Genomic DNA, 55,830 nt, shown 5'->3' with positions numbered 1-55,830 from the left:
TCATCACGTAGCGAACATCAAGCTCTAGCCCAGCAGGAAGCGCGATACTCCGGCAACCCTTAGGAACATGTCCACTCATCGTTATGCCAAAATGATTCGTTTGCAGAAGCACTTTTTTAATCATCGCTGGATGCTCAATTTCCACTTTAGGCGTGGTTCTAAAACCCATATGTTTGAGCCTTTCTAACACTGGGTATCGGTAGTCGTTCCATCCCGGCGTTTTAAAAAGTATAAAAGGGTATTCTTCTAGTTCTTGGGAGTTTTGAGCGGGATGATCTTGTCGAACAAAAAATACCGCTTTTCCTCGCCCTAGCTCGGTCTGAACAATTGACTGTGGCAGATCTTCATCAAAGTAATGAATCGCAATGGCGTTTTCACCGTCAATTAATCGTTTTTTTGCTTCGCTACCCCAGCGCAAACATGAGAATTTTGCTTCTGGAGCGTGCTTTAGTAACTCCAAGTAAAACTTGTCACCGAAGTACTCCCAAAACAATGTGTTGGCATAAATAGTGATTGAGCCGTCAAAATGAGCTGGTGAAAAATGCTGTGGTTTGATGGAATCAATACTGTTGATTATTTGCTCAAAATGCGCAATGTTCGCTTCCACAAAAGCTGTTGGTTCAAAGCCATTTTTGGTCTGAACGAATAGCGGATCATTGAGCTGAGTTTTCATCTTAGTCAGATTTTTGCTGATTGCTCCTGACGTTTTACCGAGTGATTCTGCGACTAACCGGACGTTACGTAGCTCATACATCCGTTTTAATACCAAAATGTTTTGAATATCCAGATTAACGCTCATACATTCTCTCGCTTGGCTTTTGTCGACAAATCATATCGCTGAATTTCTTAAGAAAAGACAACGCTCGGTCAATTTAAGTTGCTGCCTTATCCCTGATTTATTGAAGGTAACGATAAGTTATTCTTGGTTACATCAGTTTATTAGCATGGATTTCCATTTGGTAAATAATGGCTTTCCTCGTATGAGCGCGTTTCTGTTGTTACAGTTTTTCCACCGACAGAAAGTAAGAACGATAATAGAGGTGATGTATGAAAAAACTAATCGCACTTGTTTTGATGGTTTGCTCAACAAACGTAGCATTTGCTGGCGATGGGTCATACACGGGCACGATTGATATGACGATGGCAACGAAAAATCAGGTTGACGTAGAGCGTGCAGATTCTCAATTGACGCTGAAGGGTCGCAATGAAATGGCCTATGGCGGTGTAACAATCCATTCGGATGCTGCAACTCAAAAAATTGAACTTCGTGGTCGACGTGATTAATCGAATAGTTTCTTGTTAAGAAAATGCCGCGAAGAACGCGGCATTTCTATATGTAATATCATCAGATCATAATTACCAGATAAGCGTATGGTGAGAAGCTAAGCACAATGACCACTTGCCATTATTCGCATGGCGGTGCCATATGAATGACAGCTAAGCCCCCCAAAGAGGTTTCACGGTATTTTTTATTCATATCTTTACCAGTCTGATACATGGTTTCGATAACTTTATCTAACGAAATTAAACATTTACTTGTGCGCTTTAATGCCATACGCGATGCATTAATCGCTTTCATTGCTCCCATGGCATTTCTTTCAATACAAGGTACTTGAACCAAGCCGCCAATCGGGTCACAAGTCATACCCAATGAATGCTCCATCGCAATTTCCGCAGCAATACAAATCTGCTCGTTACTGCCCCCTCTTAGCGCTGTTAAGCCAGCGGCAGCCATGGATGAAGAAACCCCAACTTCTCCCTGACACCCCACTTCTGCACCAGAAATTGACGCGTTAGTTTTATATAAGATGCCGATAGCGCCGGCGACTGCGAGAAAGTCTTTTAGCTGTTTAACATCGAGCTCTTTGATGAAGCGATGGTAGTACATCAATACCGCCGGAATCACCCCTGCTGCACCATTCGTTGGAGAAGTGACGACTTGCCCTCCTGCTGCATTTTCTTCACTAACCGCAAAGGCGAAGAGATTGATCCAATCCATGATCTCCATCGGATCGTTTTCAACTGCAGCGTTGGCTTCGAGCTTTTTCAAAAGGTTTGGTGCTCGACGAGTGACATTTAGACCACCTTCCAAAATCCCTTCCGTATCGAAGCCACGTTGCATGCAGAGCGACATCACTTTCCAAATTTGCTCTGCTCTTTGGTTAATTTCTTCGTCTGAGCGAAATGCGAGTTCGTTTTGGAGGATCATGCCTCCCAAGCTGAAACCGTTCGTCTCGGCTTTTTCCAGCATCTCATCTGCGGATGTAAACGGAAATGGTACTGCGACCTCATCTTGTTGCGTGCCGTTCTCTAGTTCGTCGGCGGTGGCGATGAATCCGCCCCCAATGGAGTAATAAATTTCAAACGCTACTTGATCTCCAGCTGCGTCTAATGCCGTAATCGTCATGCCATTTTCATGCAGGGGAAGGTTGTCGCTATGAAAGACGATGTCATGGTCGTAGCTAAACTCAATCTGGTGTGTACCGGCGAGCATGAGCGTATTATTGTCTATGGTATTTTGTAGCGCACTTTTGGCACTGCTCATTTTGATGGCATCAGGTTTATTTCCCATCAAACCAAGGACCGTGGCTCGGTCTGTATGGTGCCCTCTACCTGTCAGTGACAATGAGCCATAAAGGTCCACTTGCACCCGATGCACTTTCGCCATAGAGTCGCTAACTAGCTGAGTGAAATGGAATCCGGCAAGCATAGGACCATTAGTATGGGAGCTGGATGGCCCGACACCAATTTTAAATATATCGAAAATCGACAGCATAATTGACTTCCTTTAGCAGTGAACCTTTATAAAGGTCTCTAGAACAGTGTTGTTAACTAGATGTTAAAGCTTGTGGGTCGGGAGTGAAAGAAGATTTTTGTAACACTGCCAACTAAGCGCGAGATTTTAAAATGAAGTTAGACAACATCGTCATCGTTTTAGGTAAACGCCTCGTCAATAACAGGTTGACCTCTGAGGGCATAACCAGAGTCGAAGCTTTGTCTTGTAGGACTGCATCACTACCGATAGAGCGAACGGTGATTGTTTTTTGTGGCGGAGTAACGCAAGGACAAAGTGTTTCTGAAGCAGAGGCGATGTACGCGTATTTTAGAGCCCTAAACACAGACTCTGTGAATCCGTTCCCTGAACGTCATATACTCTTAGAAACGGAGTCGTTGAACACGTTTCAAAACATGCGTTATGTTTCCCAAGTTTTGTGCAAAAGTGGGTTGTTCGAGTTATGGTCGGGGCATCCGGTTGAGGTTATCTTGCTGTCTAATGACTACCACCTCGAACGAATCATTGATATCCAGAATTTGATGGATGAGCAAGGCTTATTACGAGTACTTAAATCCGATTGCGAATCCATGGGGGTGACCCTCAATATTCCACTGGATATCAGCAAACATATTAGCGTGCCATACCCACATAAAGGGCTTATGGCGGAGACATTCTTGCTACTCGATGAACTCACAACCTACCGAGTTTATTTAGAAGGGGTCAAGCATGGCGTATTTTTCCGAGATTTATCAATTGTCCGAAAAAAGCCACTGATGATCGCAAGAGATGCTATTCACAAATTGCTCTCTTTCCCGCTCGATAAAGAGGCTTTGCAAGATATTGAAGAAATGAAAAAGGCCGTCGAAATGACGGCCTTGGATGAATCTGTAGGTGCTGCGGAAAAGGCATTAAGTATCTTCCATCCGATACTGACTGCATTGAACCGTCGCTTTGATCCTGAGTCTATTCATTAAGCTCGCGTTTTGTACGGACGGCGCTTAATGCGATCAAACAGTAGCAAAGCAGTTCTATACCTTCTTCTGAGATATTTTTAACATCACGGATGTAATTTTCATCCATCACTTGTTGCCAAAAACTGCCCATACCATACAAACGAGAGAAGACTAATAATAGCATCACAGCCCCTACTAATAGCTTCATATGTGGCACCGTTAAAATGGTCGCCATTTCGTTCATGGTACCTTTACCACCTTGGTAGGCTTTGGCGCAAGCCAGTGCGGTGACAGCAAGTGCTGGGAAAACCCAAGAGCCATGATGAATCATGTCTGTCCAATAGTCCGTTTCGCGAATAATAAGTACTGCAAAAAATCCTGCAATCAAAATAGCCGCATGCTTTAGCTGAGGCTGTTGTTTCGATAAGCTGAAAAACGACCATGATGCAATAGCAAGCATCACAAGCTGGAGCGTTTCTGTAACGGAAAGCTCGCCAAGGCTTGATCCCAACACGACATAATCAAGACGAAGACTAAGGTTAACGAGAATACTGATAGCGACAATCATCAAGGCGTTTAAACTCGATTTATAAATAATGCGCTTCGATTTTTCAGTAACAACGTTGCTTGGGGCTGACTCGGCTTCTTTTACTATTTGTGTTTTCATCTTGCTCACCTGTCCCAGAAAATGTGGAAGAAATGTGAATTAGTGTGATCTGTGTTTGGAATTTTATTGTCCAAGTGGAAAGTTATGTCAGGGGAATGTCAAGAATAGAACACTGTTCGATATAGGGTCGATGTGCGGTAAAGTCAGAGATATGTAAAAACAACGTAAGAACACTTTGATAAATCAAATAAAAAAGGAGCCCAAAGGCTCCTAAGTGATAGAGGGAAGGTGACGTATCGATAAAAATAATTAGTAGTTGTCACCCTCATTTTCTTTGTGATTCTCGCTATAGTATTCCCATTGCTCGACGCGTTCATTGTCCGACAGCACACAGTAAGTGACACGTTCGCCGTTTTCCGACACGGTATCCAGCTCACCACCTTGCTGAACACAGTATACGGCTGCGGGATTTGCAACGGAGGTATACTCAGTTGATCGGGTCGCTCCCTCGTAAGTTGAACAACCAGCCAGTACCAATGTTGCAGCCATAGCCATCATTAAATTTGTCTTTTTCATTCTTTATCTCCGCATGGGGTGGGCGAGTATTGTATTGATTATAGGCAACTTTAAGAGATTATTGTCTTATCGATGTTAAAAGTAAGAGGGACGTATAAGAATTTAGATATTCTCATTTATTGCTGATTAGCACGTCACACTTCTGTTCTTGGCGTATTGTTGTGAAGGTCATATCAATCACTTCCTGACAAGCGCTCGAACGTACCTGGCCTACAACAATGATTTAAAGTGTGAAATTCGGTAATATGCGCACAAAACATTGACCGTGGTATTTTCGATGAGACATTTAAAATCGACCGTTCATCCAGACATAGAGCATTTGGATGACAAAATTGTTTTTCAGCGCAATGCAGCGCGAGCCATTGTACTTGATGGTGAAGATGTGCTGTTGCTCTATACAGAACGTTACCATGACTACACGCTACCAGGCGGTGGTATTGATGATGGTGAAGATGTCATTGCTGGATTAGTCCGTGAATTAGAGGAAGAAACGGGCGCCCAAAATATACATGGTATTAAGCCTTTCGGAATCTTTGAGGAGTTTCGTCCGTGGTACAAGGATGACGCTGACGTGATGCACATGGTGTCGTATTGTTATACATGTAAAATCGAACGTGAGCTAGGCGAAACGGCGTATGAAGATTACGAAGTTAAAAATGGAATGCGCCCGGTATGGATGAACATACACGAAGCAATTGCACACAATGAAAAAACGATGGCAGAAAGCCCGAAAAAAGGCATGAGCATTGAGCGCGAAACGTTTTTACTTCAGTTGATTTCTAAAGAATTACTATAAACAGCTAGTTTGCATCATTACGACTTAGCTTCTGTTGGCTCTATTGTGGGCAAAGATTTTAGAGCAATAAAAAAGTCCGGACTCCCCCCCGGAACCCGGACTTATTCCAGACGCGCAAGCGAAGCGTCATCTTGATATGTTAGATTTGTTTCGAACTATGAAAACAATAGCTGTTTTACATTTAGTGTGTAAATAATTATTAGGTCTGACCATTGGTTTTCATGTTTTTTTGCAAACGCAATGTGACGCATATCTACCCAATTGCCAAGCGCAATTGGGGCGCTTTTTAGTAAACCACTACTCTTTCTTATCTTTGAGATACCTTACCTCAACTTTTTTGCACACGTTTGCATAGAGATCACGAGTTTTCAAATTCGCCGAACAGGATCTTGTAATTTTACGTTTCTCTGACATTGAGCTCTGTCGTAGCTTTTATCACAAATTAACTAGCGGAGGCAGTCGGCTAAAGTCGACCAGCGGTTGTGAAATCATAGGAGCGTCTGGAGCAAACAAGAGTAAAGGTTGAAATGATGAGGATTGTAACTGACCGATATCTATCAACTTTTCCAATGCATAGAAGCGGCTGACATATTGGCGAGTCTCGTTAGGCAGCGTGAGTTGTTGGAAATCTCGACTTCCTGCTCGCTGAATAGCACGTGCAACACGTCCTTCTCCGGCATTGTATGCAGCTAAAGTGAGAGCCATATTTTGATCGAATTTGTTGTATAAAAACGCCAGGTACTTGAGCGCGGCCGTTGTGCTGGCTTCTGTGTCAAAGCGATCGTCTTGTTTTGTATTTATCGTTAATCCGAATCGTTTCGCTGTGGTTGGTATCAATTGCCAAAGTCCGGCGGCGTTAGCGTGAGAAACGGCTTTGGGGTTGTAAGAAGATTCTAACATTGGCACTAAGGCTAGGCTATTTGGTAATGAGTGGTTTTGAAGCTGTTTGAAAATGTGGTTAATTACCGGCTTGGATGAATCGAGACGCTTGGCAATTTGTGGTTTGTATGGTGCTAATACTTGATACTGCGTTTGAATATCGACAGCATTTGGTTTTGCCTGGCATGTGATTGGAAGGTAGGACAGAAAGGCAATAAAAATAAAAAGGCCTACAGTACTCAGCCGAGATGGCGACTGAATCTGTAGGCAAGACGAACATCGTTTAGAACGATTTATCTTCATAAGTGTGTTGCACAGGTTGTTTGAGTTGACTGACCAACTCATGGAACGCCGCAGAGCTGTGGCCATTGCTCTGATTGTATTGTTGGCACTGACTTACCAACGTTTCCAATAGCGCCCATTGTTTTCTAGCTTGCATACCTATTTGGGCAGGCAAAGCATTGAAAATTCGTTTTACGCTGGCGTCATTACACGCTAACCCCAGCGCTCGCATACACTGGCTTCTGTCATTGGCGGAGCGGCTGAGTTTATTGAGTATCGGCATTTGTTTCTGAACATTGTCGTTCAGTGCCTCTCCATCAAACTTTAAGTACAATACCTTTTGCTGCTGCAGCAAAGGAAGCAGTTGTTGATAAAGCTTAATATCCTCAGATATAGAGCGAACAAATTGTTGAATTCGCTGCGATACTGCGCTTGCCATGATGTCTTCCTAGCGTTTTATTACTCGTGACCTGTATGGAACTGCATGATTGCCTTGGATAGCACTTTTGTATCTAGGCTAAGTTCACCACGCGCTAATGCGTTGCGTACTTGTTCTACTTTTTCCATATCAACATCAGGTAGTGATGCCATTTCAGCTTGAGCGCGATCTATCGCTACGGTATTCGCTTGAAATGCAGGCTCGTGTACTTTGCTCTGTTCGACGACGTCGACAGGCTGTTTGCTTGCTTGCTGTAATTTTGTTTGTGGGACATGACCGCCCGCGACTTTGTCGATTTTCATGCTGTGGTCCTCATCATCATGTTCTAAATTAAGTAGGCGGTTCGAATGTGATAAACATTAAATATTTTTTTTGTACTCGAAGTTCAGTGTTACTGACGAGAGCCAAAATTAAAAAATGTTACCCCGAGTCCAAAAATCAAAATTGAGTATGAACCTGGTTTAATCCAGTTACGACTGCTCTTATGACCTTGCCCGAACTTGGGTTTTCCACGTCAATTTGTTGCCCTTTCGCTCCATCTTCTAAGGCGACTCCTTTTGTGCTGGCACTAAATCCATTTTTGCTCGCAATGACTATGACTTCATTGCCTTTCTCGATTAGAGGTGGGGCCGACAAATTGGATGGATTAACCACTTGTCCAGCCCGCAAACGACGAGAGGTTTCTAAGCCTACTGCTTGCTCGGGGCGAGTATAAAAATCGTCTTGGCGAGAGATGGTTCGGGTTTCAAGCTTTATGTGTTTAGCCGTTACGACTTCATTTCGGCCAACCGTGGTTGTCGCGACCAAAACAGGCAGAGTCAGCGAAGACTTTATCGTAACGTTAATTCGCCATGGTGATGCGATATTGTCGCAGCTGACTGAGCGCTTGAGGTTACCGACTGGCAACGTGTTGTTGTCACGACCTGTGATAACTAAAGGCGATTCACATTCTGGCAAGTGATTGGCTGAACCGGGCACCCACATGTCGAAGTCCAGTTTGTACTTCCCCCACTGATTGGAGAGCGCTACGCGATCCACCTCTTGTTCGAAATCCGTTGCTACAACGGACCTTATCTCTTCAACGCTTAGGGTTTTGTCATTGGTGTTGGCGAATGCTTGTTCTGATGTCAAAGCGAGTAACGTCAGCATTATTGTTGAGGAAGTGGACACTTTCCTCTTGTTTTTAATGCTTTCCGAGAACCGGAAGTTTGGCTTCCATTCTTGTTTGTAAATCATTGATATATATGGCTATTTTTTATGGCACGTATCTTGTTTGTATGTTGGCGTATTCGAGCCAACTGTAAGGAAGATGCATGGCGATCACATTTGAAAATGCTTTAGGAGTACATCCAGAGGCACTTAATTTTCGCGTTCAGCGTACCAAAGTCCTCGCCAGTAACCTAGCAAATGTTGACACCCCTGGGTATTTGGCGAAAGACCTAAGTTTCACCACCGTAATGAACCAAGTAACGGCAGGTGGTGTGAACAAACCGGTGCCAAAGTTCCAGGTTCAGGCCCAATACTCGGTGCCTTACCAGAATAGCAAAAATGGCAACACCGTAGAGCTTGGTGTTGAACAAGCAAAATTCACGCAAAACAACATGGACTTTCAAACTAGCCTGACGTTTCTCAACATGAAATTTAATGGCTTAGCGAAAGCGATTGAGGGACGTTAATTATGTCATTCACTGATATTTACTCGATCACTGGTTCCGCGATGACAGCACAAACTGTGCGTCTGAATACGGTAGCCAGTAACTTAGCAAACGCAGATGCAGTATCTGCAAATCCAGAAGATGCTTATAAAGCGCTTAAGCCAGTATTTGCGACTGTGTACCAAAAAACGCAAATGACAACAGAAAATGGAGCTTATCCCAATGCAGAAGTTCGCATTGTTGACGTTGTTAAAAATGCTGGAGATGCAGAGAAGCGTTTTGAGCCGAACAACCCACTGGCTAATGATGAAGGCTATGTGTTTTACCCAGATATTGATGTAGTTGCTGAAATGGCAGACATGATGTCCGCAACACGCAGCTTCGAAACGAATGTTGAAGTATTAGCCAATGTAAAAAGTATGCAGCAAGGTCTGCTTAGATTAGGGCAGGGTAGCTAATGAGTATTGCACAATACACCCCTTTATCGTCTGACGCTCCAGTAAATACAAAAGCAAAAGACAGCAACGGTATCTCACCAAACCCTAAAGACATGAACAGTGCTTCTTCATTGGAGAATGAGTTTATTTCTTTGATGGTGGCTCAAATTCAAAACCAAGACCCACTTAACCCCCTTGATGGTACGGAATACGTTGGTCAATTGGCTCAGTTCTCGCAGGTACAAAGTACCGAGAATATGTCTAAGACAATGCAACAGAGCATGGTGTTACTGGACAACATGCAAGTGCTATCAACAGCGGGCCTTGTTGGGCAAACGGTTTACGTCAACGCGGATGAATTTCAGCTTGGTGAAGACGTACAAAACGGAAAAATCGAACTCGCTCATAGCTCAAACCAAGTCACGTTAGTTGTTAAAGATGAATTTGGTCAATCAACTAAAGTGCCACTAGGTGCTCACGGCAAAGGTGACGTCGACTTTTCAATTAATCCTGAAGAACTTGGTCTTAAACCAGGCAAATACTCAGTGGCCGTAGAAGTGCAAGAAGGGCAAGCAAGTCCAAATGTGCTGATGGCAGGCACTGTTGAGCAAGTGCGCATTCCTAATACCGGTGGCGCAGCATTAGTCAATGTCCATGGCGTTGGCAACGTTCCTTTCTATCAAATCACTCAGTTTGGTGCTTAACCAAATACGGAAATCAGAGGTCTATTTATGAGTTTTAACATCGCACTAAGTGGTCTGGACGCGACCAACACAGAGCTAAACACAATCAGCCACAACATTGCCAACGCATCAACGTATGGTTTTAAAGGTGGGCGCACAGAATTCTCCGCTGTATACAACGGCATGCAACCTGGTGGTGTGGAAGTCGCGTCAATTTCACAGAACTTCGACAAAGACGGCAGTATCACAGGAACTGGCCGTGCGATGGACCTAGCTATTAATGGCGGTGGCTTTTTTGTTACTAAAGATAATATGGGTCAAATGTTGTACACACGTTCAGGTGTGTTCTCAACGGATAAGAACAACTTTGTTACGGCTAACAGCGGTGCAAAGCTTCAAGGTTACAGTGTCGATAGCAACAACAACCTAATGACAGGTTCTGTGGGTAATATTCAGGTATCGACTTCCTCACTGAATGCTAAAGCAACAGACAGCTTAGATTTTGTTGCGAACTTCGACGCAAGCGCGTCTGTTATTGATAAAGCCGTAACGCCATTCAATCCAAAAGATCCAAGCTCATTTAACTCGTCTTACACAACAAAAGTCTACGACTCATTGGGTAACTCGCACACGGTAACTCAGTACTTTACTAAGACTGCTTCTAACTCGTGGGAAGTGAACGTTCAAGTAGATGGCGGTACGACGCCAGTAGCAACTGTGCCTGTAACGTTTGGTAAAGATGGCTCGCTTTCAACACCAACTGCGCCGTTTAATGTTTCATTCCCTGCAGCAGGCGCGAACGCGATGAGTGTAGACATTAACCTGAAAGGCAGCACGCAATTTGGTGCAGCTTTTGGCGTAAGTACTAATAGTCCTAACGGTTACACATCAGGTGAACTTGCAGGTGTACGCGTTGAAGGTAACGGCATGGTTTACGCGACTTACACTAACGGCCAATCACAGCTACAAGGTCAGGTTGTTCTTGCTGATTTTGCAAACACACAAGGCTTAGCGAAAGTGAGTGGAACATCATGGACTCAAAGCTTTAGCTCAGGTGCTCCAATTATGGGTGTTCCGGGTTCAGGTACGATGGGTGACCTAACTCCGGGTGCATTAGAAGGTTCTAACGTTGACTTAACCAGCGAGCTTGTTGCTCTAATGACTGCACAACGCAACTACCAAGCAAACGCAAAGACAATTTCTACCAGCGACAAGCTTACTCAAGCTTTGTTTAACGCGGTGTAATGGGAGTTTTGCATGGATAGTTTGTTATTTACGGCAACGTCGGGTGCCAGCCGAGTTCTTAAAGCGCAGCACGTTCGTTCAAACAACTTATCAAATGCTGATACTGCGGGTTTTCGAGCGGATATGGAGCGTGTGCGTAGTGTAGAGATGCAAGGCCCAGGTTTTGATGGTCGCACTATGGTTGTGACCAACTCTGCCTCAACACGTTTCGACGCTGGCGATATTGTGAAAACAGGACGTCCGTTGGACGTTGCGGTTATGGGTGAGGGGTATCTCTCTGTAGAAACCCCAGCGGGTAACGAAGCTTACACCCGTGCAGGCAATATTCAGGTCGATACTTTTGGCGCTCTAACAATCAATGGGTTCCCTGTCCTCGGTGACAATGGTCCTTTGGTTGTGCCGGATTATCAAAAGATTGAAATCAGCGAGCGTGGTCAAGTCTCAGTGATCCCACCAGGTGGCGGCGCAGAAATTGTGGCAGGCACTTTGAAGTTGGTTAAACCGGAAATTAATCAACTGCAAAAAGAGAGCGATAGCTTGCTGCACAGCGTAGATGGCGTGCCATTCGCGGCAGATGAAACCGTGCAACTCTCTCCTGAGCACATTGAGGGCAGTAACGTATCTGCTATTGATGAATTGGTTAGTGTGATGTCGCTGACGCGCAACTTTGAAATGCAAGTTCGCATGATGAAAACGGCGGAAACTTTAGCAAAAGCTGGTAACAAATTAATGGCGGCGAGCTAAGTCTCGCCCCGCAAGGAGTAAAAAATGCATTCAGCATTATGGGTAAGTAAAACAGGCATGGCAGCGCAAGACACGAAGATGACTGCCATTTCTAACAACCTAGCAAACGTAAACACGGTTGGCTTTAAGCGTGACCGAGTTGTATTTGAAGATCTTTTCTACAGCATTCAGCGTCAACCAGGCGCTCAAGTAGACCAAGTTAACGAACTACCAAGTGGTATTCAGCTAGGTAGCGGTGTTCGCGTTGTTGGCACACAAAAAGTATTCACTCAAGGTAATACCCAAAACACAACGCAAGAGTTGGATCTTGCTGTAATGGGTCAGGGTTTCTTTCAAATAGAAAACTCGGACGGACAGATCATGTATACACGTAATGGTCAGTTCCATAGAAACTCAGAAGGCTTAATGGTGAACAGTCAGGGCCTGCCTTTAGAGCCTCAAATCCAGATCCCAGACAATGCGGTCTCTTTCTCTGTGGGTGTTGATGGCACCGTGACTACAACAACAGCAGACGATCCAACACCTCAGCAGCTTGGTCAAATTACACTTGCAAAATTCATCAATCCAGCAGGCTTAGAGGCCATGGGTGGCAACTTATTCCGTGAAACGGAAGCCAGCGGTCCAGCTGATGAGCTGATTGCAGGAGCTGATGGTGCCGGCATTATCAAGCAAGGTGCACTGGAAGGGTCAAACGTACAAGTAGTAGAAGAGATGGTCGACATGATCACCACTCAACGTGCGTATGAGATGAATGCGAAAGTGGTCTCTGCTGCAGATGACATGCTGAAGTTTGTTTCGCAATCAATGTAAGTATGAAATTGGTGATGATGAAGGAAAAAGCAATGAAATGGCTTTCTAAGAGTTGGGCAGTAGCCGCCGTGTTGCTGGTGGGATGTGCTGGCCGTCAGGAATTTATTCCGCCTGAGCCGAATGCTGAGGAATATGCACCACCAACGCTCGATTACACGCTGCCGGAAACCCAATCTGGTAGCCTTTATCGTCACCAATACACGATGACCCTGTTCCAGGATCGTCGTGCTTACCGAGTTGGCGATGTATTAACGGTTCAATTATCAGAAGAAACCTCATCGAGTAAAAATGCGGGTACTAAGTTCGGTAAAAGTTCAGCAATTAACTTTGTGGCGCCGACCATAGGCACGAAAACTATCGATGAGTTAGGGGTTAGCGTGGATGGCAAACGTAACTTCGATGGCAGTGCATCAAGTTCACAAGGCAACAAGCTTCAAGGTGCCATTACGGTAACGGTACATGAAGTATTACCTAATGGCGTATTGCGTATCAGCGGTGAAAAATGGCTTCGTCTGAATCAAGGCGACGAGTTTATTCGTCTAACCGGTATCGTCCGTGTGGATGATATTAACCGCAGTAACCAAGTTTCTTCTCAACGAATTGCTGATGCAAGAATTACCTACGCAGGTCGCGGAGCGCTAGCTGACAGCAACGCAGCCGGGTGGCTAACTCAGTTCTTCAACAGCCCATGGGTACCTTTCTAATGAAGACAATGCAATCTTTCTTTATGTCTCTCCTATTGGTGTTGACCTTGGGACTACCAGGCACTTCACGTGCTGAAGCGGAAATTCCGATCATGGACTTGGTCGATGTTCGCGGCATTCGAGAAAACCAACTGGTTGGTTATGGTTTGGTAGTTGGCTTAGCCGGCCAAGGTGACCGAAACCAAGTGAAATTTACCTCTCAATCTATTACCAACATGCTACGTCAGTTTGGGGTTCAAATTGATGACAGTATGAACCCTAAGCTACGAAATGTGGCTTCTGTGAGTGTGACAGCGTCCGTTGACCCAATGGCAGGCCCAGGACAAACGTTGGATGTGGTTGTGTCTTCAATCGGTGATGCAAAGAGCCTTCGCGGTGGTACGTTATTGCTAACGCCTTTACGTGGTATTGATGGCGAAGTGTACGCGATTGCGCAAGGTAACGTGGTTGTGGGCGGCTTATCTGCAGAGGGGCGAAGTGGCTCCAAAGTAGAAGTAAACACACCAACGGCGGGTCGCGTTCCGAATGGTGCGACTTTAGAGAGAGAAATCAAAACCGATTTCAACCAACGTGATGAAATCACCCTAAACCTGCGCAAGCCTAGCTTCACTACAGCAAAAAATATTGCGCGTGAAATTAACAACACTTTTGGACCTAACGTTGCAGTTGCGATCAATAAAGCGCGCATTGATATGCGTGCACCAAAAGATACACAGCAGCGTGTCGTCATGATGTCGATGCTTGAAGAAATGAGCGTCGTTGAAGGCCGTAAACCTGCTCGTATTGTCTTTAACTCTCGCACTGGCACCGTAGTGATCGGTAAGAGTGTCAAAGTGAGTGAAGCAGCAGTAAGTCACGGTAACTTGACCGTGCGAATTTCTGAATCACAACAAGTTAGTCAGCCTAATGCGTTTGCAAATGGCGATACGAAAGTCGTTAACCAAACGGACCTTGATGTGAATGAAGATCTTGCTCAGATGGTGATTTGGCCTCCAGGCACGGAACTTAACACCATAGTTAATGCGGTAAATAGTTTAGGTGCCACGCCTACAGACTTGATGTCTATCCTGCAAGCTTTGAGTGAAGCGGGTGCATTGAACGCTGAATTGGTCGTGATATAAGGAGTTAAGGATGAAGCTAGACAGTACCAATGAACAAACTCAGTTAAATTCGATGCTTTATCACGACAATAGTGCATTGGCTAACATCAAGCATAGTCGTGATCAAGAAGGCGCACTTGAAGTCGTCGCAGGTCAATTTGAGGCAATGTTCCTACAAATGGTGTTACGCCAAATGCGCAGCAGTAGTGACGCTCTTGCTGATAAAGACAGCCCGTTTGCCAGTCAGCAACAAGGGGTGTTCCGTGATATGTATGACGGTCAGCTGGCGATGGAACTAGCAAAGAAACAGAGCTCAGGCATTGCCAATATGCTCATCCAGCAGCTGAGCCCGTCTATGCGTGAGGTTGCTTTCGATGCTGCGCGCAACATCTCATCCGCTAACGATGGTAAAGGTTCGAATTCTGAATCTATCTCACAAGTAGATTCTAAAGAGGTGGAGAAGAATTCAAGCCTATTTAATACCGCTTCTCAAGCCGTCGCCTCTGTTAAACAGGTATTCGGTGAGGCCGGTATGACTACCGCGTTTTCTCAGCCGTTGATCAGAAAAATGGAGCTGTAAATGAACCTAGTTAATATTGCCCTTTCAGGTTTAGGCGCGAACCGTGTGGCCCTAGACGTAACCGCGCAAAACGTGGCAAACGTGAATACCGTGGGTTACAGTCGTCAACAAGCGTTGATGGCGTCTGTCGATGATGGTAAAGCCAATCGCTTAAGTCCAGGTTTAGGGGTAGAAGTCACTAGCATTCGCCGCGTTACTGATCAATTTCTGATTAAGCAAACGTGGTCGACTAACAGTATGGCGGCATACGCATCTGGATACACCAGTAACATGAGTCAGCTGGAGAATACGCTTGGTGCCGATGGTTTCAGTATATCGGCTGGCTTGGACTCGCTAAACGCTGCGCTTAACGATGCGACCGTTAAGCCGGAATCCATACCTTACCGCCAGCAGATCATTAACGAATCTGAAGCTTTGGCCCGCCGTTTTAATACGCTTACCGAATCTTTATACAATCAACATAAAGACATGAGCGATCAACGTAATGCAGCGCTTAACCACGCGAATAGCCTTATGGAAAATATCGCGAAGGTGAACAAGCAACTGGTAGAGATGCAAGGTACAGGTGGTAACCCATCACAGTTAATGGATGAACGAGATAGGTTAATCGGTGAGTTATCTCAAACCATTGAAATCAAAACAACACAGCAGCATGACGGCAGTGTTCAGGTCACACTAACCTCTGGTCAACCGCTTGTGATGGGTACGGACCATGGCAAACTGGAAGCCATTCCTGACCCGAGTGATCCTTACTTGGCGGACTTACACGTCACGTTCTCGAATCAAAGTTTTGCGATTGGTGACTCGCTTGGTGGCAAATTAGGTGCGATTAATGACTATCAAACCGAAGTGTTGAAACCAAACCAATTGGCTCTGAATGACATGGCGAAAGCTCTCGCGGATGAATACAACGCCGTACTTGCGACTGGCAAAGACTTAAATGGCAACCCAGGTAAACCTTTGTTCAGCTATGACCCAGCAAACCCTGCAGCCAGTTTGGATATTACCAAGCTAACTCCAGATGAGCTTGCGTTCTCAAGTGATGGAACACCTGGTAACGCAGATGCGTTGCAATCATTGATCGAGTTAAGCAACAAGCCAGTGGCGGTATCAGGTTACGGCTCAGTAAGCTTGAACGATGCCTTTAGTTCAATGGTGGGTCAAACCGCAATTAAAGCACGCCAAGCTAATGCTGATTATCAAGCGAAGTTAGCCATGAACAAGCAAGCGCACGCAGCTCGCGATAATGTTAGTTCCGTAAACAGCGATGAAGAAGCGGCTAACCTAATGATGTTTGCTAATGCGCACAATGCCAACATGAAAGTGATCAGCACAGCAAATCAACTGCTCGATTCTATTCTGCAGTTATTCTAAGAGGAAAGTTTAGATGCGAATTAGTGACAATCAATTTAGTCAAATGATGTTGCACAGCTTGCAGAGCAATAGCGCGGGATTAGGCGAAGCTCTGCAACAGATGTCTACTGGCAAGCGCTTAACCAAGCTGTCTGATGATCCAATGGCTTCGATCAAGTTGCTTAACTTAGACCGAGAAACCAGTGCGATTGCTCAGTACAAAAACAACATTGAAAACGTAAAAACGACGCTATCGAGTCAAGAAACCCATTTAGATTCGATCAAAGAAAGCTTAAAAAGCATGCGAGACATCGCGCTTTGGGGTGCGAACGGCTCTCTTACTGACGAAAGTCGTGGCGGTATGATTACAGAGCTTAAGAGTTACCGTGACTCTATTGAGTCGTCTTTTAACGCGCAGGATGAAGAAGGGCACTACCTTTTCTCTGGTACTAAAACGGATACTGCGGCTGTAAGTAAAGCGAGCGGCAGCTACGTAATTGAAGGTAATAGTGACAAGCGCGTAGTAACAATTGCTAAAGGTGTCACGATGGATTCCAATATGACTGCAAAAGAAATATTGGACCTTGGGGGAGGCCATAACGTGCTTAACCAAATTGATGCGCTGATCAAAGAGTTTGAGAGCCCTACCGCCAACTTCAGAGCTGAAGTTGAGGCGAGTATCAGCGCTATCGACGATACTTTTTCAAACGTACTAGGGACCATGACTGAGATTGGTGGTCGACACAACAACTTAGATCTTGTTGGTGGCGCGCACAGTGAAAACAAGCTGTTCGTTGACAAAGTATCTGGAGACCTCTCTGCTCTGGACTATGGTGAAGCGTCGGTACGATTGAGTAATTACATGGCCGCTTTGCAAGCAACGCAAGCAAGCTATGTGAAGATCGATGGTTTGTCGCTGTTTGACCGTTTATAAGGTTAGGAAGTTCTTTTTATGGTAATGAGTACAGTAGAGGTTAGACCCCATAGCATACGCTTAGGTGGACAAGAACAAGCCTCTATCATGCCGACCCGTTCTGCAGACTCAAGTACGGCAATTAAACCGCGCCCGGCGCAAATTCAGGCTGACACTGCGTCAGCCTACTCTGTATCTGGTATTCAGCTTACGCAGGGTCAGCAGCAAGCCACGGCGGTTCAGATCGCGTCCAAATCGCTGCAGGTGATTGGCAAAGAGCTCACGCAAATTAAACGTGGTTTGACGCAAGCTATTAATCAAGGCGTACAAAATGTTCCTGGTTTGCAGGATACATTGGTTCGTTCTAAAGCCACCATCCAAAAAGTCGTTGAGCAAGCACGTTTCGATGGCCAGAAAGTCCTAAATAACGAACTGCACTTAAAACTGGATAAAGCGGATATTCGTCGCTTTTCTATTCCAGGTTTGAATGTTCATCGCTTAAGCGACAAGGCCGAGCAAATCCGTTTGGATTTTCCTCAAGGTCAAGCGGTGATGATTCAGTTTGATGGACAATCAGACGGTGAGCGAACGGTCAAAATGCTGGATCGCAGCTTGATTGCGTTAGGAATGCGAGCCTCATTAGCCGATGATGGAAGCATTTTATTTGAAGCCAGAGACAACGCTTATCAACAAATGCAGCAAAAGGTGATGGTAACGGGGGAAGGGCACCGATTCCCTGCGGGACAGCCTAACGTTTTGAACTTAAAGTCTGAGCCAGATGGTATTGCGGAGCTCGGGTTTGATCTAGGCTCACGCGACGGCATCAAGCAGACGATTGCCAAAGTAAATCAGCATCTGAAACAAGTTCAAACGAGCTTGCAGGAAGCGAAAGCTTTTCATGGTGAACTGAATACTCAAATGCGTTCTATCCAAACCAAAACCGCACAGCTTTCAGTCAATGAAGTGAATGCAAAACTGGATGGATTCATGCAAAAGTCTGGCGAGTTTACTTCGACTTTTCAGGCATTGAATGCGCAAGCAAACGTGCGTCGTCATACCGTGGTCGCTTTACTGAAGTAACGAACACTCCAATGATTCCCGGCTTTACACTGTTATCGTCCCCCAATAACGAAAACAGCGCACTGTCGGGAATCTCTCTTTGACTCGTCTAGGGCTCGAGTGCTTTTGCCACCGAACGATTCAATTTCTGGAATAGCCATCCAAGTGCTATCAAAGATGCACCTAAGCCTAAGAAGCTTATTGCTCGCCAGAACCCATCCAGAGAGCTCACATCCCATAAGAATACTTTCAGTGCGACACCGGCAAGGACCACTAGACCGACACGCTGCATCATCAGCCCCTGTTGGGTCACGCCGCGCCAAGTCAGCAATCCACCTACGAGCAAGCCAGCCACTGAATAACTGAACAACTCTGCCATGCTGGTTGGCTGATACAGCATCATCGATGTGGTTTGCCAGAATTGACGGATAGACATCCCCAACCAAATGGCTGCAAGTAAAAAGCCTAGACTAGCAATCGCAAATCGATGAACTTGCAACGTATTCCAGCGCTTAAACGTTGCGATAAGCAGGATGCAAGCTGGTAACAGCCAGCCGATACTCAGCATGTTAAAGATGGGAAGTGCTTGTGCCGAGACGTTATCAGTCACCAACGGCGATTCTGCCGTATTAAGCAAAATAATCAATATAGCGAACGCGCACCAAAGCAAGTAACTATAGATTTCGTAGATACGGCTTAAGCGTTGCGCAAATTGGCTGCGGTAGCTGTATACCAAACCCATAACTAATACTTGATTGGCAAAGACTGCCGCACTTGTGAAGTCGATGTGCCCCAAGTAACCATATTGCCCCGTTAACCAGTAGTTAGTTTGGGTGAACAATGCCATTAAGAATACATGTAAAAACGCCCCTTCAAACCAGTTGGTCAGTTCTCGGTCCACTTGTTTTAGTGTTGAACGAGCATAAGACAAGATGAAGAGAGAAGGCATATAACTCACAAGAACCCAAGCCCAATGCCCAGCTTCTACCGGTTGCCATTCGGGGATGAAAGGTAGCAGCGTGAGTCGGATAACCAGTATTCCCATTGCCACTTTAATCGCCCAACTCGCAGGTCGAAATAACCCGACTTGAGCCTGTAAGGCCATTATCGCAACTTGTATTGAGATTGCTGTTGTTAACCAAGTATCGCTCAACCAAACAAAAGCAATACCTATGATTAAAGCATGCATAACGGCAGAGCATTCTAATGCCAACGAACGTGCACGCTGACCAAGCACAACGTAGTAAGTGGCCATCAATGCGCAGAATGCAGTCCAATACCACAGGTAGCCCTGCATAAATTCGTCAATATAAAACAACGTAATTAAGCTCATCGCGGGAGCCAGTACCAGCAGAAGCAGCCCACTGAGTTGCGAACGGTCACTAAGTGATTGGCAATATGTTCGATAGCAGATCAGCGCAATACTCACCGCCAATGCGAATAGGATGCTAGCTTCTCGCTCTACCATATACAGCGCATCAAAAGCGATGGTAAGAACTATCAGCGCGGTTGCCGAGACGAGTATGGATGGCAAAAATACACGTAATGACCAGCCTGTACGAAGTGCTGGTAGCCAGATGATCGCAACAAGCAGCGTATAACAGTACGCCATTTGTAGAGTGTTCAGCTCCGGCATTCTGGTGACGGCAGAAAAGGTCAATAAAGCAGTTGCGAGAGCGGTAGCGGTCGGCGAGTTTGTCCACTTGCTTTGATAGTGACGAAAGCGAGGATTGAGCATCCAACCCATTCTCGGAACCGCGAAAATGAGATACAAAGTGATGGAGAGATAAATCGCGAGCCACGAGAACAACCGTTCTGTTGGTACACTCTCAATCAACAGCAACATCCAAATGACATGTGGAATCGCGATACTTGGCGTAATCCATGCCCTACGCACTTTTTGCATCAATAAGGTCGCCGCGAACGAAATTGCGCAGATGTATCCGGCTAACAAGAAGTAGTTGGGTTCATTACCCCCAATCCACAGTGGTGCTGTGTAGCCACCAATTAAGCCAAGCACGGCCATTAACGGCCCTTGTCGCAATGATAATGCTAAACTGAAAAATGCGGCTGAAGCCAAAATGATCAACGAGATACTCGGCGTTAGCATTTGATAAACCACAAAGGCAAAAATGACGGTGCAGTAAATGCCCGTTAATCCCGTACCGGTAACGGCAGCAGGAACATACGTAAAGCCTTGGGCTCGTGCTGCCCGTTGCGGATTCTGTTGTTCTTTACGGTGAAACCACTCGCCAACAAGCACCATAAGTAATGAGAGCACAAAGGCAAAGGATACTCGCATAAATGGCGAAAACTGGATGTGGCTACCAATCACCTGTACGAGATAACCTCCACCGATCAGCATGGCCAATGCGCCTACCCAAACCAACCAATTTTCTTGAATGTTGCTAAGCAGGCTCTGAACTTTACTCTGAAGGAATGACTCATTTTCTTGACTAAAAACATCCAGTTGCACTTCTCTTGTCTGGGCGTACCCTTGATTCGCAGCGCTCTGGTCAAAATCTAGGTTGGCAGCTGGATCATGTTCCCCAGAGGATGAGACATTTTTCTGTTGTGATTCTATGTGAGGTGACGTCGCTACAGATGGTGTGTCTTTTTCGATGCTGGATTGTTGGTGCACTTGTGGGTTTGAGCCCCCATGGACACTGGCTCGTAGTGATGTGACTTCCTCACGAAGTTTGGCTAGTTCTTTTTCTAAAAGTGCAGCTCGGTTGGCGGCTTTCACTCCGATGAGGATGGCGAGACACGCCATGAACAGTGCTAGTATTACGTACAATCCATTTCTCCTTGCGTACGTCGCGTGACCCACGATTCTTAACTTTGAGCACTTACGCTAAAGCTTAGTTCATGCTCTATGCCTTAGCCTCATATAGTGCTAGGTTCCGCGCTTTCTTTAGAAATCATTCTACATAATGAAACTCAATGCGTAATGATGAATTCGACAAAGTCGCACACTTGTGTGCCACTTTAAGACCTGATGAACAAAAATGAGTCGTTAAGTCATTGGGGGTCAACTATATTCATAATTCTGATGCGATCGCCAAAGGACTTCAAACATGTGCGTTTCGTAGCGATGTCATCGAAGGTCAGTCGTTTGATTTGCACGTTCGGTTGTTTCTATTTGACCGTAAGGCTGAATGTATTCGGGTATAGCGCATTCACGCGAAAAAAGACAAAAACAGGTAATTATTGATGCAAGTGGGTAATGAAGCGCTGGTGCTGTCAGCGGTTGGGGTTATTGGTTTAGGTTGCCAATGGTTAGCTTGGCGATTGCGTTTGCCAGCGATTTTATTTTTGTTGTTGGCAGGGCTGATCGTCGGGCCATTTATGCAGTGGTTAAATCCTGATGAGATATTAGGTAATTTGCTCTTTCCGTTGGTTTCTTTAGCGGTGGCAGTGATTTTATTTGAAGGCAGTTTGACCTTAAACTTTAAAGAAATTCGTGGCGTGAGTGGTTCGGTATGGAGCATTGTTTCCATCGGGGCGATCATTTCGTGGGCAGCGACCAGTATCGCAACACACTATTTCCTCGGCTTTACTTGGGAGCTTTCCATGTTGTTCGGCAGCTTAACCGTAGTAACAGGGCCGACGGTCATCGTGCCACTTCTACGAACCGTAAGACCTAACAGTACGCTTGCTAACATTTTGCGCTGGGAAGGGATTTTGATTGACCCGCTCGGTGCGCTTTTTGTTGTGATGGTTTACGAGTTTATCGTATCTCACAGTGCGATAAATAGCGTCGAAGTGTTTGGGACGATCATTGCTGTCGGTGTCATGCTAGGTGCGGCCTCAGGCTATGCAGTTGCGACGATCATGCGTCGCTCTTGGCTACCGGAATATTTGCAGCCATTTGCGGTTTTGATGGTGGTTCTAGGTGTATTTTCGGTCTCTAACCACATTGAGTCTGAAGCTGGGTTACTAACCGTCACCGTAATGGGTATGTGGCTCGCAAACGCTAAAGACATCAATATTCAGCAAATTCTGCACTTTAAAGAGCATTTAACCATTTTACTGATCACCGGATTGTTCATCTTCCTTGCGGCTCGAATCAGTCTGGATGATTTTGCTGCGCTAGGTAGCGGTGCGTTATTGTTGTTTGTATTTATGCAGTTAGTGTCGCGTCCGTTATCGATTTTTCTTTCAACCTTCCGCAGCAACTTGCGTCTCAAAGATAAGCTGTTTTTGTCTTGGGTTGCACCGCGCGGTATTGTTGCTGCTTCGATTTCGTCTCTTTTCGCGATCAAATTGACCGAATACGGCATTGATGAAGCGATTTTACTGGTCCCTATGACCTTCATGGTGATTATAGGAACGGTCGTGTTACAAAGTGCGACGGCACGTCCTGTAGCGCTGACGTTGGGCGTCGCAGAGCCAGCACCATGCGGCTTCTTGTTGATTGGTGCTAACCGAGTAGCAAGAGAAATAGGGCAGGCGTTGTCGCGTTATGACCGTCGCGTATTAATGACTGACTCAAACTGGGAGTACATCAGTCAGGTTCGTATGTTGGGACTGGATTACTATTACGGCAACCCTATTTCTAGTCACGCGGACGACAACTTGAACTTGATAGGAATAGGACAAGTGGTTGCATTAACGCCCGACCAGCATTTCAACATTATGGCTTGCATGCAATTCGTCGACGAGTTTGGGGAAGATAAAGTTCACTGCTTACAAAAAGTGAAAACCAACGGCAATGGCAGCGAGAAGCACTCCGTGGCTCAGGAGTACCATGGTAAATTGCTGATGGGCGGCAATGTAAGCTACACCCAGCTAGCCAGTATGTTAAGTCGTGGTGCAGAGGTTAAACACACGAAATTGAGCGATAACTTCACGTATCAAGACTATTTAGCGCATCACAAAGGTAGTTCAGTTGTACCGCTGTTCCATGTAGAAGAAAAAGGAAAAATTCAATTCTGTGATGATCCAGAGCAGTTTGAACCAACGACGACAAGCACTGTTGTGTCGCTAATTCTGTCGGACAGCGTAAAGTAAACTACAGAGCAATGTGATCCATTTGCATCATGGGTATCGTACGCTGATTATCTCAATTTGAAAAGAAACTTGCCGGCTTGTTTAAAACGGAAAGCGAGTTTCTTTTCTTATAATGTCAGGGGCAGTCGAGATTCATTACTCGTTTCGGAAAAGTAATCCGGCAAATTCACAAAATTCGCATTGACGTTACTGATAAGGATCGCAATACTGCGCGACTGTTTTACTTTAGGGTGACATTATGGCTCCGCAAACTAACCGAAAAGATTTACACCTAGATGCTGTTTTACATCATGATATGAGCATGAAGCATAAAACGGCGGGTTTTGAGTCTGTCGAGTTTGAACACTGTGCGCTGCCAGAATGTGACTTTCACGCGATCGATTTATCGACAGAGTTTCTTGGTCATCAATTAGCGCTACCGTTTTTGATTAGCTCGATGACTGGCGGAGCAAAAGACGCAGAAACGATCAATTGTCGTTTGGCTGAAGCCGCAAGTGAATTAGGTATTGCCATGGGTGTGGGCTCGCAACGGATTAGCTTAGAAGAAAGTCAGCATTCGGGCTTGGGTAAAACCATTCGTGAGTTGGCGAAAGAAGTACCGTTGTATTCCAATCTTGGAGCCGCTCAATTGCTCGATAAAGGTAAACTCGATAATGCGCAACGTGCGGTTGAGGCGATTCAAGCCGATGCCTTGTTTGTGCACGTTAATCCAATGCAGGAAGCGTTTCAGAAAAATGGCGACCACAATTGGGTTGGTGTTTTCCAGGCAATTGAGATGCTTAAATCTCGCGTGAAGGTTCCTATCATTATCAAAGAAGTCGGTTTTGGTATTAGCGGACACGTTGCGCAGCGATTAATTGATGCTGGTGTGGATGCAATTGACGTTGCGGGCGCGGGTGGTACAAGCTGGAGTGCGGTTGAAGGGTATTGCCAAGACAATCCGAAAATGCAGCGTGCAGCCGAGCTTTTCCGCGATTGGGGTGTCCCTACAGCAACATGTTTGGCTCAAATCCGCGCACTGCATCCTACATTACCGTTGATCGCCTCGGGAGGTGTTCATAACGGACTTGAAGCGGCGAAAGCCATTCATTTGGGTGCTAATCTCATTGGGCAAGCTGGTGCGGTATTAAAAGCTGCGACGATCAGCACGCAGTCTGTCGTCGAACACTTTGAACAAATGGCATTAGAGCTGCGTTTAGCGTGCTTTGGTACTGGCTCTTCTAAGGTTGGTGAGCTAACGAAAGCGCGCTGCCTATAGCTTTTAGAATGGCGCGCTTTACACAGAGTCGCTCAATAATTTTTCGATGTCTTAACACGTAGACTGATAATTTCGTTATAGTTGATACAAAAGTCACTTCAGCTAGTGACGCCTTTATTCAGACACTTGAATGGGCACGTGTTGAAGAGATTGAGTTTAATTTTACTATTGTTTGCAACTGGAACCTTAAATTTATGAAAAAACTAGTCATGCTGATGTTGGCGGCTTCTGCTTTGACCGCTTGTAGTGATGAAGTGGGCACTGAAGGCTGGTGTAACGACATGCGCGATAAGCCAAAAACAGAATGGACAGCAGACAACGCGGTAGACTTTGCAAAGCATTGTGTTCTGCAAGATGGTGTCGGCAGCGAGCAATGGTGTGAAAACCTGAAAGATAAGCCGAAAGGTGACTGGACTGCAAACGAAGCGACCAGCTTTACTAAACACTGCATTTTTTAAGCACAGCGGAAAGCGCCTTTTCTGAGGCGACATTCTGTGAGGTAAACACCAAGCGTTATTGCTTGGTGTTTTTGTATCTAAAATAGCTCGATTTTTCACGTGTCAGCGCACTTCCCTCTGAATGGAAAGTTTTACATTTTCGTTTCATTTTTGAAAACCTGTATTGCCTGTCTTTAATTTTTCGTATTGCAATGGCATGGTGTCGAGATAGCCATCTAATTCAATTAGATTCATAACAAAAAGGAATTCAAATGGAAGTACTAAAAGGCTCATGTCTGTGCGGCAAGGTAAAGTTGGAAGTGGCAGATGAATTTAAGTACATGGGAAATTGCCATTGCTCTGAATGCCGCAAGTTCACAGGTTCTGACTATTCATCTGCCGGTGGTATTGCGTTGGATAAACTGCTTATTATCCAAGGGAAAGAAGATATTCAAACTTATCAGAAAAGCGAAAATACCATGCTATGCTTTTGTCGCCACTGCGGATCGAGCCTGTATTCGAAAAAGAACAATGGGATCGTCAATATTCGCCTTGGTATCTTGGATGACACACCTTCTCACAAGCCTGATTTCCATATTTTTGTCGCGTCGAAAGCGCCATGGATCGAGATATCGGATAACCTGACTCAATTTGATGCAGGGCCCAGATAGTAGAGTTGTTGTAGATAAGTATTTAGAAACAGAGCGCGTTACGATACATTTGCGATGCGCTCTGTGCTTTTATTTTGTATATTCGAACGGAGACGACTATTTGGCGTCTTGTAGTTCTTCTAAGCCACCTGCATTGTGCAGATTCGTAAAGCCTTGCGATTGTAAGTATTGATACGCTTTGCCAGAGCGGTTACCACTGCGACAGTACAACACGATAGCTTGATCTTTATCGACGTCTTGAAAATGTTTATCAAGTTCAGATAAAGGGAAGTTGACGGCATTATCCAAATGCCCTTCAGAAAATTCTTGCGGCGTGCGCACATCGACAATCATCGCGCCCTTGTCAATCAATTGCCACCCTTGTTCAGCGCGTTCAGAAGCCGACACGTTGGGTGAGAGGAAGCCCACGCATAACGTTGCAAGAAATAGAGATACGGCCTTTTTCATTGTTTGATTATCCTTTTTAAGAGTACGTAACCACTCTAGATTTGATTGAGCACATTTTCCATCATAAAGAGATGCTAAGTGGTTGTGAATACGATAATTCGATAGAAAATTTTATTTAATTTAATAAAAAATTTTTATCAAATTCACCTCTTGAACTCTAATTTTTCGACCTTATTATTTTCATCGAAAGCGAGCTGTCGACTCGCAAATCCATCTTGATGTTTATTTTGTCTTTTATTTTTGGTTCCAAGTAGGAGGCACTTAAAAATGAAAATTCGTCCTTTAAATGACAAGCTAATTGTTGAAAGACAAGAGGTGGAAAATAAATCTGAAGGGGGAATCGTTTTAACTTCTCAGTCGGTGAAAAAATCAAACCGCGGGAAAGTCATTGCTGTTGGTTTAGGTAAACGTCTTGAAAATGGCGAACGCGCTGCGATGGAAGTCAAAGTGGGCGACCAAATCATTTTCAATGACGGTTACGGCGTGAAAACCGAGAAAATTGACGGCGCAGAATACTTAATTCTGTCCGAATCTGATGTGTTAGCAATCGTTGAGTAATTATTTTTGTAGTAGTTTTTTGAGGAGATAACCATGGCTGCAAAAGACGTATTATTTGCTAATGACGCACGTCAAAAAATGCTGAAAGGTGTGAACTTACTGGCGGACGCAGTAAAAGTGACACTAGGCCCGAAAGGCCGCAACGTTGTGCTTGATAAATCTTACGGCGCGCCAACCATCACCAAAGATGGCGTGTCTGTAGCGAAAGAAATCGAACTGAAAGATAAGTTCGAAAACATGGGCGCACAAATGGTGAAACAAGTGGCGTCCAAAGCGAATGATGAAGCGGGGGACGGTACAACGACGGCTACCGTACTGGCGCAATCTTTCATCAATGAAGGTCTTAAAGCGGTAGCCTCTGGCATGAACCCAATGGACCTAAAACGTGGTATCGACAAAGCCACTGAAGCGGCGGTTGAGAAACTACGTGAAATGTCTAAGCCATGCAGCGACAAAGAATCCATTACCCAAGTGGGTAGCATTTCTGCAAACAGCGATCGCGCGATCGGTGAAATCATTGCAGAAGCGATGGAAAAAGTGGGTCGCAATGGCGTGATTACGGTTGAAGAAGGCCAAGGTCTAAACAACGAATTGTCTGTGGTTGAAGGTATGCAATTCGACCGCGGTTACTTGTCGCCATACTTCATCACTAACCAAGAAAATGGCAGCGTCGAGCTAGACAACCCATACATCCTATTGGTGGACAAAAAAGTCAGCAGCATCCGCGAGCTATTGCCTGTACTAGAAGAAGTGGCGAAATCTTCTCGCTCGCTATTGATCATTGCTGAAGACATCGAAGGTGAAGCGTTAGCGACATTGGTTGTGAACAACATGCGCGGCATCGTGCGTGCGACCGCGGTGAAAGCGCCTGGCTTTGGTGACAACCGTAAAGCGATGATGGAAGACATTGCGGTACTAACTGCTGGTACGGTCATCTCTGAAGAAATCGGCCTAGAGCTCGAAAAAGCAACGTTAGAGCAACTAGGTAGTGCGAAGAAAGTGACCATCACCAAAGACACAACAACCATTGTGGGTGGCGCAGCAGAAGCAAGCGCGATTGCTGATCGTGTGGCTTCGATTGAAAAACAAATAGAAACAACCACTTCTCAATACGACAAAGATAAGCTTCAACAACGTGTTGCGAAGCTTTCTGGCGGCGTAGCGGTGATCAAGATCGGCGCTGCAACCGAAGTTGAGATGAAAGAGAAGAAAGACCGCGTGGACGATGCGCTACACGCTACTCGCGCAGCGGTTGAAGAAGGTATTGTTGCTGGTGGTGGTGTTGCCCTAACTAAGATCGCGAAAGAATTGGCGGATCTAAAAGGCGACAATGATGACCAAAACGTGGGTATCCGAGTTGCGTTACGTGCAATGGAAGAGCCTCTTCGTCAAATCGCAACTAACGCAGGTGACGAAGCTTCTGTTGTGGCGAACGCTGTTAAAGCGGGTGATGCCGATTACGGTTACAACGCTGCAACAGGTGAATACGGCAACATGATCGAAATGGGCATCTTGGACCCTGCGAAAGTAACACGCTCAGCGCTTCAATTCGCTGCGTCTGTTGCTGGCTTGATGATCACCACTGAAGCGATGATCACCAACCACGTTGAAGACAAAGAACTTGATATCTAACGTCATTAATCGTTAGTGATTAAGTAAGCGTTAAAACAACAATAACATTGCAAAACCTAAGCGGGCTCGCTTGAGCCCGCTAATCAGTCATTTGAGGTAAGTGTTATGACCCGTTTACCTGCGTTTTCTTTCTCAATATCTGAGCCGGGCGGTAATGAAGCTTCGTCAACGTGGCCGACTGCTATTCACTTCCCCCTCGTTCCAGCTGGGCCAGAGTTTTCGATCGAAAATGCTCTGCCTAAACGTCCGACAGTGACGATATTCACTATCGATCTGTCTCAGTTATTTAAAGGGGACGCTCGGGTCATCCATTAACTGTATCGAAACAGCCAGCGTACGTTGGCTGTCTTTTTCTAATTTAAAGTATTGATAGTGTAGATTTTTATTTGATTACTGCCACTTGTTCAATGATCAATTTGAATTGGGGTAATCGGACCGCAAGCGTACTACACCTTTAAGCCCAGCATCGCGCCGAAAATGATCAATCCCGCCCCACATGCTTGATTGAGTCGATGCTTAATCTTCAACAAGAAAGCTTGTAGCTGGGATGACGTGAATAAAACAGCAACGATAGAAAACCAAATACCATGCAGCGCAATCATATAAATCCCGTAAAAAAAGGCGATGTGTTGCTGACTAGAGTCGGGAGAAATCACTTGGCTAAAAATACTCAGAAAAAACAGCATCGTCTTGGGATTGAGTAAATTACACAGAAATCCCTGCATGAAAAATCGCCACATTGAATACTCGCTCTGTTGAATGGTTTCTGAGTTTGACGCAGGCTGCGAGGAGAATATTCCTTTAATCCCAAGGTAGACAAGATAAGCGGCCCCAAGATAGCGCACGAGATTAAACAACCATTCATTTTGTGAAATTAAGTAACTGATCCCCAGCATGGAGTAAGCGATGTGGATGCTGATCGCCATGCTGATACCAATCGCACTGTATACGCCTGCTTTTCGTCCTTGATTTAAGCTATTTCTTAATACCAAAACAAAGTCTGCGCCAGGGCTAATGACAATAAGCACACCTAATAACGCAAGAGTTACAAATTCCATATCGATTTCCTGTTTGAATGATGAAGTCTGGGATGTAGCGAAATTGTAGGCGTCTTTATTACTGACTATAATCGAAAAACATTCCCATATTGGTGAGAAAAACTCACAGATGCGTCACCTGAAATCTTTTTATGTCTTCCACGTTGCGGCGAGTTCTTCAAGCTACACTGAAGCGGCTGACAAACTGAACATTACCCACGGAGCCGTGAGTAAGCAGATCAAGCAACTTGAGCAATATCTGTCTCAACCTTTGTTCTTCAAAGAGGGCAGGAAAGTCGTGTTGACGGCAGAAGGCGAATTACTCAAGACATACACAGAAACGGCATTCCAAACGCTAGAAACAGGCGTGAATACGCTTATTCAAGAGAAGCATCAGCATCTTGAAGTGTCTTGTGAACCGACATTAACCATGCGCTGGTTGATGCCAAGGTTGGCCGCGTTTAATGATGAACACCGTGCTGATGTTCGTTTGTCGACGGCTGGTGGCCCGGTAACATTAGGATCAACTGGGCTTTCGATGGCGATTCGTCGAGACGATTTTGCGCAGCATCACGATTACGACAAAACCATTCTTGTGGAAGAGTGGGTGGGGCCGGTATTTTCTCCTGAGTATTGGCAATCCATTAAAGACAATTTGAAAGCAGCTCGATTGTTGAATAGCCAAACCAGACCGAATGCTTGGGCGGATTGGCAGCAATCAACACGTTGTGAAACTTTCAACGGCAACACTCAGCAATCATTCGCGCATTTTTATTTTTGCATACAAGCCGCAGTGGATGGCTTAGGCGTCGCAATGGGATCGTATCCTTTTGTCATGGACGATATTAAGCGTGGTAATTTGGTCGCACCATTTGGGTTTTCTCCATCAAGTTGCAATTACGTTTTATTGAGTCAAGATAAAAAGCGTACAGAACTCGAACATAAATTTATCACGTGGTTACAAACGCAAATGGCAGAGTGTGTGCCACTGTCATCACAGCAGATCACGCAAGGCGAATAGAAGGCATAGAGCGAGATTACGTCAGTCAGTTTTATGGAAAAAGGCTTAGGAAATTGGAAATGGAAAACCTCAATATTGTTGAAATCAAATCATTTGTTCCGGCGAAAGATTACGCGCTATCAAAACGCTTTTATGAGGCGATTGGCTTTGAAATGGCGTCGGACTTCGGTGATGTAGCATACTTCTCTCAAGGTAGCTGCGCGTTTCTTTTACAGAATTTTTATGAGCCAGAACACGGCAATAACTTCATGATGCACTTGCTCGTAGAAGACGCAGAAAGTTGGCATCAGCACTTATCCAAAGTGGGTCATGAGGAATTTGGTTCGCGTTTGACAGAGCTAGTCGAGCAACCTTGGGGCATGCGCGAATGTTGTTTGTTTGACCCTAGTGGCGTTTTATGGCGAATTGGCCAGAACATGAATACTGACTAAAGCCAGTCTTATTTTCACCGCATCTACGCGCAGGTATTGAGATCTCGATATCTGCGCGTTTTCTTTTTTACTTAGCCTTGCCAACGTTTGTAGCGCACTCACGCCTTTTTCGAGGTGGTGTGCGATGGGCTAACGCCAAAAAACTCCTCAAGCAGCATGGCTTTGAGTTCCGCTCTGACTTCTGCGCCACCGATTAACGCCAAAAGTGCGAGTCCTCCTGGAATAAGGATGACCATTAATATCGGTCTTAAAATATACGAAAAGCAGAAGATGGTCGGGAAGAAAATCAATCCTTGGCCTAGTTTGTTTAATACGTACATGAGCGATTCCTTTTGTTTTTATATAAAATGAGCATGCTCAATTTTATAAATGAGCGCGCTCAATTTGTCAATCTCAACCACGCAAGGTATGATCCTTTCAGGCTCATTAAGCAGACACATCAATGACGAAGCGACAACAAACCAGAGATAAAATTCTAAAAGCCGCATGGGCATCTTTTGCTCAAAATGGCTATGACATGACGACCACAAGGCAGATAGCGAGAGAAGCAGGAGTAGCCGATGGTACAGTGTTTAGCCATTTCCCGACTAAACTGTCGATTTTGCGCGAAGGGATGCTGGCGCAACTGCAACAGATCAGCCAAGAAACGCTAGTCAGTGTGGAAGGTAAAACCGATATCGACATTGGTTTGGCGCTGACGGAGAAATACTATCGCTACTATTTTGCGAACGTTGAGCTGAGCCGAGCTTTGTTGAAAGAAGTGATTTGGGATTTGGATTATTATCAGTCGTTTAACCAAGCTTTGTTTCAATCTGTAAACGGAAGCTCCGTCCTTGAGGGAAAAATACCGCTGATTTTTGACTGCTATTTTATGACGTTAATCTCGCACTTGAGCCGTGCAGAACCGGATGTTGAAGCGGCACTTGAAGAGTTTCATGCTAAGTTTCAGCAAATCATTGCGACTGCATAACATGGCCCCAACGCAGGATCTGAAAGAATATACTGCCTGTCATCTTATTTGCTGGACTCCCATTTTCTCGTTTCAGTTGGTGTCTCACCAAATAGCCGCTTGTAGCTTTGACTGAACTGCCCGAGATGGAAAAAACCAAAGTCAAAAGCGATTTCTGCAATTGTTCGATTATCTTCAGGGCTTTGTAGCACTCTACGTACTTGATTCAGGCGCATTCGATGTATGAACTGCTTTGGGGAAGTATTACAGCAATGTTCAAAGGTGTACTGTAGTGTGCGACGACTGACGTGTACTGCATCACACAGTTCACTGACGGTTATCGGTGTACGGTAGTCTAGATCCTGTAGCTGTTGTTTTATACGGTGCATCACGTGTTGACGATGAGAGATTGATATCGGATGGCTCGTGTGCAGTGAACTGAGTGAGAACAGCTCCAGCACAATATCTTTTAAGATTGCTTGATGTGTGGTTTCAGACCATCTTGGTTCGGCGGAACCAAGTAACATGCCTAAGTAGTATTTAAGTTGTTGAATGTGTTTTTCCGTCAAACCCGTTAAGTGTAATGTGTTGTTTTGGATACTCCCAAGCTCAAGTTGATTTTCTATGATGTGAACGAAGTTTTTGTCGAGCACTATTCCATAGATAGAAAACTGCTCCGGTGTCATTAACTCAAAATCAGCGCCACCTTGCCTAAGCAAAAGTTGGCTTGAATTAAACTGACTGTGATTTAGGTGTAGCGGCTTATTTTCCGCACTCAAACCCAACCAAATACCTCCCTCTTCAACCCTGCATTGCTGTCTTAGCGAGCGGTTACTGTCTTCACGAAATACATGGAAATTGGGAAATCGTCGTTCTCGAATTTGACCTAAAAATCGACCATCGCTGAGTTGGTCATATTCCTGTTGCCAGTTTATCAGAGTCGCAGCTTGTTGGTTTGCATCCTTAGTGTGATGGATGCACAGCATTGGTGCAGTTTGGGGCATTTGGTTACTCATCCTTGTGATGCTCATTCCTTTTTTGTGAGTCATGTTGGAGCAGTATTTACATAACTCATTGTTTATTATTGGTTTATAAATGTTGCCAGTTTTTGATAACGCTACGGAACACATTTGGCAATACTTTCTTAAAGCTTATTGATAGTTCAGCAAAAAGCGAACCAAATAGTGAAGAGGAAGAGCAATGACGGCAACTTATCGTCGGCAACAAGGAAGTAAAGTCTATACCTTTAAGTCATTAGCTGACTTGATGGCGAAAGCGACACCGGAGCGCTCAGGCGATGCGTTAGCCGGGGTTTGTGCTCAGTCAGCGGCAGAACGTGTAGTCGCACAAATGGCGCTGTCTGAGTTACCACTTAAAACGTTTCTTAACGAGGCGGTTATTCCATACGAAAGCGACGATATCACTTGTCTAATTATCGATACGCATGACCTTGAAGCCTTTAAGCCGATTGAGCACTTGACGGTCGGAGATTTTCGAAATTGGCTGCTGAGTGAAGAAGCCGATGGTGAAACGTTGGCTAAAATTCGTCAAGGTTTAACACCAGAAATGGTGGCCGCAGTCAGTAAGATTATGCGCAACCAGGATTTGATTCTCGTTGCTAAAAAATGCCAAGTTGTCACGGCTTTTCGGAATACGATTGGTTTGCCGAGTCGCCTGTCTACTCGCTTACAGCCGAATCATCCCACTGATTCTCTCAACGGTATCGCAGCGACCATTTTTGATGGTCTGATGTACGGAAATGGCGACGCGGTTATCGGTATCAATCCGGCAACAGATAATGTGCCTCAAGCTATCAAGTTAATGAACTTAATGGATGGGGTGATTCAACACTATCAAATACCGACTCAGTCTTGTGTGTTAACTCATGTAACGAACACGATCGAAGCCATTGAAATGGGTGCACCAGTCGATCTCGTTTTTCAGTCGATAGGTGGCACGCAAGGGACGAATGATACCTTCGGAATCGACTTGTCGATTTTGAAAGAGGCCCATGAAGCCGCGTTGTCTTTGAATCGAGGTAGCGTAGGAAACAATGTGATGTATTTTGAAACCGGACAAGGTACCGCGCTGTCTGCGAATGCATTTCATGGGGTCGATCAACAGACTTGTGAAGCCCGTGCTTATGCTGTCGCGAAACAGTTCGATCCTTTGTTGGTTAATACAGTTGTTGGGTTTATTGGCCCTGAGTATCTGTTTGATGGCAAACAGATCATTCGTGCTGGGCTTGAAGATCATTTCTGTGGGAAGTTGCTTGGTTTACCTATGGGTTGCGATATCTGTTACACCAATCATGCCTATGCCGATCAGAATGACATGGATAACTTGCTGACACTATTAGGTGTGGCCGAGTGCTCGTTCATCATGGGTATTCCAGGGTCTGATGACATCATGCTCAACTATCAAACTACCTCATTTCACGATGCCCTTTACGCAAGAAAAGTACTCGGTTTGAAGCCAGCACCAGAGTTTGAACAATGGTTAATGGAGATGCAGATTTTCGAGAGCGTGCAAGACGTTCGGTTAAGTGAGCAAATCTCTCGCTCGTTTTCGGGAGCAATTAACCAAGTGAATAAGGGGTATTCTCATGGGTAAAGTAATCACCATTGCTCAGTCCCCACAAGATGAGTCTGAAGTTGTCACACATAACCCTTGGGGCAAGTTACGCGACTTCACCTCTGCTCGGATCGCTCTGGGTCGCAGCGGGAACAGTGTACCAACCAACGAGTTACTCTCATTTCAGCTGGATCACGCCCAAGCTATGGATGCAGTGCATTGCAGTTTGAATGTTGACTCTCTCGTTGCTGGTTTATCGGACTCTTACTCGATTCTTGAAAATACCTTAGAACCTCCTGTCATAGTTAGCAGTCAAGTGAGTGACCGGCTTATGTACCTGCAAAGGCCCGATTTAGGAAGGCTGCTTGATGAATCTTCTTGGCAAACGCTCAACTCGATAGCAAATGAACATAACACTGACATTGATCTTGCGATTGTTATTGCTGATGGACTTTCTTCCGTCGCAATTCAAAACCATGCCGTGCCTGTTGTTACTCGATTGATTTCTCTTTTAAGCGCTGGTGATGAACATCAATGGAAATTCGCACCTATCACAATCGTAAAGCAAGGAAGAGTAGCGGTAGGGGATGATGTTGGTGAATGTTTTAACGCCAAGGCCGTGCTGGTTTTAATTGGAGAGAGACCCGGTCTAACTTCTCCGGATAGCATGGGTATGTATCTCACTTGGGGGGCTAAACGAGGCTCTAAAGATTCCCAAAGAAACTGCATTTCCAATGTGCGCCCTCAGGGGCTCAACTATGACGATGCCTGTGAACGCGCATTTTACTTGCTCAAGGAAGCTCGAAAATTACAACTGTCAGGAGTGAATCTGAAAGATCGCTCAGATATCAATGAGCCAAGTGGCGCAAGCGTTGAAGATAAACACAGCGACAACTTTTTAATTTCATCAAAGTAGAAGGATTTACTATGTCTAAACATCAGGAGTACTTGGCCAAAAGGCAGCTAAAAAGAGGCTCCGCAGGTTGGATTTTACTTGCTGGCTTAGGTGTCTCGTATGTTATATCTGGTGACTTCGCCGGTTGGAACTTTGGCATCGCTCAAGCAGGATGGGGAGGCTTTCTTATTGCTGCTATCGCGATGGCAGTAATGTATTTCACGCTAGTATTGTCTTTAGCTGAAATGTCTGCGGCTATTCCTGCTGCGGGTGGTGGTTACAGCTTCGCAAGACAGGCGATGGGGCCGACAGGCGGCTTTTTCACTGGCTTATCAGTTTTGATTGAATATGCGCTCGCGCCTGCTGCGATAGTGATTTTTATTGGCTCAGCCGTGAATGAATTGGTTGGTATCGATGGCCCTGTTGTTTACGCACTTTTCTACGCCGTCTTTATCGCTATTCATATGGCAGGTGTTGGCGAAGCTCTCAAAGTGATGATGGTCATCAGCGGTTTGGCTGTGCTAGCTATTCTCATTACTGCTGCTGTGCTTATTGGTCACTTTGATGTTAATAACTTATTCGATATTGCTCCGGCGACGGCTCAGGCAACAGAAATCTTGCCGTTTGGGTGGTATGGCGTATGGGCTGCGTTGCCATTTGCAATGTGGTTGTTTCTTGCGGTTGAAGGTGTGCCTTTAGCGGCAGAGGAGGCAAAAAATCCGGCAAAAGATGTTCCCAAAGGCATCATTGGTGCGATGCTGTTTTTATTGCTAACCGCAACTCTCGTAGTCGTCCTTTTGGCTGGTGCGGTTGGCTCAAAGGTCATAGGCGATAGCGCGGTGCCATTAGTTGACGCCCTAAAGCTTACGGGCAATTCAACGGTAGCAATGGCCGTGAACTTACTTGGATTGGCTGGCCTTATCGCTTCTTTCTTTTCAATCATTTATGGTTACAGTCGCTTGGTGTTTGCGCTTTCCCGCGCGGGTTATTTACCGCAAACTTTGTCATTAACCAGTGACAAAAAAGTGCCTTCTCGTGCGCTTTTGGTTCCGGGCGTTTTTGGGTTCTTGGTTTCACTTACGGGTGAGGGGGACTTAATCTTGGCGATGGCTGTTGTCGGTGCGACTGTATCGTACGCATTAATGTCCTTGAGCCATATTTTATTGCGAATTAAACAGCCGGAATTAACTCGTCCATATAAAACGCCTGGTGGGATAATTACTTCGAGTATTTCTCTGGTGCTTTCTTTGATCGCAATGACAGGTGTTTATGCTTTTGATCCCTCAGCCTTTTTCATGACAATGGGATTGTTTCTTATCGGTGGTGTTTATTATGGGTTATACAGCCGCAACAAACTGGTGGCAGCAACCGCCGAGGAAGAGTTTGCCATGCTGTCTGTAGCAGAGCTAGAGCTTGAATCAGATGTCGTACGATAGTCACTTTGATTCTTGTTATTCAGCATATTAAGGGAGCCATAGGCTCCCTTTGTCATTTCTATCAAAAGTGCATAGCGCACAAATGCATCACTTTAACTTTATAAGTGGTTAATCATGTGAAAGTCTAGTCTGGATAACGATGGCGCAGATCCATCACAGGTAAAGGTTAAGTTTTCAAGGAAAGGTCATGATAAATAAGGTATTTAATACACTTTTGGGAACAGAGTTACCGATTATTCAAGCGCCAATGGCCGGTGTGCAAGACAGCCAAATGACCATAGCCGTCAGTAATGTTGGCGGGCTTGGCTCGTTACCTTGTGGAATGCTGAACAAAGACGCCATCGTAAAAGAACTTCAACTTATCAAGCAGGCAACTAACCGACCGTTTAACCTCAATTTCTTTTGCCATGAAATGCCGGAGTATGACGCCAACAAGCACGAAAAGTGGCAAAAAACGCTGCAACCGTATTTTTCCGAGGTTGATGCAACCGTTCAGGCTCAGCCAAACGCTCCGACAAGGATGCCTTTCAATCATGATATTGCTGACGCGATTGAACCATTTGCACCGCCAGTGATCAGTTTCCACTTTGGTTTGCCAGACGATGATCTGTTAGCTCGAATTAGAGGGTGGGGAGGGAAGATCCTTTCGTCAGCGACCACGGTGGACGAAGCACTTTGGCTAGAAGCAAAAGGCGTTGACGGTATTATCGCCCAAGGCTTGGAGGCTGGTGGACACCGAGGTATGTTTTTATCGGATGATTTAACTACTCAATTAAGTTTGATGGCGTTATTACCACAAATCGCCAAACGGGTGAATTTGCCTGTTATTGCTGCAGGCGGAATCGCTGATAGAAGTGGGGTGGAAGCCGCGTTGAGATTAGGAGCTAGTGCCGTTCAAGTTGGCAGCGCCTATTTGTTGTGTGATGAGGCGAAAACATCGTCTTTACATCGATATGCCATTGCCAGTGAACGCGCGCAACATACCGCTGTGACCAATGTTTTCTCGGGCCGACCAGCGAGAGGCATTGTGAATCGCGCGATGTCGGAGCTAGGCTACATCAGTGAGTTTGCGCCGAAATTCCCATACGCCTCCATTGAAATGGCTCAACTAAGAGCGATTATGGAAAAGCAAAACCGAGATGAATTCACACCGTTGTGGTGCGGACAAAACTCGTCGGGTTGTAAGGAAATATCGGCGGCAGAAATGACATTGTCATTAGTGGACGGCATCGATTTAAACTGATATGCATCTTGCCTTTTAAAGCGATGCTGACTGAATGGTTACGAGTTATCCCTGTATTTATGTAGTAAATCTAATGGGATGTGGCAGTAATCATTCGGAAAGTTTGTGAGTCTGTCTTGGTGCTCATCATCACTTGGCACATAATTTGTGAGTGGCAGTACTTCTACGGCGATCTTGTCGGCGTCCGGTCGTACTGCGATAAACGCTTTCGCCATGGTGAGATGTTGTTCGTTTTGGCTATAAACACCAGTACGGTACTTCTCACCTACGTCTTCACCTTGCTTGTCAACGCTGTAAGGGTCGATTATCTCAAACAAATACCCCATTAAAGTTTCAACCGAAACTTGCTCAGGGTCGAACTGGGTTTTCACGCACTCTGCGTAGCCATCGTATTCGGATTGAGTGTTATCCGTTGTGCCATTTGCTCGCCCGGCTTCTGTGTTGATTACGCCCGGAAGGTGGCGCATAAATTCTTGCACGCCCCAAAGGCAACCGCCTGCGAAGTAAATTTCTTCCATTACTTTTATCCTAGTCTTTACCGTTGTTGGGATGTAGGGAGTTAACCCCTCTTCTTCCATCCCATTTTCGTTGCCCTATTATCTGTTGATGGGAGCGATATTCGCAAGGTACAGCTTGGCTAATCAGACCACGCGTTTTTTCCTTTTTACTTTCAAGTTCTTTTCATATGAAACATCAGGTGAGTATACTGTAAGCTCATCAATAAGGAGCGAACCTGTGAACCCAAGACAAAATGAAATTCTGCAATTAGTGAACGACCGTAAACGCGTTCAAGTCACGGAGCTTTCTGACATCATTGGCGTGTCGGGTGTGACCATCAGACAGGATTTGAACTTTCTGGAGCAACAGGGCTACCTAAAGCGCGTTCACGGCGCAGCTACCGCGTTGCAAAGTGATGACATTGATGCCCGCCTAGAAGTACGTTTCGATATTAAACAATCGCTCGCAAACCAAGCTGCGGATTTGGTCGCACCGAATGAGACAGTGCTGATTGAAGGAGGCAGTGCCAATGCGTTGTTGGCTCGGACATTGGCTGAGCGCGGCGATGTGACCATCATTACGCCATCGGCGTATATCGCCCATCTCATCCGTAACACTTCTGCCAACATTATCTTGCTTGGTGGCGTGTATCAGCACCAAGGCGAGAGCTTGGTCGGACCGCTGACTAAGTTGTGTATTGAGAACATTCATTTCAGCACGGCCTTCTTGGGTATTGACGGCTTCCATCAAGACACTGGCTTTACTAGCCGCGACATGATGCGTGCTGAGATCGCAGAAACCATCATTGCGAAAAAAAGGCGCAATATTGTTCTAACGGATTCTAGTAAATTTGGGCAAATTTATCCCTCATCAATTGGTAAGACTGACGAAATATCAGTGCTGCTGACTGACAAAGCCGCTCCGAAAAGCGACCTTGAACAAATCAAAAAGCGAGGTGTGGAAGTTATATTAGGCTGATTAAGCCACGCTTCGTTTTCGCTTCGCGAGCATTGCTGTTGGGGAGAAACCGGTGACTAGCATAGTGCCGCTAAGCACTAGAATTGTTCCTATGATGGTGTTAGAGCCGACGGGCTCATCTAGCACCAAGTAGCCCCATAAGATACCAAAAACAGGAACAAGAAAAGTGACAGTCAGTGCTGACGCTGGGCCGATATCAGAAACTAAGCGGAAATAGAGCAAATAAGCGAACCCTGTGCATACAACGCCGAGCGTGACAACAGAGCTCCATTCGAAATGACTTGGTTCTGCACGCATTGGTAAGAATGGTAGCAGCGGCAGTACCCAAATAACCGCCGCCCACATGCTGCCGTGAGCATTGTCAAAAGCAGGTACTTGTGGCGCATTTTTAGTGTAGTTGGTAGCAATGCCATAGCTGAAAGAAGCCATCAAACTGGCGGCAATAGGGAGCATGGCTTCTTCACCTATGGTTGAAGTATCTAAGCCGACCAAGACTGCAACGCCTCCAATGCCTATTAGCATACCGAGAACAGATTTCGCTGTGAGTGGGCTGCGGTACCAAACAAAGCCAACTAGTGCTCCCCATATTGGGGCGGTTGAGTTCAATATTGCTAAAGTTGATGCATTCAGTGTCTGGGCTGCGTACGCAAAGAGTAAAAATGGAACTGCGCTATTGAATAAGCCAATAATAAAGAAGTGTTTAGTATGCGCAGTTAACGTGAGTTTCTTTTTCAAATATACGGCGATCAATAACAAAGCGACGGCGGCAAATGTAACTCGAAATTCGATTAAGTAAGCCGGCCCGAATGTGTTGGCGGCGACTCGCATAAACAGAAACGAGCCACCCCAAATAGCAGCGAGGCAGAGTAAGCGAAAAAAACTGACGGCAGTCATTTGACATCCTTGGTCGAGGTCTAGCGCCTCATCGATTAATTGTTGCGCTAACAGTGAATTAAACCAAGGATGAGGTCAACCAGAAATGTAATGCCAGTTCCGGATCTGGCTAGCTTGGGCTCACGTTGATGGTGTGTTGTTGATTTGTGATGACTTAATGGCTCTCTGACCATACTGCGAATTCATTTCCACTCGGTTCAGTGAAGTGGAATCGACAGCCGCCGGGGAATTCGAAAATAGGGCGGATAATTTTTCCACCATGCTGCTCTACTTTTGTCTGAGTGGCCTGAATGTCTGAGCTATAAAATACTAAAAGTGCGCCACCATTTGCGGTTTGGTTTATAAACTCAGATTTGAAGAATCCGCCATCCAACCCTTGTCCTGAAAATGCAGAATATTCTGGACCATAATCGGTAAAGATCCAGTCAAAAGCACGCTCAAAAAATTGTTTGGTCGCACTGACATTAGTGGAACCAAATTCAACGTAATTCAATTTTTCATGTTGATGCATGGTGAAATCCTTCTCGGTTACTATCGTTTCTAGGCGAACTTTTCTACGATGATGTCGTCCGCTTTCTCGACAAATAATGCGCCATTATCTCTGAGCTCTGTCAGCACATTCTCTACATTATCAGGCAGCACCGCACGAGTTGAAGCAAGATTAACTACCACATTGTAGCCAAGTTCCAGCGCTTGCATGACGGATTTTTTCACGCAAAAGTCTAAGGCAAGGCCACCGATAACTAAGGTATCAATCCCGTTGAACTTTAGAAATTCATGCGCACCTGTCGTTTTGGTGTCGGCAATATCATGGAAAAAAATACCGTAAGGGTGTGCGTCAGGATCCATACCTTTATTAACTTGAAAATCGTAGTCCAACACGGGTGGTAAGCCATCTAGCAGCTCAGAACCTGTTGTGCCAAGCACACAGTGACGGTTCCACTTTATATCCACATTCGGTAAACCAACGGGCTCAAGCATATTGGCTGGCGATTCTGCATCCCATTTTGCTTTCGGTGGGTGCAAGTCACGACTGACCAGTTTTAATCGGCCTTTGGCATGATTGTTCAAAAGCTCCGGTACGATTTCCAACGCACCTGCAACGGGCAGTTCATTTGGACATAACTCACTAAAACCTTTCTCTGGATCAACGTCGATCACTGCTGTAGTTTGATAGTTTACTCGAACAGTCATGGCAGACTCCTTGTCTGTCTGATTGTCTGCGTTTATCCACGCAAACAGTTTTGAAAAAAGGTTACTTCGTCGCTAGTCAGCGTATATACCATTGCGGGTTTTCCACCTTTGCCTTTGTTGGTTGAAGCGACTTTATTAGTGGGTTTTAGTACGCCTGAATCTATCAAGCGGCGCTTAATCGTCATTCGGCTGATATCAATACCAAACTCTTGATAAGCAGAAATGATGTCCGCAACCAAAAACTCTTTGTCTAATGCAAACAAAAGAACCGATGTGTATTCAATGGATGCACGAAGCTTTTGCCACGCTTTTTCAATGGTTTTTTGATGATCAAATGCGAGGGTTTCTTCTCCATTGAGAATAGCCTGTAGCGAAAACCATTTAAGTTGGCATTCCGGTACACCTGCATTATTTATTTGCTCTACATTGTTACGATCAACTAAGGCGTAGTGCGTAATGTTTAAGCTCCAGTCTTCTGGATCGCGTTTTGGATCACCGTCGATAAACGCTTCGCTAAAATGGCGAGGGTAGGTATGGATTTTCTCACGGCAAATTCGGCGACGCGCCGCTTCAAAGTTTTCATCGGCCGGGCGTCCGCCTTCACTGGTTAAGTCTTTATCAAAGACAAATCCGCCCGGTAGTGCCCAGACTCCATGGTATGGCCGATTTGGATTTGAACGTTTAATCAACAACACTTCCAATCCCTTATCGGCACAGCCAGATAGCCTGAATGGAATAATGTCGACAGATACGATCATGGTTGGGTCCTAATATTGATTTGTAAGTAATCTAGCGCATAACAAGTGGTCAATCAATGGGTAAGTAACGAGTTGTTAGAAACGTTTTTGGTAGTGTTCGTAATACGGTTTGAGCATAAATTTACGGATGACTCTGACTTATTCACAATGCTTGCTCGAATTCTAGACAAAAAAACCTTATAAAAATGAGTGGTTAGTAACAAAAGTTGACAAACTATAGATGGGTGTTTATTGTTTACGCAAATTAGTTAGTAACAAAAAGTTATATACCCAGGAAGGGCATGTAGAAGGGCACCTAATGACCACCAAACTATTTTCTTCCCGCATCATTCAAAGTGCTTTGGATTTCGATGTCTACAAAGTCAATATGATGAGCGCTGTAACAGCGCTTTACCCTGATGCGATGGTGTCATATAAGTTTATCGTGCGCAGTGAGGAAGACCTCTCTGAGCTTTTGCCCGAGGTAAAAGCCGAAGTCCTTAAACTGCAAGATATTCAATTTACGCAAGAAGAAATTGAATATATTAAGCGTGTCGCGCCTTACCTGAATCCTGACTTTGTTGATGCACTGCGCCATTTCCGTTTCAACCCACAAAGCGATGTCTCTTTCCATAACAAAGCCATGGCTGATGGCTCAAGCCAGTTAAGAATTACCATTAACGGTTTGTGGCGAGACACCATCTTGTACGAAACGATCATCATGAGCATCGTGTCTGAAGTTCGTAGCCGTCAGCGTTGGTCAGATATCCCTGTTGCGCAATTTACCACTGTTTTAGAAGAGAAAGTTCGACACCTAAAGTCGGAACTAAAACGTCGTAACATTACTAACTTTAAATTTTCTGACATGTCGACGCGTCGACGTTTTTCCTTTCAAGCTCAGCGCACTATGCTGGAATATTTGTGCCAGGAAGTGCCGGAATGTTTGACAGGAACAAGCAACTATCACTTAGCAAAAGAGCTAAACTTGACGCCTATCGGCACGGTTGCTCATGAATGGTTTATGGGACACCAAGCTCTGGTGAATGTGCGAGATTCGCAAAAAGTGGCGTTGCAACGTTGGCAAAAAATGTTTAATGGTGCACTAGGTATTGCGTTAACCGATACGATTGGTATCGATGCTTTCCTTAAAGACTTTGATGAAGAACTAAGTAACGCGTACTTCGGTGTACGTCACGATAGTGGTTGCCCTTATAGCTGGGGTGAAAAAATGATTGCACACTACCAGTCGCTGAATATAGACCCATTAACAAAAACACTGGTGTTTACCGACGGACTTAACTTCGAACAAGCGTTAGATATTTGCGAGTATTTCCAAGGACGTATTCAGGTGAGTTTTGGTATCGGTACTTTTCTTGCCAATGATATGGGTGATTATGTCAATAAAGATGGTGACGCCTACCAGCCACTTTCTATCGTGATAAAAATGGTCACGTGCAATGGTTCACCGGTCGCCAAAATCAGTGACGAACCTGAGAAAGCCATGTGTGAAGATATCTTCTTTTTGATGAATCTCAAGCGCCGCTTTGAACAACCTCTTGATTTAAATGAGTGTCGTAAAATGATTGATCGTTTAGAAACTGAAGGTCAAAATTATCTCATCGACGTGTAGGCGTTATCCTCTCTCCTTGATAAGCACCCTCTATCGTTACGACAAATTTATATAGGTAAACGTGGAGGGTGATTTCGTTATAGTAATATACAGAAGTAACCAGATACAGCGCAGGAAAGCACTCAAAAGTTGATGTGTTATCTGCCTTTGATTGGTGTAAATCGATACGTTACAGCATCGTGGACGGTGTATCTCATCCGACACTAAACTCAGTCTAATCACGTAGTTTATTCCCACGTACCATGAGCTCACTCGGGTATAGACGTCTATCTGCTTTTATGGCTTTGGGCTTCACGTAGTTGCTTGAATCAGGAGTCAAAATGAACCTAGTAGTACATTTGCAAAAGAAAGCGATCCGAAAATATGGCTATGAGATGGCTACTCGCCAAGCATGGAAGTGTGGTATCAAGGCAAATCTTGTAAAGCGCGTGATTGGCCTTTTTAAAGGACAAATTGTTTGTGTGGTTGAAGGTTGCCGAGCAGAGTTTTCTTCTCCTCTTAATAACCCCCTTCACGAAGATGACAAGCAGGGGCGATATGTGTTTGTTGGCGGTGTATGCTGGGAACCAAATAACATTATAGCGCCTGGTTTCCCTGATTTTATGTTTATGCACGTGCGTAATCTAAGCCACCGTCATAAGTATTTAACGGATGACGAACTATTTTTGAGCTTGGCTTAAAAATAAATCTCATAGACTAGTTCAGCCCAATCATAATCAGTAGTGATACAGTTTTAGCTCTGTTGACACGTTGCTGAGTGTTTCTTGACGTATCTTTTATAAAACAGTGTTTCTTTACTTGTTAATGACAGAGGGTTTGTTTTCGTCTGATGTGATTTCCCTTTTGCGATTTACCATAACGCTCATCAAAGCAAACCATACTGGGATGTAAATCATGAATATGAAATCTATCGCAATTGCAACGGCAGTTGTTGCTGTACTAGCAGGCTGTAAAGACAAAACGCCACCAGCTCCAACTCAAGCAAACATTACTTTGGTTGAAGCGGTGACTGAAACGGTGAAAAAGCCGCACCAAGTATGTAAAGACGTGGTAGTAACCGAGCAAGTTGCCCCTGCGGATGACAATAAAATTATTGGTACGGTTGGTGGCGCAGCAGCTGGAGCAGCGCTGGGCAACCAAATCGGTGGTGGCTCAGGTAAAGTGATTGCAACTGCAGCTGGTACGATTGCTGGTGCACTGACAGGTCGTAAGATCCAGGAAAATGTGCAAAAAGGTGATGTAGTAACAACGACGAAAAAACAGTGTCATACAGAATATACGACATCTGATAAAGTAGTGGGTTACGACGTCACTTACGAAGTTTCAGGTGCACCAACGACGGTTCGTTTGGCGAGCAAGCCAGCGACAAAAACGTTCCCAATTCAAGATGGTAACGTTGTTCTACCACAATAGTTAGCGACTTAACCGAAGCGATTAACAAGCCCTTTTATCTTTGAGATGAAAGGGCTTTTTCACATAAGCGGCGTTTTCATCTGTTTTCCCATTGGAATGTGCGGCCAGAAATACCCGTTAATTTCCGCGTTCGATACAATCACTTTTCTTAAAGTACGAACGGAAAAAACATGGAAGATTTTTACCTGACCGAGCACGGTTTGGCTGGTTATTTCGAGGCGCAATGGTTCGACAAGTTCATTGAGGAGCAACAGATTGAGATGATAACCAGTCGCTCAAAACAAGTCCCACTTTCTTTTTTGTCATCACCTCACTGCTCCCAAGTTGCTGATTTTATTGCGCAAGTGGTAATCGGAAGCAGCGTTCAGCCGTATTCCCTACTTGAGGTTGGGGCGGCGCTGGGAAGAAATTATTATGAGCTAGTGCAACGCTTACCTAACCTTAAAGAAGCGACGCTTGTGGAGCCTTCAAATAGGTTAATGGATGGCTTGAAGCAACTGTTAATAGAAGAACAACGCGTCGAGCTTACTTACCTTCACGATGTGAACACCTTAAACACTTTAGAGGTTGAGAATAGAGATATCGTACAGAAATGTGCTCATGTTGATTTGACGCTAATTAACCAGCCTTTTGAGCTCGATACTCTCCAATCTCGCTTTGATTTAGTCGTATGTTTAAATGTGATTGATCAATGTGAGTCGCCACTTAGCGTGATCAATGCTCTAAAAAAAACCACCAAGGTGGGTGGGCTGATCGTTGTCTCTTGCACTTATCAGTGGAACGCGAAACACATCAAAAATAAAGAAGAGGCGGTTGATGATATCAAAGAATACTTTGCTGAAGGCTGGCGTCTAGTGTCGGAAGCCGAGCATGAATATCGCATCCGGTTTAATGATCGCTTTGCAAGGCAGTTTTTATCTCACGTAGTCGCTTACGTAAAAACCGATTAGAGCCACATAAAAAAACCGAGCACTTACGGCTCGGTTTTTTAGTCTTTGGGTTAGAGCACAACTTTAAGTAACGTGCGCTTCTTGTTGCTCTTGCAACTTTTTCTTGCGACGCTCTCGTTTAGAAAGCCAAACCAGAGGCACAACAATCATAATGGTTCCTATTGCCATAAATATGTCTGGCACTTCTCCAAACCAAATCAATCCCACAAACACGGCACCAATTAAGCCACTGTATTCAGCGCTGGCAATTTTGTTGCTATCGATCGAGCGGTAAGCGATGACACATGTTGCTGCATAAATCATGATGAACAAACTTGAGCCAGCAGCAACAGGGAAAGCACTCCAGTCCCAAGGTTCTGCTTCGATCAGAACAAGCAAGAAGGCTACTGGAATACCTGCCAAGTTTGTCATCAATAACGTTTGCATCACAGACTGATTTTTTGGCAGTTTTCGAATGAGCAAGTTATTGATTGCTAAAGTAATTGCAACAACTAAAGCTGAAATGGCTGCCCAATCGATTTGGTCTGGACGAATGATGACCAATACACCGGCAAAGCCCATTATCGCTGCGGCGACCGATTGCTTAGACAACTGTTCTCCAAAAAAGATTGCTGCAAGCGGCAACATGATCAATGGCGCGGCGTAAAAGATCGCGTTCGCAGTTGCGAGCGGTAAAGATGAGATCGCCAAAACCATGAATATTGCACCAAGTAACCATACGTGAGCGCGAACAGCATGCCACTTAAACCCTTCAAGAAAAGGCGCATTTTTTGTTAGCAGGTAGACTGGCAGCAGGAAAAGCACCGCTGATATTTGTCGGAAAAAGACAAATTGAAAAATAGGCACTTCATTTCCGACACTTTTAATTAAAGAGTCCGAAAGCACCGCAATGAGATTTCCAACAATTAATAGCAGCATCGCTGCTCCGACCGATGTAACTTTCACTTTTTCCTCTCCTCTTTCTTTGCCAAAGAGTAGGTGATGTCATAGGATGAAGTGAAGTGATATTTATTAGTTTAAGTATGAGATTTTTAGATAATGAAATTGCCACCACTCAGAGCGGTTCACTGTTTTGAATCTGTTGCCAGAAACTCTAGCTTTTCGCTTGCTGCTGAAGAACTCAATGTGACGCAAAGTGCCGTTAGCCACCAGATACGATTATTAGAAGATTACTTGGGTGAATCATTATTTATCCGCCAAGGCAGAAAGCTCTCTTTGTCCGATACGGGCACCCGCTATTTAGAGGATATTAGCCCAGCAATTAGCTCAATTGCGATGGCCAGCCAAAAGGTGCGAGAAGGGGACAAAGGCAGCATACGGTTGGCGATTTATAGCTCGCTCGCCGTAAAGTGGCTTATTCCGCGTTTGTCTGATTTTAAGCGCCTACATCCAGAAATCGATCTGACACTCAATATGGTCGTTGGTGATCCTGAACAGACAGACAGCGTTGGCGATTGTTTTATCACGGTAGAGAAGCCAAAGCGAAACTACATGTCGGTAAAGTTATACGCGGAGACGTTGTATCCGGTCTGCAGCCATAAAATTTGGAAAGAGTTGCAAGATCAACCGATTCCAGAAGCGCTTTGGCGATACCCTATTTTGTCGACAGACTCAATTTATCGAGAGAGAGGAAAAGATTGGGCAGAGTGGTGCAGAGCGGGCGGTTACACCTTGCCGAAAGATGTCGATGTTCAACATTTTAGTCATATGTTGTTGGCAATAGAGGCGGCGCGTTATGACCAAGGCATCGCATTTGCGAATGATTTTATGCTCAATGAAAGAGATAAAGCGCACGATTTGGTGTACATCCCTTCTCATGGATTGGAAACCGGCGACAGCTTTTATTTTATTCATAAAAAGAGTCGAGCCAAGCAAGCGGAAATCATCAAACTCACTAACTGGTTGAAGCAGCAATGCTTGTGAAATGACTAAATTGTCAAAATTAAGAAAGAAAGTGGCAAAGTTGTGTCTAAATATTTCATGTTTTATTGAGTTTTTATTCATTAACATCCACTTGGTTTTGAAACCAAGTGAAATGGATAGCATGGCATGCTTAAGGATGGGCAAAACACAACCTCAATAATTAACAGGCAGTGAAATACAATGTTTAAAAAAACATGGCTAATGACAGCCCTTCTAGCAACATGTTCTGTTGCAAACGCAGCTCCTTACGTTGGTGCATCTGTAGGTCAAGCATCGTTTGGTGATGTTAATGGCTCTATCAATGGTGGTGGTACTAACGCTAGCACTAAACTTAAACTTGAAGATGACTCAAGCCTTTCAGGCAAAGTATTCGGTGGTTACAAATTCAACGAATACATTTCTCTAGAAGCAGCCATTGGTGGCTACGATGCTTTAGACGGCAAAGTTGTTACTGTTGGTGACATGAAGTATCTATCGATTCAGCCAAAAGCGACTCTACCGATTGGCGATCGTTTCAACCTTTTTGCTAAAGCTGGTCTTTCTTACTTCAATGCTGAATTCAAAATTAGCAACTCTGTGATTGACGGTAGCGCAGGCCATACCACCATTTCTGACAGCACTGTAACAGGCATGTACGGTTTAGGCGCAGAGTTCGCTATTACTGAAAACTTTGCTCTACAAGTTGAATGGGAATACATGATGCCTGAGCTAGACATTGCGAAATTTGGCAATGAAAAAGTAACGGTTGATGCAGACATCAATGTGTTCTCTGTAGGTATGAGCTACCGTTTCTAAGAATACTTATTCAAGTTACCTCTTGGCTTAGTAAACGTTTTTGACTTCTGTTGGTCGAGCTGAGTCCAAGCTTTGAATTTGTTTAGATATAGCACAGGAAGTTTAGTTGCTAAGCGTCCTGTGCTATTTTTTTTGCTTTGGAATAACTCTTAGGAATCTTTGTGAACGATGTCAATCTTAGGTATCTGGATCTACTGTTAAAGCACTTTGAACCTCACCAGTATCACCTTGTTACGCTTTCTGAGCTAGAAGCGGTGATTTGCACGTCGAGGCGCAATGTTTCTATTGTGATGAAAAAGCTTGCCACTTACGATTGGGTCGATTGGCAACCTGCGATTGGCCGAAGTAACGCTAGCCGTCTCAGTATTAATATTTCCCTCCAACAAGCGATGACCGAGTTTTTGGTTGAGGAGCTTGGCAGAGGAAGAATGAACTCAATAACGAAACTTATTGATTGGTTCGGTCAAACCGCGGTTAGAGCACTGACTATCGCTTCTGAAAAAGTGAATCGATTGAACGAATCAAATAACGCTATTTTGATTTCTTCTTACCCTTGGGTATCCAAAATCGACCCTGCGAATACTTACCGTCACACTGAATTACACGTCGCGAAAAGCGTTTATGACGTATTGCTGACCCAAAATTCCAATGGTGGTATCGAGCCATCGTTAGCACACGAATGGAAAATGGAAGGCAAGGTAATGACGTTATGGTTGCGGCCGGGCATATATCGCCATGATGGTGAACCCCTTAACATACAGGATGTGGTTTGGAGTATAGAAAGACTCAGGGAGATAAAAGGACCAGTTCACGAGCTCTGGCAATGCATTGATAGCGTGGTTGCAGAAACATCTAACTGCTTAAAAATCATATTGAAGCATCCGAACAAGTTGTTTCCATACATGCTAGCAACTCCTCATGCGTCTATTCTGTGTCGAGATGTCGTCTCTTTCGGTTCTAGTTATTCCTACCACATAGGGACTGGACCATTTAAAATCAGCGGCTGGAACCAGGAGAGTATGACTCTTGAAGCGCACAAAGAGTATTTTTCAGCACGCGCATTGTTAGATCAAATAACGCTGTCTCATGGAGATGTTAAAACCTTAAATATGTTGAGCTTTAACCAAAGCTCCGATCACGTTGAAGTGGAAAAAATTAGCGCATTTTCATATGTGACCTACCGCGAACGCGTGGAATCCCAACTCACAAAAGAGACTTGGTATCAACTCGCTGATTACATCCATGTGCAAAAGCGAATTTATGATGCGCCAAGTGCCGTTGACAACATTCAGTTAGAGACTCATGAGCAAGATTTATCAATAACAGATGGTGGTGTGATACCTAAACTGAAAGGTAAAGTGGTATTAGCTGAACCTGTCTGGACGATACCGAGTCTAATTCGCCATTCCGAATGGTTGCACAGTGTGATTCGTGCAACGGGATTAGAGTTAGAGATCATTGTTATTGATGACATTAGTTTTCCTGAGGTAGTGTCTCACCAAGCAGACTTGCTCTTCATTGAGGAAGTCATGGAAGCACCATTTGAATATGGCATCTTCGAATGGCTGTCGATAGCAACTGGACTGCGTTTTAGTTTTGATCAAAGCCAGATGTTAAGCCATAGAGAAAAGGTTCGCAGAGCGATGGCAGATGATCACTCGCTACAGTCTTTATTAAACCTAGAGAAAGCGCTGCGCGATCAGTACCTATATTTGCCTTTGTTTGTTGGCTACGAAGAAGTGACAAAAACACAGCAAGTGCGGGGTGTGCAGGTGAAGAATACAGGCTATAGCGATTTACATAGGTTATGGATTGCTCATTCACACTAGAGTCTGTGTTCAAGATTATGCAAATGTCCAACGCATAAAGCCATCGAAATGATGGCTTTATAAGGGCGTATCGGATTAGAAGTTGTACGACACACTTGCGCCAACAACCCATTGGTTTGCACTATCAATGATAGATGAGTCGCTGATACCGCTGCCTAGGCGCGTGTATTGTGTCATTTGGCTTACTTGCCAGTTGTCGTTGATTGGCATAACAAGTTTGTAGCCCACACCATAGCTTACCGTTGAATCACCTTTGTATGCTTTGCGGTTTGCGTTTGCTTCGCGTTGTTTTACACCAAAGTAGTAATCTACGTAGTCTTCACTTTGATAAGTTAGGTTAGCAAAAGGAACAAAATCAACACTACCGAATTTCATGATGTGGAAGTAAGTCGCGCCCGCTAAGTAACCTTTGTAAGCACCACTGATATCGTGCTGAAGGTACGTAGAAATGACGTTGTTTTGATCCAGTGTAAAGTCTGCGTTTAAACCTAGATCGACGGCGAAGCGGCGTTTATCTGTGCCTTTCAGGCTTTTCGCTGTATCACCGTCGCGCATTACACCGCTACCTACAAGGTAGGCACTCATGTTGATTAACTCATTGGTGTTACCGAAGAAGCGGTAGTTAATGCCACTTAGGTCGGCATTAAAGTCGTCACCATGGTAACCACCGTTGAGAATTGGTGCTGTATTATGCTTTTGATCTTTGAAAAGATCGCTGCCTTGAGCCACACCAGCTTCTACGTTCCAACCGCCTTCGTTGTTGTAGATGTTACCGTTACGAATGTAAGTATCGCCAGCGAAAGCTGAGCCAGCAGCTGTCAGAGTAAGTAGTGCAATTAATGTTTTTTTCATCATTTTTCCGAGTTGTTCTGTTTTGTTTTGAACACTGTACAAAATGACGTTGTAAGCATCTATCGGCAAAGCGTATGGAAATGTAATGAACAATCAGGGTAAGAAGCAGAATGTTGCTTCAGAATAGAAAGGTTGCTGGAATAGCTTTCGTTAAAACAGCGAAAAAATCCGAGCTGGGGTGGCTCGGATTTTGGGTATTTATCAGGTATTGATACTAGCTTCTTACTGTTTCGTTAAGTTGTATAGTGGTGCTAGGTCACCCGTTACTTTTTCGCCATTCATGTCTAGCTTCATAAGTAGGTTTTCACCAACAAAGTATTGGTTTGGTGCATCTTCATTTGTCAACGTTACGATGCTGCCATTTGCGTCCCAAGTGAATTGACCTTCAGATTTTGATTGACCGTCTTCTTTGCCTTGGTAGCTTTCTTCAAGTACGTAAGTGCCATCTTGATTTAGTGTGATGGTCATATCGATACCAGCACAATCCGCGCAAGGTAGTGTTCCTTTGTAGGTGCCGTTCCAGTCCAGAGCACTTTGTGCGTTGTGTTCAGAGTCTACAAAAGTCTCTTCAGTAATTACTTGTTCTTCTTCTACTGGTAACGTGTCAATTGTCTCAGTCGTAACGTCTGCACTGGTGGTGACTTCAGTTTCCGTTGCCTGAGGTACTTCAACTGCGCTTGTTTCGGCAGGTTTCTCATCTTGACAGCCTGCAAGAATGATTACCGCGCCTGTTAGTGCCAACATTGTCTTTTTCATTTTATCCCTCTTTAAATCAAGATTTTGTATGAGAGTAATAGTAGACATTTATCGAGGATTTGCGTCATCAAAAAGCAATAGAATGATCTAACTATGTCAATAAAACCGGATATGAGCATGAAATTGTCAGGAAAATCAGAACAATGTAAATGTTGCTTTGGGTATCAAGCTTGAGCCCACAGATAAATATCTAAAAAGGGGAGTGGGAGTGAGTTAATTGATAACAGCCCACATTGTTGTGAGCTGTATTATCAACATCATCTAAGAAACGTTATTGAAGCTTGAGCGTGAAGTGCCTCGTTTTGTGCTTCGTTGATCAGAAAACAGCTCCGCAATAACCTGACGATTTAATTCGCCTTTCAAATGGCCGTGCTCATCGATGACGGGCAGTGAATGTTCACACGACATGACTTCAGTCAGCACTTGCTCAATGGCTAAATGTGGAGAGATGATAGGCACCTCTTCATAGATATCATCACGCCAATCTGATATATGAGTTAACTTCGCTGCGTTTAGCAATCCTTGCTGTGTTATCACGCCTTGATAGCCTGCATTGGTCTCATGGTAGGCATAATCACGTTTAACACGTTTCATTTCACTCAGCGCATCTTCAATGGTTTCAGCGCGAACACAGTATGAAGGTGGCTGCATCAGCGTTTCGACTGTCAGTGCTCGCGCTCTATTGACGTCTTTTACAAAGGCTTCAACGTACTCATCGGCAGGATGCAGTAAAATTTCGTCTGGTGAGCCTTGTTGGACAAGTTCACCGTCTTTAAGAATCGCGATGCGATCGCCAAGTCGAAGCGCTTCATCTAAATCATGAGTAATGAAAATAATGGTTTTGTGCAGCTTCTGTTGCAGCTCTACCAGCTGATCTTGCATTTCGCTCCGAATCAGAGGGTCCAATGCCGAGAAAGCCTCGTCCATCAACAGTATTTCGGCGTCGGTAGCCAGTGCCCGTGCAAGGCCCACACGCTGTTGCTGTCCACCCGATAGTTGAGCAGGATACTGGTGCTCATAACCCGTCAGTCCAACGGTTTCTAACCATTCATTTGCTTTTTCTAAGCGCGCCTCTTTATTCATTCCCTGAACTTCCAAACCATATGCGATGTTGTCGATAACAGTGCGATGAGGCAGCAAGCCAAAGCGTTGGAACACCATAGACATCTTGTGACGGCGAAACTGTTCAAGCTCTTTGTTAGAAAGTTGCATGACATCCACCCCTTCTACCAAGATCTGCCCCATGGTTGGATCGATTAATCGATTGAAGTGGCGAATCATGGTGGATTTTCCAGAACCGGATAATCCCATAATGACAAAAATTTCACCCTTTTGAATTTGCAGGTTGATGTCTTTTAGTCCGACCGTGTGGCCCGTTTCCGCTAAAACCTGCTCTTTACTATGTCCCAACTTAACGCGCTCAATCACGCTATTGGGTCTGGTACCGAAGATTTTATACAGACCGCTGATTTCGATAAGTGGACTAGTCATGTTTTGAGTCTCCTAAATGAGCTTGAGTGCGTTTCGCATACGCTTGTGAAGCACGATCAAAAAGGATTGCTAGGGCGACAATTGCTAAACCATTGAGAAGACCAAGAGTGAAATATTGATTGGTAATAGACTTTAGAACAGGCTGACCTAAACCTTTTACCCCAATCATTGATGCGATGACCACCATTGACAGTGCCATCATGATCGTTTGGTTAATTCCCGCCATGATGGTTGGCATTGCAAGCGGAAGCTGAACCCCAAAAAGCCGTTGCCGAGTGCTGGCACCAAATGCGGTTGCGGCTTCCAATACTTCTTTATCAACTAGACGAATGCCCAAATTGGTTAAACGAATAACCGGTGGAATCGCGTAGATCACTACTGCGATAAGGCCAGGAATTTTCCCGATGCCCAATAACATCACAACTGGAATGAGATACACAAATGCCGGCATGGTTTGCATGACGTCGAGTAATGGTGTTACCACCGACTGAATGCGATTAGAGCGCGCCATAGCGATGCCGATAGGGATACCAAGTGCGATGGCAAGCATAGTACATACAGTGATGATACTGAGCGTACGCATAGTGTCTTCCCACATTCCAAAATAGCCAATCAGAATCAGCGAACCAAAACATGCAGCGGCCAGTTTCCAAGAGCGGCTGGCGGCATAAACGAGAGTGGTGCAGACACCTAAAATAATGAACCAAGGTGTAGAAATCAGAAGTTTTTCAAACCAGACAAGAAACGCAAGGAGCGGATCAAACAGAGACTCAATGAGTTCACCATACTCGCGAGAGAAATCTCTGTAGGCGCCGTCGAGTGTTTTGCGAATCGCCCTGAGATCAGAGGCATCCATTTCCGGGAATTCGCTGAGCCAATTTGAGTCAGACATATGTACTTCCTTTTTCTGATATACCTAAGCGCTTTCAAGAAACTTAATTTGGCAAGAAGAGTAGGGCGCCTAGGCCAAGTAATGGTCGTTCGACAGGTTCTGTATCGAAAGTATTACCCTTTAAGCTCAGGCCGATGTCGTCAAACTTCTCTTTTTCGTTCCTTAGGTATACATCCTTTTAAATAAAACAATCATTAGTGTTCAAACTAATGATTTGCTTGGATTATAGTTTTTCTTCTTCAATAAAATGAACACATTAGCGTGTATTTGTATGAAAAATCTGCGCAAACTAACGTTTTTATTATCCGGTTAATTAGAATTGATCTTTTTGTTCGTTTGTCATCAAAATTCCTAAATTATTAGATGTCTAATTAATGCTGATGTATTACGTATTTGTCGTGTTGATTTTTGCAAACTTAGTTTATTGGCATATGCTAAAAATGTTATTGGCATATGCCAGTTTAAGGCGTAATTTGACTCTGTGTTTTTGAGGGACAATGATGGCAAGACCAAAGATAGAAAGACGAATATGCGGACGTGCGGCTCACCATTGCTTTAAGCCCAATGGCATTCCATTTAATCAGTTGGAGCAAGTCGCCATATTACCAGAAGAGTTAGAAGCGCTACGTTTAGCCGACTTAGAGGGGCTTAGCCAGCAGCAAGCTGCGGAGCAGATGGGCGTTTCTAGACAAACTTTTGGTAACACAGTAAAAAGTGCAAGATTGAAAGTCGCAAAAAGTTTAGTTGAAGGTCATGCATTAGTTTTTCCGAATGAGGAGTCAAACTTATGATTTATGCTATTCCT

Annotated in this window: 61 protein-coding genes (1 of these 61 only partly in view); 38 read left to right on the top strand and 23 right to left on the bottom strand. The window is 44.7% G+C overall.

The window, feature by feature from the left end:
* A protein-coding gene (locus R7O12_RS07505) for a LysR family transcriptional regulator (RefSeq protein ID WP_258509820.1) crosses the window boundary here: on the bottom strand, positions 1-799 show its 5' portion. Its footprint begins 77 nt before the window's first position; 799 of the gene's 876 nt are visible here — the first part of the coding sequence; the start codon lies at positions 797-799; its stop codon lies off the left edge, out of view.
* Positions 800-1,047: 248 nt separating this feature from the next.
* Between R7O12_RS07505 and R7O12_RS07500 the strand changes: the two genes are divergently transcribed.
* The gene (locus R7O12_RS07500; protein ID WP_005374030.1) at positions 1,048-1,284 is read left to right on the top strand and encodes a hypothetical protein; all 237 of its coding nucleotides are present in this window, start codon (positions 1,048-1,050) and stop codon (positions 1,282-1,284) included.
* Positions 1,285-1,405: 121 nt separating this feature from the next.
* Here R7O12_RS07500 and R7O12_RS07495 read toward each other — a convergent pair whose 3' ends face one another.
* Positions 1,406-2,776 carry an L-serine ammonia-lyase gene (locus tag R7O12_RS07495; RefSeq protein WP_318104225.1) on the bottom strand — a complete coding sequence of 457 codons (1,371 nt, stop codon included), beginning with the start codon at positions 2,774-2,776 and terminating at the stop codon, positions 1,406-1,408.
* A 131-nt stretch (positions 2,777-2,907) separates the two neighbouring features.
* Between R7O12_RS07495 and R7O12_RS07490 the strand changes: the two genes are divergently transcribed.
* Positions 2,908-3,750 carry a YdcF family protein gene (locus R7O12_RS07490; RefSeq protein WP_225491670.1) on the top strand — a complete coding sequence of 281 codons (843 nt, stop codon included), beginning with the start codon at positions 2,908-2,910 and terminating at the stop codon, positions 3,748-3,750.
* On the opposite strand, the gene R7O12_RS07485 is transcribed toward R7O12_RS07490, so the two are convergent.
* Both R7O12_RS07485 and R7O12_RS07480 read right to left on the bottom strand, forming a co-directional pair.
* The gene (locus R7O12_RS07485; RefSeq protein WP_005374025.1) at positions 3,740-4,396 is read right to left on the bottom strand and encodes a hypothetical protein; all 657 of its coding nucleotides are present in this window, start codon (positions 4,394-4,396) and stop codon (positions 3,740-3,742) included. The two genes, R7O12_RS07490 and R7O12_RS07485, sit on opposite strands and share 11 nt — an antisense overlap.
* A 249-nt stretch (positions 4,397-4,645) precedes the next feature.
* Positions 4,646-4,912, bottom strand: a complete 267-nt coding sequence (locus tag R7O12_RS07480; protein ID WP_318104228.1) for a DUF333 domain-containing protein — start codon at positions 4,910-4,912, stop codon at positions 4,646-4,648.
* Positions 4,913-5,189: 277 nt separating this feature from the next.
* On the opposite strand from R7O12_RS07480, the gene R7O12_RS07475 reads away from it, so the two are divergent.
* Positions 5,190-5,708: an NUDIX hydrolase gene (locus tag R7O12_RS07475; protein ID WP_005374021.1), complete on the top strand. Its 519-nt coding sequence runs from the start codon at positions 5,190-5,192 to the stop codon at positions 5,706-5,708.
* Positions 5,709-6,143: 435 nt separating this feature from the next.
* Here R7O12_RS07475 and R7O12_RS07470 read toward each other — a convergent pair whose 3' ends face one another.
* The 4 genes from R7O12_RS07470 to flgA all read right to left on the bottom strand — a co-directional run bounded on the left by R7O12_RS07470 (position 6,144) and on the right by flgA (position 8,544).
* Positions 6,144-6,890 carry a lytic transglycosylase domain-containing protein gene (locus R7O12_RS07470; protein WP_054576173.1) on the bottom strand — a complete coding sequence of 249 codons (747 nt, stop codon included), beginning with the start codon at positions 6,888-6,890 and terminating at the stop codon, positions 6,144-6,146.
* Positions 6,871-7,308, bottom strand: coding sequence for a flagellar export chaperone FlgN (gene flgN, locus R7O12_RS07465; protein WP_005374018.1), 438 nt, complete (start codon positions 7,306-7,308; stop codon positions 6,871-6,873). Before flgN ends, R7O12_RS07470 begins: the two co-directional genes overlap by 20 nt.
* A gap of 20 nt (positions 7,309-7,328) precedes the next feature.
* Positions 7,329-7,610, bottom strand: coding sequence for a flagellar biosynthesis anti-sigma factor FlgM (gene flgM / locus R7O12_RS07460; RefSeq protein WP_005374016.1), 282 nt, complete (start codon positions 7,608-7,610; stop codon positions 7,329-7,331).
* Between the two features lie 136 nt (positions 7,611-7,746).
* Entirely contained in the window at positions 7,747-8,544 is a 798-nt protein-coding gene (gene flgA, locus R7O12_RS07455) for a flagellar basal body P-ring formation chaperone FlgA (protein WP_318125728.1), read from the bottom strand.
* A gap of 77 nt (positions 8,545-8,621) precedes the next feature.
* On the opposite strand from flgA, the gene flgB reads away from it, so the two are divergent.
* The 12 genes from flgB to R7O12_RS07395 are packed head-to-tail and all read left to right on the top strand — an operon-like array spanning position 8,622 to position 18,612.
* Positions 8,622-8,984, top strand: coding sequence for a flagellar basal body rod protein FlgB (gene flgB, locus R7O12_RS07450; RefSeq protein ID WP_005374013.1), 363 nt, complete (start codon positions 8,622-8,624; stop codon positions 8,982-8,984).
* 2 nt (positions 8,985-8,986) lie between these two features.
* Positions 8,987-9,421 carry a flagellar basal body rod protein FlgC gene (gene flgC / locus R7O12_RS07445; RefSeq protein WP_005374012.1) on the top strand — a complete coding sequence of 145 codons (435 nt, stop codon included), beginning with the start codon at positions 8,987-8,989 and terminating at the stop codon, positions 9,419-9,421.
* Positions 9,421-10,104 carry a flagellar hook assembly protein FlgD gene (gene flgD / locus R7O12_RS07440; RefSeq protein WP_005384410.1) on the top strand — a complete coding sequence of 228 codons (684 nt, stop codon included), beginning with the start codon at positions 9,421-9,423 and terminating at the stop codon, positions 10,102-10,104. The genes flgC and flgD overlap by 1 nt, the downstream gene beginning before the upstream one ends.
* A gap of 27 nt (positions 10,105-10,131) precedes the next feature.
* Entirely contained in the window at positions 10,132-11,328 is a 1,197-nt protein-coding gene (flgE, locus tag R7O12_RS07435) for a flagellar hook protein FlgE (RefSeq protein ID WP_017635110.1), read from the top strand.
* Positions 11,329-11,340: 12 nt separating this feature from the next.
* Positions 11,341-12,072 carry a flagellar basal-body rod protein FlgF gene (flgF, locus tag R7O12_RS07430; protein ID WP_005374009.1) on the top strand — a complete coding sequence of 244 codons (732 nt, stop codon included), beginning with the start codon at positions 11,341-11,343 and terminating at the stop codon, positions 12,070-12,072.
* A 24-nt stretch (positions 12,073-12,096) separates the two neighbouring features.
* Complete coding sequence (gene flgG / locus R7O12_RS07425; protein ID WP_005374008.1) at positions 12,097-12,882, top strand: flagellar basal-body rod protein FlgG; 786 nt, start codon at positions 12,097-12,099, stop codon at positions 12,880-12,882.
* Between the two features lie 32 nt (positions 12,883-12,914).
* Complete coding sequence (gene flgH, locus R7O12_RS07420) at positions 12,915-13,586, top strand: flagellar basal body L-ring protein FlgH (protein WP_017635111.1); 672 nt, start codon at positions 12,915-12,917, stop codon at positions 13,584-13,586.
* Complete coding sequence (locus tag R7O12_RS07415; RefSeq protein ID WP_086026720.1) at positions 13,571-14,707, top strand: flagellar basal body P-ring protein FlgI; 1,137 nt, start codon at positions 13,571-13,573, stop codon at positions 14,705-14,707. The genes flgH and R7O12_RS07415 overlap by 16 nt, the downstream gene beginning before the upstream one ends.
* A gap of 10 nt (positions 14,708-14,717) precedes the next feature.
* Positions 14,718-15,266: a rod-binding protein gene (locus tag R7O12_RS07410; protein ID WP_005384422.1), complete on the top strand. Its 549-nt coding sequence runs from the start codon at positions 14,718-14,720 to the stop codon at positions 15,264-15,266.
* On the top strand, positions 15,267-16,640 hold the full coding sequence (gene flgK, locus R7O12_RS07405; RefSeq protein ID WP_005374000.1) for a flagellar hook-associated protein FlgK: 1,374 nt from the start codon (positions 15,267-15,269) through the stop codon (positions 16,638-16,640).
* Positions 16,641-16,653: 13 nt separating this feature from the next.
* Positions 16,654-17,553, top strand: a complete 900-nt coding sequence (gene flgL / locus R7O12_RS07400) for a flagellar hook-associated protein FlgL (protein WP_005373998.1) — start codon at positions 16,654-16,656, stop codon at positions 17,551-17,553.
* 18 nt (positions 17,554-17,571) lie between these two features.
* Positions 17,572-18,612 (top strand): flagellin, encoded by a 1,041-nt coding sequence (locus R7O12_RS07395; protein ID WP_005373996.1) that lies wholly within the window; start codon positions 17,572-17,574, stop codon positions 18,610-18,612.
* A gap of 88 nt (positions 18,613-18,700) precedes the next feature.
* On the opposite strand, the gene R7O12_RS07390 is transcribed toward R7O12_RS07395, so the two are convergent.
* Positions 18,701-21,364, bottom strand: coding sequence for a DUF2339 domain-containing protein (locus R7O12_RS07390; RefSeq protein ID WP_411913080.1), 2,664 nt, complete (start codon positions 21,362-21,364; stop codon positions 18,701-18,703).
* A gap of 440 nt (positions 21,365-21,804) precedes the next feature.
* Here R7O12_RS07390 and R7O12_RS07385 point away from each other — a divergent pair, with 440 nt between their 5' ends.
* From R7O12_RS07385 to R7O12_RS07370, 4 genes are all read left to right on the top strand, one after another.
* Complete coding sequence (locus R7O12_RS07385) at positions 21,805-23,604, top strand: sodium:proton antiporter (protein ID WP_318125726.1); 1,800 nt, start codon at positions 21,805-21,807, stop codon at positions 23,602-23,604.
* Between the two features lie 238 nt (positions 23,605-23,842).
* Complete coding sequence (gene fni, locus R7O12_RS07380) at positions 23,843-24,862, top strand: type 2 isopentenyl-diphosphate Delta-isomerase (protein WP_025768016.1); 1,020 nt, start codon at positions 23,843-23,845, stop codon at positions 24,860-24,862.
* 194 nt (positions 24,863-25,056) lie between these two features.
* Complete coding sequence (locus tag R7O12_RS07375; RefSeq protein ID WP_005373992.1) at positions 25,057-25,320, top strand: DUF3012 domain-containing protein; 264 nt, start codon at positions 25,057-25,059, stop codon at positions 25,318-25,320.
* A 251-nt stretch (positions 25,321-25,571) separates the two neighbouring features.
* The gene (locus R7O12_RS07370; protein WP_005373991.1) at positions 25,572-25,970 is read left to right on the top strand and encodes a GFA family protein; all 399 of its coding nucleotides are present in this window, start codon (positions 25,572-25,574) and stop codon (positions 25,968-25,970) included.
* Positions 25,971-26,066: 96 nt separating this feature from the next.
* On the opposite strand, the gene R7O12_RS07365 is transcribed toward R7O12_RS07370, so the two are convergent.
* The gene (locus R7O12_RS07365) at positions 26,067-26,417 is read right to left on the bottom strand and encodes a rhodanese-like domain-containing protein (RefSeq protein WP_130546452.1); all 351 of its coding nucleotides are present in this window, start codon (positions 26,415-26,417) and stop codon (positions 26,067-26,069) included.
* Positions 26,418-26,684: 267 nt separating this feature from the next.
* On the opposite strand from R7O12_RS07365, the gene R7O12_RS07360 reads away from it, so the two are divergent.
* The 3 genes from R7O12_RS07360 (at position 26,685) to R7O12_RS07350 (ending at position 28,922) form a co-directional block, all read left to right on the top strand.
* Positions 26,685-26,975, top strand: a complete 291-nt coding sequence (locus tag R7O12_RS07360; protein WP_005373989.1) for a co-chaperone GroES — start codon at positions 26,685-26,687, stop codon at positions 26,973-26,975.
* Positions 26,976-27,008: 33 nt separating this feature from the next.
* Entirely contained in the window at positions 27,009-28,607 is a 1,599-nt protein-coding gene (gene groL / locus R7O12_RS07355; RefSeq protein ID WP_005388702.1) for a chaperonin GroEL, read from the top strand.
* A gap of 105 nt (positions 28,608-28,712) precedes the next feature.
* Complete coding sequence (locus R7O12_RS07350; RefSeq protein ID WP_005373984.1) at positions 28,713-28,922, top strand: hypothetical protein; 210 nt, start codon at positions 28,713-28,715, stop codon at positions 28,920-28,922.
* Positions 28,923-29,053: 131 nt separating this feature from the next.
* Here the strand turns inward: R7O12_RS07350 and R7O12_RS07345 are convergent, their stop codons facing one another.
* Positions 29,054-29,665 carry a LysE family translocator gene (locus R7O12_RS07345; protein WP_033906294.1) on the bottom strand — a complete coding sequence of 204 codons (612 nt, stop codon included), beginning with the start codon at positions 29,663-29,665 and terminating at the stop codon, positions 29,054-29,056.
* A 109-nt stretch (positions 29,666-29,774) separates the two neighbouring features.
* Here R7O12_RS07345 and R7O12_RS07340 point away from each other — a divergent pair, with 109 nt between their 5' ends.
* Entirely contained in the window at positions 29,775-30,665 is an 891-nt protein-coding gene (locus tag R7O12_RS07340) for a LysR family transcriptional regulator (protein WP_005388706.1), read from the top strand.
* 59 nt (positions 30,666-30,724) lie between these two features.
* A complete protein-coding gene (locus R7O12_RS07335) occupies positions 30,725-31,096 on the top strand; it encodes a VOC family protein (protein WP_005373979.1) in 372 nt (123 codons plus the stop codon).
* A gap of 98 nt (positions 31,097-31,194) precedes the next feature.
* On the opposite strand, the gene R7O12_RS07330 is transcribed toward R7O12_RS07335, so the two are convergent.
* Entirely contained in the window at positions 31,195-31,416 is a 222-nt protein-coding gene (locus R7O12_RS07330) for a hypothetical protein (RefSeq protein WP_017635120.1), read from the bottom strand.
* Positions 31,417-31,538: 122 nt separating this feature from the next.
* On the opposite strand from R7O12_RS07330, the gene R7O12_RS07325 reads away from it, so the two are divergent.
* The gene (locus R7O12_RS07325) at positions 31,539-32,066 is read left to right on the top strand and encodes a TetR/AcrR family transcriptional regulator (RefSeq protein ID WP_033906295.1); all 528 of its coding nucleotides are present in this window, start codon (positions 31,539-31,541) and stop codon (positions 32,064-32,066) included.
* Between the two features lie 44 nt (positions 32,067-32,110).
* On the opposite strand, the gene R7O12_RS07320 is transcribed toward R7O12_RS07325, so the two are convergent.
* Complete coding sequence (locus R7O12_RS07320; protein ID WP_318125725.1) at positions 32,111-33,061, bottom strand: helix-turn-helix domain-containing protein; 951 nt, start codon at positions 33,059-33,061, stop codon at positions 32,111-32,113.
* A 184-nt stretch (positions 33,062-33,245) separates the two neighbouring features.
* Between R7O12_RS07320 and R7O12_RS07315 the strand changes: the two genes are divergently transcribed.
* The 4 genes from R7O12_RS07315 (at position 33,246) to R7O12_RS07300 (ending at position 38,193) form a co-directional block, all read left to right on the top strand.
* Positions 33,246-34,658, top strand: coding sequence for an ethanolamine ammonia-lyase subunit EutB (locus R7O12_RS07315; RefSeq protein ID WP_318125724.1), 1,413 nt, complete (start codon positions 33,246-33,248; stop codon positions 34,656-34,658).
* Entirely contained in the window at positions 34,651-35,535 is an 885-nt protein-coding gene (gene eutC, locus R7O12_RS07310; protein ID WP_064354513.1) for an ethanolamine ammonia-lyase subunit EutC, read from the top strand. The genes R7O12_RS07315 and eutC overlap by 8 nt, the downstream gene beginning before the upstream one ends.
* A gap of 11 nt (positions 35,536-35,546) precedes the next feature.
* Complete coding sequence (gene eat / locus R7O12_RS07305) at positions 35,547-36,950, top strand: ethanolamine permease (RefSeq protein WP_318125723.1); 1,404 nt, start codon at positions 35,547-35,549, stop codon at positions 36,948-36,950.
* 187 nt (positions 36,951-37,137) lie between these two features.
* The gene (locus R7O12_RS07300; protein ID WP_213915996.1) at positions 37,138-38,193 is read left to right on the top strand and encodes an NAD(P)H-dependent flavin oxidoreductase; all 1,056 of its coding nucleotides are present in this window, start codon (positions 37,138-37,140) and stop codon (positions 38,191-38,193) included.
* Positions 38,194-38,231: 38 nt separating this feature from the next.
* Here the strand turns inward: R7O12_RS07300 and R7O12_RS07295 are convergent, their stop codons facing one another.
* Positions 38,232-38,711 carry a peptide-methionine (S)-S-oxide reductase gene (locus tag R7O12_RS07295; RefSeq protein WP_318125722.1) on the bottom strand — a complete coding sequence of 160 codons (480 nt, stop codon included), beginning with the start codon at positions 38,709-38,711 and terminating at the stop codon, positions 38,232-38,234.
* 217 nt (positions 38,712-38,928) lie between these two features.
* Between R7O12_RS07295 and R7O12_RS07290 the strand changes: the two genes are divergently transcribed.
* Positions 38,929-39,669: a DNA-binding transcriptional regulator YciT gene (locus R7O12_RS07290; RefSeq protein ID WP_017635127.1), complete on the top strand. Its 741-nt coding sequence runs from the start codon at positions 38,929-38,931 to the stop codon at positions 39,667-39,669.
* Here the strand turns inward: R7O12_RS07290 and R7O12_RS07285 are convergent, their stop codons facing one another.
* The 4 genes from R7O12_RS07285 to R7O12_RS07270 form a co-directional block, all read right to left on the bottom strand.
* The gene (locus R7O12_RS07285; RefSeq protein WP_005373960.1) at positions 39,670-40,563 is read right to left on the bottom strand and encodes a DMT family transporter; all 894 of its coding nucleotides are present in this window, start codon (positions 40,561-40,563) and stop codon (positions 39,670-39,672) included.
* Between the two features lie 154 nt (positions 40,564-40,717).
* Positions 40,718-41,074: a VOC family protein gene (locus R7O12_RS07280; protein WP_225478306.1), complete on the bottom strand. Its 357-nt coding sequence runs from the start codon at positions 41,072-41,074 to the stop codon at positions 40,718-40,720.
* A gap of 29 nt (positions 41,075-41,103) precedes the next feature.
* Positions 41,104-41,757 (bottom strand): isochorismatase family protein, encoded by a 654-nt coding sequence (locus R7O12_RS07275; RefSeq protein ID WP_033906301.1) that lies wholly within the window; start codon positions 41,755-41,757, stop codon positions 41,104-41,106.
* A gap of 32 nt (positions 41,758-41,789) precedes the next feature.
* Entirely contained in the window at positions 41,790-42,515 is a 726-nt protein-coding gene (locus R7O12_RS07270) for an NUDIX domain-containing protein (protein ID WP_005373953.1), read from the bottom strand.
* Between the two features lie 298 nt (positions 42,516-42,813).
* On the opposite strand from R7O12_RS07270, the gene pncB reads away from it, so the two are divergent.
* The 4 genes from pncB (at position 42,814) to R7O12_RS07250 (ending at position 46,487) form a co-directional block, all read left to right on the top strand.
* On the top strand, positions 42,814-44,124 hold the full coding sequence (gene pncB / locus R7O12_RS07265) for a nicotinate phosphoribosyltransferase (protein ID WP_025998656.1): 1,311 nt from the start codon (positions 42,814-42,816) through the stop codon (positions 44,122-44,124).
* Between the two features lie 320 nt (positions 44,125-44,444).
* Positions 44,445-44,804 carry a hypothetical protein gene (locus tag R7O12_RS07260; RefSeq protein ID WP_005373947.1) on the top strand — a complete coding sequence of 120 codons (360 nt, stop codon included), beginning with the start codon at positions 44,445-44,447 and terminating at the stop codon, positions 44,802-44,804.
* A gap of 214 nt (positions 44,805-45,018) precedes the next feature.
* Positions 45,019-45,537, top strand: a complete 519-nt coding sequence (locus R7O12_RS07255) for a glycine zipper 2TM domain-containing protein (RefSeq protein WP_005373945.1) — start codon at positions 45,019-45,021, stop codon at positions 45,535-45,537.
* A gap of 170 nt (positions 45,538-45,707) precedes the next feature.
* Entirely contained in the window at positions 45,708-46,487 is a 780-nt protein-coding gene (locus tag R7O12_RS07250; RefSeq protein WP_213879730.1) for a methyltransferase domain-containing protein, read from the top strand.
* Positions 46,488-46,550: 63 nt separating this feature from the next.
* On the opposite strand, the gene R7O12_RS07245 is transcribed toward R7O12_RS07250, so the two are convergent.
* Positions 46,551-47,432: a DMT family transporter gene (locus tag R7O12_RS07245; RefSeq protein ID WP_005373940.1), complete on the bottom strand. Its 882-nt coding sequence runs from the start codon at positions 47,430-47,432 to the stop codon at positions 46,551-46,553.
* A gap of 93 nt (positions 47,433-47,525) precedes the next feature.
* Between R7O12_RS07245 and R7O12_RS07240 the strand changes: the two genes are divergently transcribed.
* From R7O12_RS07240 to R7O12_RS07230, 3 genes are all read left to right on the top strand, one after another.
* Complete coding sequence (locus tag R7O12_RS07240; RefSeq protein WP_005387224.1) at positions 47,526-48,410, top strand: LysR family transcriptional regulator; 885 nt, start codon at positions 47,526-47,528, stop codon at positions 48,408-48,410.
* 180 nt (positions 48,411-48,590) lie between these two features.
* Positions 48,591-49,205, top strand: a complete 615-nt coding sequence (locus R7O12_RS07235; RefSeq protein ID WP_005373936.1) for an outer membrane beta-barrel protein — start codon at positions 48,591-48,593, stop codon at positions 49,203-49,205.
* 161 nt (positions 49,206-49,366) lie between these two features.
* A complete protein-coding gene (locus R7O12_RS07230) occupies positions 49,367-51,034 on the top strand; it encodes an ABC transporter substrate-binding protein (protein WP_104980421.1) in 1,668 nt (555 codons plus the stop codon).
* 75 nt (positions 51,035-51,109) lie between these two features.
* Here R7O12_RS07230 and ompV read toward each other — a convergent pair whose 3' ends face one another.
* The 4 genes from ompV to R7O12_RS07210 all read right to left on the bottom strand — a co-directional run bounded on the left by ompV (position 51,110) and on the right by R7O12_RS07210 (position 55,025).
* Positions 51,110-51,886, bottom strand: a complete 777-nt coding sequence (gene ompV, locus R7O12_RS07225) for an outer membrane protein OmpV (protein ID WP_104980423.1) — start codon at positions 51,884-51,886, stop codon at positions 51,110-51,112.
* Positions 51,887-52,108: 222 nt separating this feature from the next.
* Positions 52,109-52,642: a copper resistance protein NlpE gene (locus R7O12_RS07220; RefSeq protein ID WP_318125721.1), complete on the bottom strand. Its 534-nt coding sequence runs from the start codon at positions 52,640-52,642 to the stop codon at positions 52,109-52,111.
* A 261-nt stretch (positions 52,643-52,903) separates the two neighbouring features.
* The gene (locus R7O12_RS07215) at positions 52,904-54,133 is read right to left on the bottom strand and encodes a glycine betaine/L-proline ABC transporter ATP-binding protein (protein ID WP_005387213.1); all 1,230 of its coding nucleotides are present in this window, start codon (positions 54,131-54,133) and stop codon (positions 52,904-52,906) included.
* Positions 54,126-55,025 carry an ABC transporter permease gene (locus R7O12_RS07210; protein WP_005373926.1) on the bottom strand — a complete coding sequence of 300 codons (900 nt, stop codon included), beginning with the start codon at positions 55,023-55,025 and terminating at the stop codon, positions 54,126-54,128. The genes R7O12_RS07215 and R7O12_RS07210 overlap by 8 nt, the downstream gene beginning before the upstream one ends.
* Before the next feature lie 500 nt (positions 55,026-55,525).
* Here R7O12_RS07210 and R7O12_RS07205 point away from each other — a divergent pair, with 500 nt between their 5' ends.
* On the top strand, positions 55,526-55,816 hold the full coding sequence (locus R7O12_RS07205; RefSeq protein WP_005373924.1) for a DUF134 domain-containing protein: 291 nt from the start codon (positions 55,526-55,528) through the stop codon (positions 55,814-55,816).
* The last annotated feature ends 14 nt before the right edge of the window (positions 55,817-55,830 follow it).

It is taken from the genome of Vibrio sp. Vb1574 (assembly GCF_033338675.1).
Note: the sequence above shows the minus strand (reverse complement) of the source record. Positions and strands in the feature narration are given on the sequence as shown.

What these genes read in the sequence shown, in the direction of transcription:
- R7O12_RS07500 (WP_005374030.1), top strand. Translation starts at nt 1,048, where the DNA reads ATGAAAAAACTAATCGCACTTGTTTTGATGGTTTGCTCAACAAACGTA.
- R7O12_RS07495 (WP_318104225.1), bottom strand. Translation starts at nt 2,776, where the DNA reads ATGCTGTCGATTTTCGATATATTTAAAATTGGTGTCGGGCCATCCAGC.
- R7O12_RS07490 (WP_225491670.1), top strand. Translation starts at nt 2,908, where the DNA reads ATGAAGTTAGACAACATCGTCATCGTTTTAGGTAAACGCCTCGTCAAT.
- R7O12_RS07485 (WP_005374025.1), bottom strand. Translation starts at nt 4,396, where the DNA reads ATGAAAACACAAATAGTAAAAGAAGCCGAGTCAGCCCCAAGCAACGTT.
- R7O12_RS07480 (WP_318104228.1), bottom strand. Translation starts at nt 4,912, where the DNA reads ATGAAAAAGACAAATTTAATGATGGCTATGGCTGCAACATTGGTACTG.
- R7O12_RS07475 (WP_005374021.1), top strand. Translation starts at nt 5,190, where the DNA reads ATGAGACATTTAAAATCGACCGTTCATCCAGACATAGAGCATTTGGAT.
- R7O12_RS07470 (WP_054576173.1), bottom strand. Translation starts at nt 6,890, where the DNA reads ATGAAGATAAATCGTTCTAAACGATGTTCGTCTTGCCTACAGATTCAG.
- flgN (WP_005374018.1), bottom strand. Translation starts at nt 7,308, where the DNA reads ATGGCAAGCGCAGTATCGCAGCGAATTCAACAATTTGTTCGCTCTATA.
- flgM (WP_005374016.1), bottom strand. Translation starts at nt 7,610, where the DNA reads ATGAAAATCGACAAAGTCGCGGGCGGTCATGTCCCACAAACAAAATTA.
- flgA (WP_318125728.1), bottom strand. Translation starts at nt 8,544, where the DNA reads ATGATTTACAAACAAGAATGGAAGCCAAACTTCCGGTTCTCGGAAAGC.
- flgB (WP_005374013.1), top strand. Translation starts at nt 8,622, where the DNA reads ATGGCGATCACATTTGAAAATGCTTTAGGAGTACATCCAGAGGCACTT.
- flgC (WP_005374012.1), top strand. Translation starts at nt 8,987, where the DNA reads ATGTCATTCACTGATATTTACTCGATCACTGGTTCCGCGATGACAGCA.
- flgD (WP_005384410.1), top strand. Translation starts at nt 9,421, where the DNA reads ATGAGTATTGCACAATACACCCCTTTATCGTCTGACGCTCCAGTAAAT.
- flgE (WP_017635110.1), top strand. Translation starts at nt 10,132, where the DNA reads ATGAGTTTTAACATCGCACTAAGTGGTCTGGACGCGACCAACACAGAG.
- flgF (WP_005374009.1), top strand. Translation starts at nt 11,341, where the DNA reads ATGGATAGTTTGTTATTTACGGCAACGTCGGGTGCCAGCCGAGTTCTT.
- flgG (WP_005374008.1), top strand. Translation starts at nt 12,097, where the DNA reads ATGCATTCAGCATTATGGGTAAGTAAAACAGGCATGGCAGCGCAAGAC.
- flgH (WP_017635111.1), top strand. Translation starts at nt 12,915, where the DNA reads ATGAAATGGCTTTCTAAGAGTTGGGCAGTAGCCGCCGTGTTGCTGGTG.
- R7O12_RS07415 (WP_086026720.1), top strand. Translation starts at nt 13,571, where the DNA reads ATGGGTACCTTTCTAATGAAGACAATGCAATCTTTCTTTATGTCTCTC.
- R7O12_RS07410 (WP_005384422.1), top strand. Translation starts at nt 14,718, where the DNA reads ATGAAGCTAGACAGTACCAATGAACAAACTCAGTTAAATTCGATGCTT.
- flgK (WP_005374000.1), top strand. Translation starts at nt 15,267, where the DNA reads ATGAACCTAGTTAATATTGCCCTTTCAGGTTTAGGCGCGAACCGTGTG.
- flgL (WP_005373998.1), top strand. Translation starts at nt 16,654, where the DNA reads ATGCGAATTAGTGACAATCAATTTAGTCAAATGATGTTGCACAGCTTG.
- R7O12_RS07395 (WP_005373996.1), top strand. Translation starts at nt 17,572, where the DNA reads ATGGTAATGAGTACAGTAGAGGTTAGACCCCATAGCATACGCTTAGGT.
- R7O12_RS07390 (WP_411913080.1), bottom strand. Translation starts at nt 21,364, where the DNA reads ATGGCGTGTCTCGCCATCCTCATCGGAGTGAAAGCCGCCAACCGAGCT.
- R7O12_RS07385 (WP_318125726.1), top strand. Translation starts at nt 21,805, where the DNA reads ATGCAAGTGGGTAATGAAGCGCTGGTGCTGTCAGCGGTTGGGGTTATT.
- fni (WP_025768016.1), top strand. Translation starts at nt 23,843, where the DNA reads ATGGCTCCGCAAACTAACCGAAAAGATTTACACCTAGATGCTGTTTTA.
- R7O12_RS07375 (WP_005373992.1), top strand. Translation starts at nt 25,057, where the DNA reads ATGAAAAAACTAGTCATGCTGATGTTGGCGGCTTCTGCTTTGACCGCT.
- R7O12_RS07370 (WP_005373991.1), top strand. Translation starts at nt 25,572, where the DNA reads ATGGAAGTACTAAAAGGCTCATGTCTGTGCGGCAAGGTAAAGTTGGAA.
- R7O12_RS07365 (WP_130546452.1), bottom strand. Translation starts at nt 26,417, where the DNA reads ATGAAAAAGGCCGTATCTCTATTTCTTGCAACGTTATGCGTGGGCTTC.
- R7O12_RS07360 (WP_005373989.1), top strand. Translation starts at nt 26,685, where the DNA reads ATGAAAATTCGTCCTTTAAATGACAAGCTAATTGTTGAAAGACAAGAG.
- groL (WP_005388702.1), top strand. Translation starts at nt 27,009, where the DNA reads ATGGCTGCAAAAGACGTATTATTTGCTAATGACGCACGTCAAAAAATG.
- R7O12_RS07350 (WP_005373984.1), top strand. Translation starts at nt 28,713, where the DNA reads ATGACCCGTTTACCTGCGTTTTCTTTCTCAATATCTGAGCCGGGCGGT.
- R7O12_RS07345 (WP_033906294.1), bottom strand. Translation starts at nt 29,665, where the DNA reads ATGGAATTTGTAACTCTTGCGTTATTAGGTGTGCTTATTGTCATTAGC.
- R7O12_RS07340 (WP_005388706.1), top strand. Translation starts at nt 29,775, where the DNA reads ATGCGTCACCTGAAATCTTTTTATGTCTTCCACGTTGCGGCGAGTTCT.
- R7O12_RS07335 (WP_005373979.1), top strand. Translation starts at nt 30,725, where the DNA reads ATGGAAAACCTCAATATTGTTGAAATCAAATCATTTGTTCCGGCGAAA.
- R7O12_RS07330 (WP_017635120.1), bottom strand. Translation starts at nt 31,416, where the DNA reads ATGTACGTATTAAACAAACTAGGCCAAGGATTGATTTTCTTCCCGACC.
- R7O12_RS07325 (WP_033906295.1), top strand. Translation starts at nt 31,539, where the DNA reads ATGACGAAGCGACAACAAACCAGAGATAAAATTCTAAAAGCCGCATGG.
- R7O12_RS07320 (WP_318125725.1), bottom strand. Translation starts at nt 33,061, where the DNA reads ATGAGTAACCAAATGCCCCAAACTGCACCAATGCTGTGCATCCATCAC.
- R7O12_RS07315 (WP_318125724.1), top strand. Translation starts at nt 33,246, where the DNA reads ATGACGGCAACTTATCGTCGGCAACAAGGAAGTAAAGTCTATACCTTT.
- eutC (WP_064354513.1), top strand. Translation starts at nt 34,651, where the DNA reads ATGGGTAAAGTAATCACCATTGCTCAGTCCCCACAAGATGAGTCTGAA.
- eat (WP_318125723.1), top strand. Translation starts at nt 35,547, where the DNA reads ATGTCTAAACATCAGGAGTACTTGGCCAAAAGGCAGCTAAAAAGAGGC.
- R7O12_RS07300 (WP_213915996.1), top strand. Translation starts at nt 37,138, where the DNA reads ATGATAAATAAGGTATTTAATACACTTTTGGGAACAGAGTTACCGATT.
- R7O12_RS07295 (WP_318125722.1), bottom strand. Translation starts at nt 38,711, where the DNA reads ATGGAAGAAATTTACTTCGCAGGCGGTTGCCTTTGGGGCGTGCAAGAA.
- R7O12_RS07285 (WP_005373960.1), bottom strand. Translation starts at nt 40,563, where the DNA reads ATGACTGCCGTCAGTTTTTTTCGCTTACTCTGCCTCGCTGCTATTTGG.
- R7O12_RS07280 (WP_225478306.1), bottom strand. Translation starts at nt 41,074, where the DNA reads ATGCATCAACATGAAAAATTGAATTACGTTGAATTTGGTTCCACTAAT.
- R7O12_RS07275 (WP_033906301.1), bottom strand. Translation starts at nt 41,757, where the DNA reads ATGACTGTTCGAGTAAACTATCAAACTACAGCAGTGATCGACGTTGAT.
- R7O12_RS07270 (WP_005373953.1), bottom strand. Translation starts at nt 42,515, where the DNA reads ATGATCGTATCTGTCGACATTATTCCATTCAGGCTATCTGGCTGTGCC.
- pncB (WP_025998656.1), top strand. Translation starts at nt 42,814, where the DNA reads ATGACCACCAAACTATTTTCTTCCCGCATCATTCAAAGTGCTTTGGAT.
- R7O12_RS07260 (WP_005373947.1), top strand. Translation starts at nt 44,445, where the DNA reads ATGAACCTAGTAGTACATTTGCAAAAGAAAGCGATCCGAAAATATGGC.
- R7O12_RS07255 (WP_005373945.1), top strand. Translation starts at nt 45,019, where the DNA reads ATGAATATGAAATCTATCGCAATTGCAACGGCAGTTGTTGCTGTACTA.
- R7O12_RS07250 (WP_213879730.1), top strand. Translation starts at nt 45,708, where the DNA reads ATGGAAGATTTTTACCTGACCGAGCACGGTTTGGCTGGTTATTTCGAG.
- R7O12_RS07240 (WP_005387224.1), top strand. Translation starts at nt 47,526, where the DNA reads ATGAAATTGCCACCACTCAGAGCGGTTCACTGTTTTGAATCTGTTGCC.
- R7O12_RS07235 (WP_005373936.1), top strand. Translation starts at nt 48,591, where the DNA reads ATGTTTAAAAAAACATGGCTAATGACAGCCCTTCTAGCAACATGTTCT.
- ompV (WP_104980423.1), bottom strand. Translation starts at nt 51,886, where the DNA reads ATGAAAAAAACATTAATTGCACTACTTACTCTGACAGCTGCTGGCTCA.
- R7O12_RS07220 (WP_318125721.1), bottom strand. Translation starts at nt 52,642, where the DNA reads ATGAAAAAGACAATGTTGGCACTAACAGGCGCGGTAATCATTCTTGCA.
- R7O12_RS07215 (WP_005387213.1), bottom strand. Translation starts at nt 54,133, where the DNA reads ATGACTAGTCCACTTATCGAAATCAGCGGTCTGTATAAAATCTTCGGT.
- R7O12_RS07210 (WP_005373926.1), bottom strand. Translation starts at nt 55,025, where the DNA reads ATGTCTGACTCAAATTGGCTCAGCGAATTCCCGGAAATGGATGCCTCT.
- R7O12_RS07205 (WP_005373924.1), top strand. Translation starts at nt 55,526, where the DNA reads ATGGCAAGACCAAAGATAGAAAGACGAATATGCGGACGTGCGGCTCAC.